Below are 55873 nucleotides of genomic sequence, written 5' to 3' on the forward strand. Positions count from 1 at the left end.
CCGGCCCTCGGCGCTGCCCTCCGGCAGGGCCTTCGGTGGTGCCGCGTACGGCACCCGTCGTGTTTCCCCCCGTATGTGCATCGGGCCATCATCGCCGCACGGGCGCCGTCCCACGACCCCGGATTCGGCCACCACGGCAGGGGCCCGCCACCCCGGACGCGGCGATGTCCCGCGGGCGGGAGCGGACTTCGGCGGTCCGCCCGCCCCGGCGCGGTGTCAGTGGGACGTGCGACGATCCCGGACATGATCGTCTCGCTGGACACCCTGCTGCCCTCCGCCGGCGCGCACGCCTCGACCACGTACGCCGACTGGGTCGCCGCGCACGACCCGGCTGCGGCCGGGACCGCGCGCGTCCTGATCGAGGACATGCGCACCGAGCTCGGCCGGTCCCGGGACAAGCCGGGCCGGTTCGTGGACACGATGGCGGCGCGGGCCCGGCGGCTGCCGCCGGCGCACCTGCCGTGGTTCTGGGACACCGTGGGCCACCGGTTGATCGGCCACGGGAGCCGGCCCGGCGGGCGGGCGTACGCGTCGGCGAGGGCGGCCGAGGCCGAGCACGGGCTGCCGGTCGACCCCGGATACCGCATGGCGAACGCCCTGTTGTTCGCGGCGGGCGGGGCCATGCCGGCCAAGGAGTTCGGGGCACACCAGCGGTTCCTCGCCGAGACGCTGGAACCGGCTGCCGCGCACTCGGCCCTGGAGGCGTTCCTGACCGCGTGGGCGGGATCGTCGGCGGACCTGCCGGCCGATCTGGTGCGCCGGGTACGGGCCTCCGCGAAGGCGGCCGGGTCCGGGGACGCGGAGGCCGCCCGACTGGTCGGCGCGATCCTGTCGGTCACGCGGGGGAAGTCGGTGCCGGACGCGCTGCTGGATGCCGCGGCCCGGCTCCTGGCGGCCTGTCCGCCGACGAATGCGACCGCGGCGGGGCTGGTGGAGGTCTTCCCGGACGGGGTGACCGACGGCGGGGCCTGGCTGCGGATGCTGATCGCCTGCGGTGCGGCGGAGGCGATGGAGGCCGGCCGGGTGGTGCCGGAGGGCGGACTGCACGGGTGGGTCGGGAACTTCGTCCGCATGTACCAGTACGCGGCGCAGTCCGGGGGCGGGGTGGCTCGGCAGCCGCTGCCGGCGGAATTCCTGGACCTGATCGGCCGGCTGGGGCCGCGGCTGCGGGCGGGCGGCGCGGCGGTGGCCGTGCACACCACGCGTCACCACTACCAGGGCTTCGACGCGGACGTGCTGGACGCCTGCCTGGCGGCCGGGGTCCCCGTCGTCGACCCGGGGCCGGAGACCCGGATGCGGTTCTGGGGCGAGCGGTCCCGGCGGGACCTGGCCGCCCTGGCCGCCGACCCGGTGTTCGGCCCCCGGCTGGAGGGCACCGTCCATGCGGACCTGCTGCCGAAGTGGGGTCCGGCCCGGCGCCGGGCCGGGTCGGCGGTGACGCTGCTGCCGGGCAACGAGGGCATCGCCCACGAAGTGGCCGTACGGGTGGGCAAGCTCGTCGACACCGTCGCCGGCGGGGGCATGGCCGGGGCCGAGGAGGCCGTGGCCGAGCTGGCGACCGTGCTGGACCGGCCGACGGTGACGGCGCTCGACGGGATCGCCGACGCCCTGGCCGGGGCCGGGGCGGGCGGCGCGCTGCGGCGCTCGCTGGCGGCCGGGCTGCCCGAGGAACTGGTCTGGCCGGCGCTGGAGTCGGTGTACGCCGGGTTCGCGGCGGAGGCCGGCCCGGGGGCGGCGGACGGGCTGCTGCCGGGGGTGGCGGGGGTGACCACCACCTGGCCGGTGCTGACGGTGTTCGGACGGGACCGGGCGGTCGCCGTGGGCCCGGACGGGGTGCGGGGTTCCTGCCGGTTCACGGTGCCCGACGGGGCGACCATGTACGCGGTCCACTACGTGGGCGGGTCCTTCCTGGTGAGCTGGACGCTCAGGCCGAGCCCGTACCACTGCGACACGGCCGTGTGGGCGGACGACCCGTCGGAGCCGTTCACGCCGGACGAACCGGGTGGCCTGGTGCCCTTCGGGGGCAGTCTGGACGGGGCGTACGGATTCCAGTTCGAGACCGCCGACGGGGGCGGCCGGCACGGCGGCCGGCGGGTGCTGCGCCCGGGCGGGACGGAGGGCATCGACCGGGACGAGCTGCAGCTCGGCGACGGTACGCGGATCTGGACCAACGCCGTGTTCGGACGGCGGCCGTGGGAGGTGGTGGACCCGGTCACCGGGGAGCCGCGGGGCGCGGTGGCGCTGCCCGATTTCCCGGGCCGGCCCCCGAGCGCCGATCCGGCCTCGGAACCGTCCGAGGTGGGCATGTCGCTGGCCTCGGAGGCCCTGCAGCTGGCGCCGCTGCCCGCCGGTCTGGTGGGGTCGCCGCTGGGCAGCCGGGACGGCCTGGTGGGGACCCGGGTGCTGTTCCGCACCCGGCACCGCGACCACGCGCCGGACCACTACCTGGTGGAGAGCATCGACGGGCGCTCGGCCCGGTTCGACATCGACCGGCCCGGGCAGGAGCCGTGGGGCCTGTGGGCGGCGCCGGAAGGTGCGGTCGAGGACGTGGTCCTGGCCGAGTCGCAGACCCGGACGGGCGTGCGCGCGTACACCGCCGACGGCTCGCTGCTGTGGGAGATGGACGGGCACCACTCCCCCCGGCATCCGCGGGTGACCCCGGCCCGCCGGGTCACCGCCTCCGGCGGCGTGGCGCTGCCCCCGGCGTTCTGGTACCTGCTGCGGACCCGGGACGCGGCCGGGTCGCGGGAGCTGCGGGCCGTGGACCGGGAGACGGCGCAGGCACTGCTGTCGGCGGCCTTGTCCGGCGACGCCGGTACGCTGCGCACCGCCGTGGCCCGGGAGTTGCCGCAGGTCGCTGACCCGGTGCTGGCCGAGGCCGTCGCGGCGGCGGCCGAGCGGGCCGCCCGGGTGGAGGAGCGCAGGCTCGCCCTGCACCGGCGGGTCACCCTGCTCGCGCAGGCGCCCCCGGCCCTGCCCCGCCGGACCGCGCCCGACGCCGAACTGATGCCCGCGCTGTTCGGCCTGGCTCCCCCGGGGACGACGCCCCCGGGCGCGGCAGCCCCGACGTGGGCCTGCCCGCGACGTTGAGCGCACTGGTCTGCGACGGAGCCTGCCTGGCGGGAACCATCGTGGAGGAGGTGCGCAGGCTGTCGCCGCCGGCGCCGCCACGCGACTGGTCGCAGCTGTTGGGCGCGATCGATGCGGTCGCCTGGCGGGCGGCGGTGGCGCCGACGCCGGACGGGGCGCGGGCCGCTCTGCTGGCGCTGCTGGACGCCTGGGCCGACCAGCCGTTCGCCCGTGCGGGCGGCCGGTGGTGGGTGGGCCGCGCGTCCGCCGAGGTCCTGGCCGGGTTGCGTGCGGACGGGATCGCGGCGGCGTCCTGGCCGGTCCGGGCCGGTGGTTCGGAGTGCTGGTTCGTGACGGCCGCCGCCGGGGAGGCGGAGCACGACCCGGTGCCGGCGGCGGTCCCGCAGGCCCGGCCGGTACGGGTGGAGCGGGACGACGCCGCCCGGATACGGGCCCTGATCGCGGCGGTCGAGGAGCACGGACCGGTCCCGGTGCCGGAGTCGGCGGCCGGACGCTTCGCCGAACTGACGGGGATGCGCAGGTCGGTGGCCCGGCTCGTGGTGTCCGGGCTGGTCGGCCTGCCCGACCGCGACGAGGAGCGGGCGCTCGTCCGCAAGGCCCCGTACAAGGCCACACCGATGACGGCCGCATCGTACGAGCGGCTGCGCGCACGGCTCGGCGGCCCGGGCCGGCGCGCCGTCCTGGCAGCGGGGATGCCCGAGGACCCCGCCGAGCTGTGGCGGCCCGGCGGTATCGAGGCGGCCGTGGAGCGCATGGCCGGGGTGTGGCGGGAGCGTCTGGGCGTGCTGCCCGCCGTGCACGACGAGGCGGCCGACGCGCTGGAGGCCGAGCTGGACCTCCCCGAGGTGTGGGCGCGGCGGCTCGCCGGCGGGTACGGGGCCGCTGCGGACGCGACCGTGGAGGCGGCCGGCTGGGAGCTGGCGGCGACACCGAACGGGGTCGGCGTGGAGGTCCGGGCGGTGCCGCCGGCCGGAGCCGAGCTGCCGTACCGGACCCCGGTGGGCCTCTCGCTCCGGCAGATCGCGAGCGCGCTGGTGTGGGCGTGGACGGACCGGCCTGTGGGTGATCCGGCGGTGGCCGGCGCGATGGCGCTGTACGAGCGGCTGCGGGCCGAGCTCGATCGTCCGGAGCTGCTGGTGGAGCTGCCCGGCGCGCGGGTCGAGGGCACTGCGGAACGGCTGGCGGAGCGGTTCGGGCCCGGGCGGCTGCCGGTGGCGGCGGACCGCCGCAAGGAGGGGACGGCGCGGCAGGTGACCGCGTACGACTGCGGCGCGCTGGTGGTCTGCGCGCCCGGCGGCGCCGCGTTCCTGAGGCCCGCGGCGGTGGCGGGCCCGGAGGTCTGGCGGCGGGTGCGGGAGGCCGGCGGCCTGAACGAGGCACTGGACCGGATCGCGCCGCTGCTGCCGGGCGGCGGACTGGAACGCATGATGCACCGGGCCGCGTCCGGGGCCGTGCCGGCCGGGGCGTACGAGGCGGATCCGCGGCGGTCATGCCCGGAGCTGGTCGGGCAGGTGGCTCGGGAGCTGGGGGTCGGCGCGGACGCGGCGGCCCTGTACCTCCAGCTGGCGACGCTGGCCGCACCCACCGACCGCAACGTACGGCGGTGGAACGGCTGGTCGGCCGGGCAGCACACGCAGGCGCGCACGGAGCTGCTCGGCACGGGCAGGGTGGTCGAGGCCAAGCGGGCGCGGGCGGGGCGGACGCTCTTCCTCCCCGGGGAGTGGACGGAGCTCAAGACCCCGCACCTGCCCCTGGAGACCGTGAAGCTGGCCCCGCACGCGGTGCGCCCGCTGTGGCGCAACCAGATCCTCAGCCCGTTCGGGCGGGTCCTGCCGGTGGCGCCGCTGCACGAGATGTTCACGGCGGCCTGGGAGCGGGAGCACCGCCCGTGACGACGCGGCGCGCACGGCCGGCCGCACAGGGTGGCGCCAGGAGGAGGGGGTGGCGGGCGGGAATGAGGCGAACCGGGCTGCTGTTACACCATCCGGCTGGCATGCGCGAGTCAAGGATCGCGCGAGTGCCGCCGAGAGGAGCAGCACGTGGCACGCAACACCGTCCGCCCGGTCGTCCGGCTGAAGTCGACGGCCGGGACCGGCACCACCTATACGACGCGCAAGAACACCCGGAACGACCCCGAGCGGCTCGTCCTGCGCAAGTACGACGCGCTGGCCGGCCGGCACGTCGACTTCCGCGAGGAACGCTGACGCGTACCGGCGTCCCCCGGCGCACACCCGTCACCCCCGCACGGCACTCACGCAGGAGGAAGGACACCGCATGAAGCACCGTATCCACCCCGAATCCCGCCCCGTCGTCTTCCGCGACCGCGCCGCCGACGCCGCGTTCCTGACGCGGTCGACCGCGCGCACGTCGAAGACCATCGAGTGGGAGGACGGCCGGACCTACCCGCTGGTCGATGTCGAGATCTCGTCGGCGAGCCACCCGCTGTACACGGGGACCGCCCGGATCACGGACACCGAGGGCCGGGTGGAGCGTTTCCACCGCCGCTACGGGCACTGAACGCACGGCCCGGACCCGCATCCCGCGGGGCCGGGCCGGTTTTCGTCTGCGGGCCACCGGCCGCGACGGCGGCCCGTTCGCCGGGGCGGGAGCGATACTTGAACTCCAGGTACGGGAGGCCGATTCGGCCGGCGGGCGCGCCGCCGGGCACAGCCGTCCCACGGCCGACGACTTCGAGGGGAGCCGTTCATGACCACGGCGAAGGACCTGTTCATCATCGCCATGGATGCACCACCGGACCGTCCCGTGGGGCAGGGTGACCTGTCGCTCGCACTCGCCGGGGCCGAGTTGATCGACCTCATCGGAGCGCGGGCCGTCACCCTGGACGGGGACAGCATCGTTCCGGCCGGGGAACCCGCGCTGGACGACAGCCTGCTGGGCGACGCCTCGGCGGCGCTGACCCGGCAGGTGCCGTACGAGCGGGTCGAGGACTGGCTGTGGCGCAGGGGACGTGACCTCTCCGCGGCCTACCAGGCCGGCCTGGAGGCGGACGGCGAACTGACGCAGGGGCGGGGCGGCCGGTCGCTGTTCGGGGCCGAGCGTGTGGAAGTGGCCGATTCGGCCGCTCGCCGCAGGGCCTTGAGCCGCCGGGAGGCGGACGAGCCCGTGCTCGCCGCCCTCGCTGCCAGCGTGGGCCTGGAGAGCGGGTCCGCGGAGGAGGAGCAGGAGCCCGGACTCGACGACGAGGCCGTGATCACCGTACTGGCCATCGTCAACGACGCGGTGATGGAACTGGAAGCCGTACGCCAGCGGCGGTCCATCGAGAAGGCGGCGTTCGCCAACGTCTGGCGGGGCCCGTGAGCCCCGGCGTCGATCTCCGCCCGCAAATCGCCGGACCGGCTCCCGGAGCGGGACGCGAGCTTCTAGGCTGGTCACATGCGCCACACGCTTACCAGCCTCGCCACCGCCTACGACCTGGAGCGCGTCAAGCGTGCCCCGGCCGGCGGCCGTGACTTCATGGCCCGGGCCGCCGCCTACGAAGAACGGCTGTCGGAGCGCCCCGACCTGCGCCACTGGTCCCCCATCGACGATGCCGACCCCGGTGAGGACGGTCCCACCCGGGTCCTCGACGCAGACCTCGACGCATGGACACGGCTCGCTGACGGCCCGAACCGCGGCGCGTGGCGGATGGCGCGGTTCAACCGCCCCGGGCAGGAGGAACAGCCCGGGGGCGCGCTGACCTGGCGGGAGCTCGCGTACCACTACGGTCCCCTCACGGACGACAGCCACGCCGGCCACTGAGACCACGCGGGGGCGGACGAGGGCTACCCTCCCCCGGGGGAGACCGGCCCACACGGGAGACCGGCGAGCGGGAGGGGTGCGCGGTGGCGGACGAGCAGGCCTCGGTACGGGTGGAGCGCGACGGCCCGGTGTTCACGGTGATCCTCAGCAGACCCGGTGTCCGCAACGCCGTGGACGGTCCGACGGCGGCGCTGCTCGCGCAGGCCTTCCGCCGGTTCGAGGCCGACGAGGACGCGGCCGTCGCCGTCCTGTGGGGCGAGGGCGGGACCTTCTGCTCCGGGGCCGATCTCAAGGCCATCGGCACCGAGCGCGGCAACCGGGTGATCGCCTCGGGGGACGGGCCCATGGGGCCGACCCGGATGCGTCTGGGCAAGCCGGTGATCGCGGCCGTCGCGGGGCACGCGGTGGCCGGGGGCCTGGAACTGGCGCTCTGGTGCGATCTGCGGGTCGTGGAGGAGGACGCCGTGTTCGGGGTGTTCTGCCGGCGCTGGGGCGTGCCGCTGATCGACGGCGGTACGGTCCGGCTGCCCCGGCTGATCGGCGAGAGCCGGGCCATGGACCTGATCCTGACGGGGCGCCCGGTCCCGGCCGCCGAGGCGCACGCGATCGGCCTCGCCAACCGTGTCGTGGCTCCGGGACAGTCCCGCCCCGCCGCGGAGGCGCTGGCCCGAAAGATCGCCGCGTTCCCGCAATTGTGCCTTCGCCACGACCGGCTGTCCGTCCTGGAACAGCACGGTCTGGACGAGGCCGAGGCGCTGGCCGGCGAGTACCGGCACGGCCTGGTGCCGCTCACGGCCGGCGAAACTCGGGCGGGGGCGGGCCGGTTCGCCTCCGGCGCGGGACGGCACGGGGCGTTCGGGGAGTGAGCGTGCCGCATCCGGCCGGGCGTCCCGCGCCGGCTCCCGGGCCGCGGCCTGCCGCGACGGGGACCACGACCCTGCCCCGACGGGTCCCGCAGGCGCATCGGGTGTCAGGGAACCGGGACACCGTGTCAGGGATTCCTGACCCCGCTGTGCGGGCTCCCCGACGCGGCACGGCGGCTCCGGAATGCCGAGGGGGTGCCTCCGTGCCACGCTGAGGTGGGGGATCGCGCCGGCCCGGCCCCGTCGGCCGACCGGATGCCCCGCGCCTAGCCAAGGAGGCCGACATGGCCAGTGACGCCGCCCGATCCACATCGGCTCACAGCGGTCCGAGCCCGACGCACGGGCCCGTTTCCGGAACCACTGCCCTCGCGGCAGCGCTGATGATCTTCGGTGGCGCGATGGCGGTCTTCGAAGGCATCGCGGCCATCGCCAAGGACGACCTGTTCCTCACGACCCGCCACTACGTGTTCGAGTTCAACCTGACCGGCTGGGGCTGGATCCACCTCATCGTGGGCATCCTCATCGTCCTGGCCGGCTGCGCCGTGCTCGGCGGAGCCCTGTGGGCGCGCTACTTCGGCGTCTTCGTCGCAGGACTGGGCGCCCTCGCCAACTTCCTGTCGATCCCGTACTACCCGCTCTGGGCCACGGTGCTGGTCGCCGTCAACATCTTCATCATCTGGGCACTGTGCACGGGCATGCACCGGGAGCCCGACCACGGACGGGTGGCCTGACGCCCGGCACGCCGGGTCAGCCCTGCGGCAGGGCCCGTCTCAGCTGCGCGTCCAATTCCGTGGCGAGCTGCCCGTCGGACGGCGGCTTGTCCCCCTGGAGCCGGGCCAGTTGGGCCGTGAACGTCTGACTGAAGGCACCGTAGAAGGGGGTGCGCGGCCGCTGGACGGCGTTCTCCAGGGCGGGGAGCAGGGTGCCGCGGGCGTAGTCGGGTCGGCCTGAGGGGTCCCGCGGCATCCGGTCGGTGCGCTCGCCCGCCGGGGACGCGCCGGCCTGACCGGGTGGCTTCGCCGCCGTGCAGATCACGCTGTTGTCCTCGTACGCGGAGAGCCGCGTGGCCGCGAACCCCGCGTCCAGCAGGCAGCGTTCGTTCTCCCTGCTGGTCAGGAACTCGATGAGGTCCCGGGCTGCGCCGGTGTGCTGCGAACCCCGGGCGAGGGCCAGGTTCTGCCCGCCCAGTACCGCTTTGCCCGGGAGCGGGGCCACGCCGAGCTTCTCCGGCGACAGCGACTGGTGGAGCGTGCGGTACGCGTACGGCCAGTGCCGCACGAAACCGGTGCGGCCGCCCGCGAAGTCGGTCAGCGTGTCCGCCTCGTCGGAGTGGACGGCGTCCGGCAGGGTGTAGGCGGCCTGAGTGCGGTTGCGCAGCTCGTCCAGTCCGGCCTTCAGATCGTCCACGGAACCGGCGTAGCGGCCCTTCTCGTCGGTGAGGGCGAACTTCCCGTCGGCGGCGGAGGCGAAGGCCTCGATGCCGTTCACGGTGAGGCCCTCGTACGACGCGTCGAGCTGGGCGGTCCAGCCCTTCTCGTACGTGTCGGGCAGCTTCTTGCCCGCGGCGCCGAGGGCTTCGATCAGGTGCTGGACGGTGGGCCAGCCCGTGTCCTTGCCCAGGTCCGGGTTGGTGACGCCGGCGGCCGTGAGGTAGTCGCGGCGGTAGAAGAGCAGGCCGACGTCGCTGTTGAACGGGACGGCGTACAGCCGGTCCCCCCAGCGGGCCGTCGCGGCCACGGACGGGATGACGTCGGAGTCGACGAGCTGGGCGGGGAGCTGCTGGACGAGCCCCGCGGCGGCGAACTCCGGCACCCAGGTGACGTCGAGGTTGACCACGTCGTACTCGGCGCTGCCGGACTGCAGCGCGCCGAGCAGCTGGCTGCGCTGCTGGTCCGCCGAGCCGGGCAGCTCGACGAGGCGGGCGTGGTTTCCGGAGCCCTTGTTCCGCTGCCGGTTGTTCCACTCCTCGATGAGCTGCTGGCGGATGCCGCCCTTGCCGGTCACGTCCCGGCCGCTGGCCAGCACGATCTCCCCGGGGACGTCGAGGGCGGTCGAGGCGCCGGACGGGCCGGCGCCGGGTCCGCCCGTCCCGCCCCGTCCACCGGCGTCGCATCCCGCCGCGAGGAGCAGGGCGAGGAGCAGCGCGGACGCGCGAAGCCGTACGCGACGGCCGGGAACGCCGGGGCGGCCTGGGCCGTGCCTCATCCTCACTCCCCCGTTCCGGTCCTGGCGACCTCGTCCCGCAGGCGGGCGACGAGATCGCTCTTGGTGTCCAGACAGCGGCCGCCGCTCGCCTCGGAGAGGACCGCGTCGGGTCTGCCCTTGTCGCAGCCGCCGCTGTCCAGGGACGCCATGACCACCGGTGTCCTCTTCAGCTGCGCCGACCCGAGGAGATCGGCGAGCCGGTTGCCCTCGGTCAGCCGGCCGTTGTCCTCGTCGTCCGTCAGGTAGACGATCAGTTGCGGCCGGTGGTCGTCGGTGCCGCGCTGCCCCATGAACTCCAGGGCCGCGGCCAGTGCTCGGTAGGGATCGGCTTCCAGGTCCTTGACCTGGGCGGAAGCGCCGATGGCCGCCTGGGCCTCCTTGCGCGGGTGCCTCCCGAACGCCAGCAGCTCCCCGTACGCGCGCGGGCTGCCCGGCTCGGAGGCAACGCCCCAGACCCCGTATTCGTCCCGGTCACCGAGGCCGGCGAGGGACTGGCCGATGATGCCGGGCGCGCCGCCCGGGCCTTCCCACAGACTGCCCATGGAGCCCGACGAGTCGAGGAGGAAGAGGACCCGGCCCGGGCCGTTGGCGTCCCGGTAGCCCTTGAGCACCTTGGTCATCTCGGACGGGACCACGGTGTCGGTGAGCTGGCCGGGGTCCGCCAGGGCCCCGAAGTCGCCGGTCCCCAGGAGCCGGTGGCCGCCCGTCGCGCTCCGGAAGCCGTCCTGTCCCAGCACGGCGAGCCCGCCGGGTGCCGCGGATCCTGACGCGGCCGGCTTCGCCCCCGTCTTGCCGGCCGCATCCTTCCCGGCCGCATCCCTGCCGGTCAGCCATGTGCGGAAGCCCTCCACGGCGTTGTCCCGCTCGGTCCGGTCGCGGTCGGCGCTCAGCCAGCGCACCCGCACGAACGTCGGGGTGAGCCCCGGGACGTCGACGGGGTACTCGGCGATCCGCCGCGCCCGCGTCGTACTGTCGCAGCCCACCGCGGTCTTGAGCAGGAACTCCGGCACCAGGGCGGTGGTGCGCTCGTCCGCGGCGTCGTCGTCGGGCAGGGTGCACAGCAGGTCCGCGCCGGTGCGCGAGGGCGGCCCGGCCTGGGCCACCTCGCGTTCGGCGCCGGCCGGGTCCGGCGCTCCCGGCCCGTACAGGCCCATCGTCGCGAGCAGGCCCGCGTCGGTGTTCTCCGGGTCGGTGCGCCGTACCTCGGCACCCGTCTCGCGCTTCCTGAGCGCCTGCGTCAACGCGGCGAGGCTGCCCACCCGGTCGTCCGCCCGTGCCCCCGGCTTCTGCGGTACGGCGAGCACGACCGGGGAGTACGCGAACGGTTCGGGATCGGCCTCCAGCGTGGCGTAGGCCCGCTCGGCGGAGCTGGGGCGGGCCCTGTTCACGCTCGCGAACGAGGCCGGGATCCAGATGTCCGGCTGGGGCCCGATGTCGCGCTGGGGGTTGTCCTCGTCGCCCGTCGGCCGCTGCCACGGGTCGGACTGGTGCTGGAACGCGGCGGCGGTGGCCGCGGCTCCGGCGCTGTAGACGGTGATGCCGCTGCGCCGGCACCCGTCTCCCGTCCGGTTCGCGTCTGATGCGAGGTACGTGTCCGCCGCCTTGCGCAGGGTGGGTTCGAGGTCGGGGTCGGTGAGCAGCCGGAGTTCGAGCGGCGGCCTGCAGGCGGCCCGGTCCCCCTCGTCGAGGACGGTGAGGCCGGTGACGACGAGGCCGGCGAGTGCCACGGGCACGCCGAGGGCGACCGCGAGCCTGCGGCCGGTGAGGGGAACGGACCCGAGCCGTCCGCGCCCGTCGCCCCTTCGTCCGGGACCGCGGCCTCCGGGGGCCCGGGCGCCGCCCGGGGCACCCGCCGATTGCGCCGAGGTCCGCCGGCCGCCGGCCACGGACGGTTCTGCCGGAGGCCGCGGCGGGGGCGCCTGCGGCGAGCGGGCCGGTGGGACTGCGAGCAGGACGTCGGCGCCCGAGGTGGCCGCGCGGCTCTGCGGCTCCCACGGCTCGGGTGGCTCGCGCAGTGTCACGTGGTGCGCGGACATGTGGGCCCTGAGCCCGTCGGCCAGGTCGCCGAAGCCGACCTCTCCGCCGTGACCGGGGAGGCCGTCGTGCAGGAAGCGCACGAGCCGGCCGGTGAACGGGGTCGGGGTGTCGCCGTCGCCCGCGTCGACGCGGTTGTTGGCCTGGACGCCCATCAGCAGGGAGGTCCGCTGCCGCTGGGCGGCGCCGAGCGCGTCCCATGCCGCCGACGCGTTGCCCGCGTAGCAGCAGTCGAGGATGACGACCACCTGCTCCGCCCTGGCGCGGGACAGCACCGTGAGGACGCTCTTCCAGGGCACGGCTCCGCGGAACACGGACTCGGTGCCCGGCACGATCGTCGCGCGCCGCATCAGCATCCACAGCTCGTCCCCCGTACTGGGGACCGCGCCGTGACCGGAGAAGTAGAGCAGGAGCAGCCCGTCGGCCTCCTCCACGGCCGTGTCCAGGTGCCGGTCGAACTCGTCCACGGTGCGCGGCCGGGCGACGGTGATCCCGTCCCGTGTGAAGAACCCGCCGGCGCGGAGCGCCCGTTCCAGTCCGGCGAGGTTGTGTTCGACCGCCGGAAGGTCACCCGGCACCCCGAAGGGGTGTTCGGGCTGTTTGAAGTCGTACTCGGGGACTCCGACGAGCAGTGCCCGGTTCGCTTTCCCGCGCGGGTCGAAGCGCACCACCGGGCTATCTCCCGTCGCCGCCCGGCGTGACGTCGACCTCTGGGGGTTCACCCCGTTCCACGGCGCGGCGGTTCTCCCGCCAGGCGCGGACACCGCTCTTCACCTGCTCGAACACCTCGTCGAACAGGCGGGGGGCACCCGCTCCGATCAGGACCAGCATGATGTCCATCCCGGCGCCCATCGGGTTGGCCGGCCCGTCCTCCGCCCCCGCGCGTTCGTGGATCTCCAGCCTGCCGCTGTTCCTGAGCGCCTCCAGTTTCTGCTCCCGTTCGAGCCACGCCTTCAGCGCCCCGATGTCACCCTCGCTCGCACCCTGCATCAGGCGCACGCGGATCGCGGTATTCGCCATAGCCTCCCCCTCAGCCACAACTGGACATGATGACACGCGGGTTGGCCGCAGGGGCAGACCTCGGTCAGGGGCGGGACCCCAGTACGTACGCGCGCGAGGCGTGGACCTCGCGACGCAGCGCGGGCAGGTCGACGTCCAGGACCTGTCCGTTCCATTTGCGGGGCTCGCCGTTGATCAGGACGGTGCTGATGTTGCGTGCGTCGCAGCCCAGTACGACCGTGCCGATCGGGTCGTTGAGCGGCATGTTGTTCAGGTCCTCGGCCTGGACGACCAGCAGGTCGGCCTTCTTGCCGGGGGTGAGCGAGCCGGTGACGGCGGCGAGTCCGTTGGTGTGCGCGCCCTGGAGGGTGGCGAAGTCCAGGACGTCGCGGGTGGTGATGCGGGAGGGCTCCCGGCCGCTGCCGTAGGCGGAGTTGACGGCACGCATCCGCTGGAGGGCGTGCAGTGTCCGCATCTGCGTGAACATGTCGCCGGCCAGGGCCACCTCGACGTCGATGCTCAGACCCGGGCGGATGCCCGCGGACAATGCCTCGTCGACGGCGGGAACCGCGGTCTCAAGGCCGATCTGCGCGTCGGAGGTGGGGGCGAGGGCCACGGTCGTGCCGGTCTCCCCCATGGCGCGCCATGCGTCAGGGGTGAGACCGGTGGAGTGGATGAGGGTGACGCCGGGGCCGAGGAGGCCGTCCTTCGCCCAGCGCAGCACGGCCTCCGAGGAGGCGGCGCCGAAGACGGCGTCGACGCTCACCCCGATGTCCAGGTCCGCGGCGGTACGGGCGAGTCCGGGGCCGTAGGCGAGCGCGGGACCGGCGATCTCGTCGGTGGCGAGGGCCGCCAGGCGCAGGGTCAGCAGCTGGTCGTCGCTGCTGAAGTACTCGCTGCGCAGGCGGGTCAGATCTGCGGGCCACTGCCGGTCCCAGTCGCCAAAGTGCGGGCCCATGGAGGCGTGCACCCCGCGGATCCCGGTGTCGAGGAGGGCCCGGATCGCGGCGTCGGAGTGCTCGCGGGTGCGGGAGTTGTGGGAGAAGTCGAGCATCGTCGTGATGCCGCTGTCGATCGCGGTCAGGGCGGCCAGCCGGGTGCCGGTGTACATGTCCTCGGGCCGGTAGACGGTGGCATGGCCGGCCAGGGTGGCCATGACGTAGCCGCCGAGGTCGTCGACGTCCGGCATGATCCGGCGCAGCTGAGCCTGCCAGGCGTGCCGGTGGGTGTCGACGAAGCCGGGGGTGAGGATCGTGCCGGTGGCATCGATGGTCACGGCGTCGGCCGCGTCGAGGCCGTGGCCGACGGCGGCGATCGTGTCGCCCTCGACGAGGAGGTCGCCGCGGTCGACGGTGCCGAGGCCGGGGTCCATGGTGACGAGGGTGGCGCCGGTGAACAGGATGCGCCGCCGGTCGGCGGGCCGGCGGCGGATCCGGTCGAGGGCGGCGGCACTGGTGGTGTCGTGAAGGGTCACGGAGGAGGTCACGGGGGTCGCGGGGGTCACGGAGTCTTCTTTCCGATGCTGGGGAGCGGGCGGTGGCTGCCGGCGGGCATCCCTCGCTGTGCGCCACCAGCGTCGGTCGCGTTCGCCGCGGTAACCAGGTCGCCGTTCTCCTGGGTGCGGCGCACCCAGGATCAGGAAGCGCCGCTGCCGTGGAGCGCTCCGTGGCCGGCCCCGGAGCGGAGTTCCGCGAAGGCGGCCGCCGTGGCGCCCGCGGGCTCGGCCCGGTAGACGACCAGCTGCTGGTGCGGGGCTCCGTTGACGGTGAAGGCCGAGAGCTCGATCTCCAGGGCGCCGGCTTCGGGGTGTGCGAGGTGCTTGGCCTGCTGGGTCTTGCCCCGCACCGCGTGCCGTGCCCAGAGTCCGGCGAATTCCGGGCTCTGCGCCCGGAGCGCGTCGACCACCTCGTTGATCCTGGGGGAACCGGGGTCGTATCCGTAGGCGTTGCGGAGCTCCGCGACGCAGGAGTGCGCGGCTCGCTCCCAGTCCCGGTGGAACGCGCGCCCGGCCGGGTCGAGGAAGACCATGCGGGCGAGGTTGTCGAACCGCTGGAATCCGCTGTGCAGGGCCGCGGCGAGGGTGTTGTGCGCCAGGACGTCCAGGGCCGGTCCCAGGACGAAGGCGGGGGTGTCGGGCCAGCTGTCGAGCAGCGCCAGGAGTTGCGGGCTGACGCCGTCGTGTCCGGCGGGGGCGTCGTGGCGTCCGTGGGCGGCGCGGGGCAGTCTGCGCAGGTGGTGGCGGGCCGCTTCGTCGAGCCGCAGGGCGGCGGCGATCGCGTCGACGACCTGCGGTGAGGGGCTGGTCTCCCGGCCCTGTTCCAGACGCATGTAGTAATCGGAGCTGACGCCCGCCAGCAGGGCCACTTCCTCCCGGCGCAGCCCCGGCACCCGCCGCCGGCCCTGCCCGGACAGTCCCACGTCCTGGGGTGCGAGGGCCTCGCGCCGTGCTCTGAGGAACTCTCCCAAGGCAGTGGTGTCACTCATGGCCCCAACCTAACCGAGGCTCCCGTCCGCCGGGGCGGGAGCGGCCGACGGGCGGCCGGGCGGCCGGGCCGGCCGGGCCGGCCGGGCCCAACGGGCGTCGGCCGGGGTCCGGTTCGGTCGTCCGGGGGTGCCCGCTAGGGTGAGTTGATCATCTGTTTCAAGAAAGGCCCTGCGGCTCAGTGACCGAAACCCGCCCCCACACCCTCTTCTCCTTCGGCACGTTGAGGGACGAACGGGTGCAGACCGCTCTCTTCGGCCGGGCTGTGCCCACCTCCCCGGCGTCGCTGGCCGGCTACACCACCAGGCCCCTTCCGATCACCGACCCGGCCGTGATCGCCGCGAGCGGGCTCGACGTCCACCTGATCCTGGAGCGCAGGCTCGGCTCCGCCGTCGAGGGCGCCGTGCTGCGGCTGACCGACCGGGAACTCGCCGCCGCCGACGCCTACGAGGTCGACGACTACGTCCGCCGCCGGGTCGCGCTCACCTCCGGGGAGAGCGTCTGGGCGTACCTGGACGCGAAGCCGCTGCGCTCGGCCCAGCGCATCGTGATCGTCGGCGACAGCATCGCCTACGGGCGCTGCGACCCGCGGGGAGGATGGGCGGGCCGCCTGGCGGCTTCCCACATCGCGCGGAACGAGGCCGGGCACCGGCTGTTCAACCTGGCCGTCCCGGGCATCACCCTGGCCGACGTCAGCGAGCAGACGCCCGCGCTGCTGGGCCCCCGCCGGCCCGACACGCTCCTCGTCGCCGCGGGGATCAACGACAGCGCCCTGCCGGCCGGTTCCCCGCCGGCCCGGTCCGACGAGCCGACGCACGTCGAGGACCGTCTCGACGCGCTGGCCGCGACGGCCCTCGACCACAACGCCCGGCTCGTCGTCGTGGGACCGACGTGGATCGACGAAGAGCGCACCCGCGACTACGAGGGCCTGCGCTTCACCCGGGCACGCGTACTGGCCCTGCGCGCGTCCATGCGGGCCTGGTGCGAGCAGAACCACGTCGACCACCTTGACCTGTGGGAGCCGCTGCGCGGGAACGCCGGACTGCTCGTCGACGGAGTCCACCCGACCGCCGAAGGGCACGAGGCCCTGTACCGGCACCTCGACGAGCTGAGCCGCTGAGCGCGTGCGGTGAACGACTCGAACGGACTGGGCTTCTACCTGCCCGGAGCCCTGCTGCTCGTGGCGGCGGCCCTCAAGGCCCCCGCCCTGTACCGCAACCCCCGCGACGAACTCCTGCGGTCCGTGGTGACCCTCCTGGTCCTGGCCACCGCCGTGTTCGGGTTCACCGCGATCCCCACCCTGGTCGCGGTCAATCGGATCACGGGGATTCCCAACGCCGCCGCGCCGGTGGTGTTCTCGCTGCTCACGGCCTTCTCGGGGGCCAACATCGTGCTCATCTTCCGGTGGAGCAGCGGCCCGGAGGACGCGGAGCGGACGCGTCGGCGGTCGCGCCTGTGCACCGTGGTCACCCTCGCGGTGATCGCGGCCGTCAACGTGCTGTTCGCGCTCGGCGACACCCCTGTGGAGCGCCTGCGCGACCTCGACACGTACTACGCGTCCACGCCGTACATCAGGGAGATGATCCTCCTCTACCTCGCGGCCCACACCACCGCGGCGGTCACCATGACGCTGCTGTGCCGGCGGTGGGCGCGCGAGGTCCACGGCCCGCTGCGCGCGGGGCTGACGCTGATCGCGTCCGGATACGTGCTGAACCTGCTCTACGACGCCGCGAAGTTCAGCGCGATCGGGGCGCGCTGGGCCGGCGGCGACTGGGACGTCCTGAGCGCCGAGGTGGCACCGGCGTTCGCGTCGGTGTCCGCGCTGCTGGTCGGGACCGGGTTCGTGCTGCCGCTCGTCTCCCAGCACGTCACCGGGCAGTGGGACATGTGGAGCCGGTACGTCCGGCTCCGGCCGCTCTCCCGTGAACTGCGGGCGGCGACACGGCACAGCATCAACCTGGCCGGCGGCCCGTGGACGCCCATCGAGATCAGGTTGACCCAGCGCGAGTCGGACATCCACGACGGGATCCTCACGGTCAGCCCCTACCTGCACGCCGCCGTACGGGAGCAGGCGTTGCGCAGGGAACTGGCCGCGGGCCGTCCGGCCGACGAGGCCGAGGCCGTGGCCGACGCGGCGGCGCTGGCCCGTGCCGTCGTGCTCTGGGGACGTGCCCGGGGCGGCCCGGAACCGGCCGCGCCGAGGGCCGCGAGCCCGGTCCTGATCTCGCCGAACACTCCGTCGGGGCTGGTCCGGATGTCCCGGGCCCTGGCCACGTCGGCCACCGTGCGGTCCTGCCGGCAGGCCGCCGCCGCGGAGCAGGGCACACCGGCGTGACGCCGACCGCGCCGTCGGATCCCGGCCGCGCGGCTTCGGGCCGTGTCCGTCCTGCTGCGTGTCAGGCGCAGGACGGACACAGACCGCGGTAGGTGACCTCGGCCTTCGACACGAGGAAGCCGAACCGCTCCTCCGGGGGGAGGCCGGCCAAGGGGTCGCCGGCCGGGTGCACGTCGCGGATCGTTCCGCAGCGGGAGCACACCAAGTGGTGGTGCGGATGGTGCGCGTTGGGGTCGTAGCGCTTCGCGCGGCCGTCCGTGGCCAGTTCGGCGACCTCGCCGAGGGCGACCAGCTCCCCCAGGGCGTTGTAGACGGTGGCCCGTGAGATCTCGGGCAGCCGCTCAGCCGCACGGGCGTGCACCTCGTCGGCCGTGAGGTGCACGTGGTCTCCGTCGAGCACCTCCGCAACGACACGGCGCTGGGAGGTCATCCTCCAGCCACGCCCTCGCAGTCGTTCCAGCAGGTCACTCATGGCGGATCACCCACTCTGGCTCGGTGGGGCGCCCGGAGTCGGGGAAGACGTCCGGGTCCCGGGGGGATATGGGTTTGACGTTGTTCTTGACTTGGATTGCGTCCATCGTAGGATCGGTTCGGTCGGCAGCCAAGGGACAGGAAGCCTCCGGTGCCGCAGTGAGACACAGATGTGACGGACCACTCTCGAGGAGTTGCGCAATGTCGGCCTGTGGCTCGCAGCCTTCCCCGCGTCACGTCACACCGTCAACGCAGCCGCGCTCGTACGCCGCTTCCGCCGCTTCCGCCACCCGCATTTCCTTAGCACCGTGATCCGCCCGGTTTGGAAGGATTCCCATGTCTGAGAACCATGATGCAATCGTCGTAGACGCCAAGTCGGAGGGCGGGGGCGGTTGTCCGGTCGCGCACGGCCGCGCCCCGCACCCGACGCAGGGCGGCGGCAACCGCCAGTGGTGGCCCGAGCGGCTCAACCTCAAGATCCTCGCGAAGAACCCCGCCGTGGCCAATCCCCTCGGTGAGGAGTTCGACTACGCCGAGGCGTTCAAAACGCTCGACCTCGCTGCAGTGAAGCGGGACATTGCCGAGGTGCTGACGAGCTCTCAGGACTGGTGGCCGGCGGACTTCGGCAACTACGGCCCGTTCATGATCCGCATGGCCTGGCACAGCGCGGGCACCTACCGGATCAGCGACGGCCGCGGCGGTGCGGGGGCCGGACAGCAGCGCTTCGCCCCCCTCAACAGCTGGCCGGACAACGGGAACCTCGACAAGGCCCGCCGACTGCTGTGGCCGGTGAAGAAGAAGTACGGCCGGAGCATCTCGTGGGCCGACCTCATGATCCTCACCGGCAACGTCGCCCTGGAGTCCATGGGCTTCGAGACGTTCGGCTTCGGCGGCGGCCGCGCGGACGTCTGGGAGCCCGACGAGGACGTGTACTGGGGCCCCGAGACCACCTGGCTCGACGACCAGCGCTACACCGGCGACCGTGAGCTGGAGAGCCCGCTCGGCGCGGTTCAGATGGGCCTCATATACGTCAATCCGGAGGGCCCCAACGGCAACCCGGACCCGCTCGCCGCGGCCCGCGACATCCGCGAGACGTTCCGCCGGATGGCGATGAACGACGAGGAGACGGTCGCCCTGATCGCGGGCGGCCACACCTTCGGCAAGACCCACGGCGCGGGTCCCGCGGACCACGTGGGCGACGACCCCGAGGCCGCTCCGCTGGAGCAGCAGGGTCTCGGCTGGAGCAGCAGCTTCGGCACCGGCAAGGGCGCCGACGCGATCACCAGCGGTCTTGAGGGCATCTGGACGAACACGCCGGTGACCTGGGACAACAGCTTCTTCGAAATCCTCTTCGGTTACGAGTGGGAGCTGTTCCAGAGCCCTGCCGGTGCGAACCAGTGGCGGCCGAAGGACAACGCCGGGGCGGGCACCGTCCCCGATGCCCACGACGCGTCGAAGACCCACGCCCCGACGATGCTGACGACCGACCTCGCGCTGCGCGTGGACCCCGCGTACGAGCAGATCTCGCGTCGCTTCCTGGCCGACCCCGCGGCGTTCGCGGACGCCTTCGCCCGTGCCTGGTTCAAGCTGACGCACCGCGACATGGGCCCCATCGTGCGCTACCTCGGCCCGGAGGTCCCGGCCGAGACGCTGCTGTGGCAGGACCCCCTGCCCGCCGTGACGCACGAGCTCGTCGACGCCGACGACATCGCCGACCTCAAGAGCCGGATCCTCGCCTCGGACCTGTCGGTGTCCCAGCTGGTCTCCGCGGCGTGGGCGTCGGCCTCGTCCTTCCGCGGCAGCGACAAGCGCGGCGGCGCCAACGGCGGACGGGTCCGCCTCCAGCCGCAGAGCGGCTGGGAGGTCAACGACCCCGACCAGCTGGCGACGGTGCTGCGGACCCTGGAGTCGATCCAGCAGTCCTTCAACTCGGCCCAGGAGGGCGGCAAGCAGGTCTCCCTCGCCGACCTGATCGTGCTCGCGGGCGGCGCCGCCGTGGAGCAGGCCGCCAAGAACGCCGGGTTCGAGGTGACGGTCCCCTTCACGCCGGGCCGTGCGGATGCGTCGCAGGAGCAGACCGACGTGGAGTCGTTCGCGGCGCTGGAGCCGACCGCCGACGGCTTCCGCAACTACCTCGGCAAGGGCAACCGGCTGCCGGCGGAGTACCTGCTGATCGACCGGGCGAACCTGCTGACGCTGAGCGCCCCCGAGATGACCGTCCTCGTCGGGGGGCTCCGCGTCCTCGGCGCGAACCACCAGCAGTCCTCCCTCGGCGTGTTCACCCGCACGCCCGAGTCGCTGACGAACGACTTCTTCACCAACCTGCTCGACCTGGGCACCACGTGGCGGGCCACGTCCGAGGACGCGAACACGTTCGAGGGCGTCGACGCCGCCACCGGTGAGGTCAAGTGGACCGGCACCCGGGCAGACCTCGTCTTCGGTTCGAACTCCGAGCTGCGTGCGCTCGCGGAGGTCTACGCGAGCGATGACGCGAAGGAGAAGTTCGTGAAGGACTTCGTCGCCGCGTGGGACAAGGTCATGAACCTCGACCGGTTCGACCTCGCCTGACCGTGCCGTCCGGGTCGGCCGGCCCCTGTCGGCCGACCCGGACGCTCACGGGCACCCGGACGCTCACCGGCACGGACGCTCACCGGCACGGACGCTCACCGGCCCGTTCGCCGCTCGTGCCGCGCCCGTGCCAAGTCGTGCGCGTGGCGGAGGAGTTCGCGGAGCGTCTCGTCGCTGCGCAGCCCCGGGTTCACCACGGCGAGCCAGCCGAGGGAGCCGTAGACGGGGTGCGCCGTCACCGTGTCGTCGGCGACGGGATCGCCAGCGGTGGGATCGCCGTCGCCGGCCGCGACCTGCGGCGCCCGGCCGGTCCGGCGCACGAACTCCCGCCTCCCGGCGGCAACGTTGACGCGGAACGCGTCCGGCCGGTCGAGGCGCGAGCCCGTGTCGCCGGGACAGTCCTTCGTCACGATCGTCGCGAAGGGCTGCGTCGCGGCCGGGACGGCGCCGTCCGGTGCGTGGAAGAAGAACGTGTCGCCCCAGCTGATCTCGGGCGAGCCGTCGCCGGGTACCGGCCGGAGGGCCAGCACCCCTTCGAGGTCGCCCATGAAGTCGATGATCTCGTCGATGGTCATGTCCGCAAGCGTTTCATTGAAGTGGTTGTGGAGACTTCCGGCCGCGGCATGCAGGAGACACCAGGGTGGAGCGGGTGCCAACCCTCAAATCGGCGGTGATGCGCACGGTCGACGTCGCACGGCGTACCGGCTACTCCGTGCAGCAGATCCGCAACCTCGAACGCGACGGCGTGCTGCCGCCCGCAGTACGCACCGCCGCCGGCCACCGGGTCCACACGGAGGTCCACGTGCACTCGGCGCTGGCCTACCGGTCCCTCGCGGTCGGTACGGGTCCGGTGGAGGCCAAGCAGATCGTCCGGGCCGCGCACGAGGGCCCGGCCGCACGGTTGCTCGCCCTGCTCGACGCGGTGCACGCCCGGCTCGACCGGGAACGCACGCAACTGGCGCTCGCCCGGGAGGCTGCCGCGCAGATCTCGGCCGAGCCGATGGCGGACGTGCGCCCGGCGGACGCGATGGGCGTGTCCGAACTCGCCGAGGCCCTCGGTGTACGCGCCTCGACGCTGCGGCACTGGGACGCCGAAGGCCTGGTGGTCCCCGACCGGCTCCCTCCGCGGGGAAGCCGGCGCTACACACCGGCGCAGGTCCGCGACGCCCGGATCGTCCACCAGCTGCGCGGCGCCGGGTACCGGGTGGGGCCGCTGCGCGCCCTGATGCCCGACCTGCGGAGCGGGCGTGGCCGGGAGAGCGTCGAGGCGGCGCTGGCGGTCCGGGAGGCGGCCATCGCGACGCGCTCGCGCGCCCTGCTCGACGCTGCGGCCGCCATCCGGGCCATCCTTGGCCCCAGCACAGCCTGAGCGCACGTGAGCGGGGCCGGGCGGGGTCAGGATGTCGGTGTCCGCGCCGCAGGGCGCAGCGCAGCGAGCGGTTGGTACCGGCCGTTCCGGTGGAATGGGGTAACGCAGTGGCCCACAGCGAGTCGGTCGCGCCTCTGAACGGCCCGGAGTCCGCGATGCTGGACGCGCTCTTCAGCCAGTCCCCGGTCGGCCTGCACCTGCTGGACACCGATCTGCGCGTCGTGCGCGTCAACACGGCCACGCCCGCCATGCGCGACGTGCGCGTGGAGGATCTCATGGGGCGTCGCTTCGACGAGGTCTACGGACTCGTCGACGCGGACGAGGCGCTGGACCTCGTCCGCGGGGTGCTGGAGGGCGGTGTGCCCGTGGTGGGGCGCCTGCTCCGGGCCCGCCGGGGGACCGAACCCGGCAGGGAGTACTTCCACGAGGTGTCCGTCTTCCGCCTCGAGGCGCCGTCCGGGAAGGTGCTCGGTGTCGCGATGACCGTGGTCGACGTCACCGACCGGGAGAAGGAGCGGGCCCGTACCGACGTGTTGCGGCTCGCGCGCGAGCAAGTGGGGCGGACGCTCGACGTGATGGCCACCTGCCAGGAGCTCGTGGACGTCCTGGTGCCACGGGTGGCCGACATCGCGGTCGTGGAGGTGGTGGACGCCGTGCTCCGCGGAGACGATCCGCCGCTGGCTCCCCTGCCGGACGGCGTTCCGCTGCGCCGCGCCGCGTTCCGCAGCAGAGGCGGGCCCGGGGAGCCGCAGGCGCATCCGCTGGGCGACGTACGCTCCTTGCCCGCGCCCACGCCGTACACCCAGGCCGTCTCCGACCTGCGGCCCCGCGCGGTCACGCTGGACGGTGACCTGCCGTGGCTCGTGACGGATCCGGACCGCGCGGAGGCGATCCGCGCGTCGGGGGCCCGTGAGCTCATCACGGCTCCGCTGGCGACGCGCGACACCGTGCTGGGCCTGATCAGCCTGTACCGCGCACAGCGGCCCGACCCGTACGAGGGGAACGACGTCGATCTCGTGCTCCAGCTGGCCGACCACACGGCGCTGTGCATCGACAACGCCCGGCGCTACACCCGCGAGCACACCGTCGCCGCGACCGTGCAAAGGCAGTTGCTCCCCCGCGGCCCGGCCTCGCACACCGCGGTGGAGACGGCGTACCTGCTTCTGCCGTCCGACAGCGGAGTGCAGTGGTACGACACCATCCCCCTGTCCGGGGCCCGTACGGCGCTGGCCGTGGGGAGCGTCATCGGCCAGGGCCTGCACGCCGCCACCGTCATGGGGCAGTTGCGCACCGTCGTCCGCTCGCTGGCCGCGTTCGAACTGGAACCGGACGAGCTCCTCGCGCGGCTCAACGACACCGCGGTGTTCCTGGCGTCCGAGCGCGCGGACCGGCCGACCGCCGAAGAGCTGCGTCCCAAGGCGCTCGCCGCCCGTTGCGCCTACGCCGTCTACGACCCGCTGACCCGCACCTGTACCGTCGCGGGAGCCGGCTCCCCCAGTCTCGTCGTCGTCCGTCCGGACGGGGGCACCGACGTGCGGGACGTGCCGTCGGCGTCCGTGCTGGGGAACGCCGAGAACACGCCGTTCGCCGCGATGACGTTCGAGATCCCGGACGGCGGGCTCCTGGTCCTGTCCGACACCGCGTTCCCGGCCCCCCGGCCGCAGGACGACCCCGGGGCGCTCCGGCGCGTGCTGGCGCGGGCCGACCGCCCCCTGGAGGAATTGCGCGACGACATCCTGTACACGCTCACGGCCCGCGCCGCTGAGGCGGATGCAGATGCGGATGCCGATGCGGGTGCCGACGAGGCGGACGGCCCCACCGCTCTGCTGCTCGCCCGTACCCACGCCTTCCCCGCCGATCGGGTGGCGCTCTGGGAACTTCCGGACGCCCCCACGGCCGCCGCCGCCGCCCGACGGCTGGTGCGCGAACAGCTCCTGGAATGGAACGTGGCGCAGGAGACGGTGTTCGAGACCGAGGTCATCGTCAGTGAGCTGGTCACCAACGGTGTCCGGTACGGAAAGCCTCCGCTTGAGCTGCGCGTCATCAACGACCGCGTCCTCACCTGTGAGGTCCGGGACAGCAGTCCGTCCGCTCCGCGCCTGCGGCACGCGAGCGTCGCCGACGAGGGCGGGCGCGGACTGTTCATCGTCGCCCAGCTCGCCCGGGCCTGGGGTACCCGGTACGGCACCGACGGGAAGACCATCTGGACGGAGCAGATGCACCGTGACGATGCCGGGCAGTAACGCCTCGGCATGCCGCGCCCCGTCCGCCGGGATGGCCTGAAGCCGGACGTGCACGGGCGATGGCGGCTACGGGTCAATGAGCTTTACCTGGACCTTACTTAGCCAAGCTTAATTAGGTTAGCCTTCCCTTCATGATTCATGCGGACCTTGCTGCGGCCACGGCGTACGTGACTCCCCCCTTGTGGCGCATCTTTACCAAAACCGGCTATTTCGTCGGTCTGAGCGGGGCCATCGGCGCGACCGTCACGTACGCGGCTTCGGTTCGTCCCGCCCTGCGCACGCCGCAGACGGAGGCCGACGACGCCGTGGCGCTGCGGCGGCGGACGTCCGTGTACCTGGCGTGGGCCGGTGTGGTGCTGCTGGTCACGGGCTACCTCCAGCTCGCCGGGCGGGTGGCCCGCGCCGGCAAGGGCATGGCCTTCGGGGACGCGCTCGCACCGGGGCGGATCGCGGACTTCCTGACCGCGCCCGCCGCCAAGGGCGCCTGGGTGGCCCAGGGCACGATCCACATGGTGCAGAACCTCGTGCTCGTGCTCGCGGCCGCCGCGCTGATCGCGCTGTTCACCGCAGCGGGCCGGCGTCGCCTCGACGCCGTCGCACTGACCGCCCTGCCGCTGTCCCTGGCGATCACCCTCGTCGGCGCGGTCCCGGCCACCGCTCCCAAGGACGCGGAGAAGGTGCTCGACCTCGTGTGCGGCCAGGCCCACATCGTCAGCGGCACGGTCTGGACCGGCGGCTTGGCCCTGCTCGCCGCCCTCACCACGACCCGCCGGCGGCTGAGCGGGAACGCCGGACTGCTGTGGGCGGACATCTGGCGGCGTTTCGGGCTCGTGGCGCTGGTCTGCGTCGCGGGGGTGCTCATATCCGGGCTGTGGATGTCCTGGAGGCACGTCGGCAGTCCGGAGCAGCTGTGGACGACGACCTACGGGCTGTTGCTGCTCGTCAAGATCCTGCTCGTCCTCGCGATGGTCGCCGCCGGCGCCGTCAACCAGCTCTGGCTGATGCCGCGCATCGTCCGCGCCCGGGAGACGGACGCGACGTCCTCCCTCCTGCACCTGACGCTGCACCACTTCCCGAAGGTCGTCTGGGCCGAGGTGGTTCTCGGCGCCGCCGTCCTGGGCGTCGTCCCGTTCCTCGCTGGTTCCGCCCGCTCGGAGGCCGGCAGCCCGGCGCCCGTCGCGACCGGCGCCGTCTTCGCCGTCGGCGCCCTGCTCGTCCTCACCCTCGCCGCTTCCCTGTTCGTCACGGCGAAGGCCTCCGACGCCCTGGCGCGGCGCGGGCTCGCAGCCGCCTCCTGACCGCACCCGCGCACGCCGACGGCCCGGTTCCCCACAGGGGGACCGGGCCGTCGGCGCACCGGCGGACGACAAACGGTCCGCCACGACCTCCCGTTCCGGCGTCACCAGGTCCGCGGGCGTGAGCACCTCCCGGTCCGCGAGACCGCCGGCCCGGGGCGCGGGCAGCCGGCCGGGCCGCGCGCGGGATCACTGCGCGTTCTGGTGCCGGAAGGCCCGCCGGTAGGCGTGGGGGCTGGTGCCGGTGATCCGCCGGAAGCGGTCGCGGAAGGCCGTCGGCGAACCGAAGCCGACCTGGGACGCGATCCGCTCCACCGGGTGGCCGGTGGTCTCCAGCAGGTGCTGGGCGCGGCGGATCCGGGCCCGGTGCAGCCACTGAAGGGGCGACGTGCCGGTCTGCTCGCGGAAGCGCCGGTTGAGCGTGCGTACGCTCATGCCTGCCTCGGCGGCGATCTCGTCGAGGGTCAGCTCGTGATGGGCCGTGTCCTCCATCCAGCGCAGCAGCGGTTCCAGCGTCGATCCGCGGGGGGCGGGCGGCTGCGCGTGGACGATGAACTGCGCCTGCCCGCCCTCCCGTTCCAGCGGCATCACCGCCAGCCGCGCGGAGTCGGCGGCGACGGCCGAGCCGTGGTCGCGCCGGATCAGGTGCAGGCACAGGTCGAGTCCGGCGGCAGCGCCGGCGGAGGTGAGGAACTGCCCGTTGTCGATGTAGAGCACGTCGGCGTCGACCTCGATCCCCGGATGCCGGGCCGCCAGCGCGGGGGCGGCCAGCCAGTGGGTGGTGGCGCGCAGTCCGTCGAGCAGCCCCGTGGCGGCGAGCACGAAGGCCCCCACGCAGATCGAGGCGATCCGGGTTCCGCGGGCGGCGGCCTCGCGCAGTGCTGCGAGGACCTCCGGCGGAACGGGAACGTCGAGGTCGGCCATGCCGGGGAGCACGATGGTGTCCGCCTCGGCGAGGGCTTCGAGCGGCCAGGGGGCCCTGAGCGCGAAGACACCGGCGTCCACTTCGGGGGCGGGCGCGCAGACGCGGACGCGGTAGGCGGGCCGGCCGTCCGGCAGCCGGGTACGGCCGAACACTTCGAGAGGCGTGGACAGGTCGAAGGGGATGACCCCGTCCAGGGCGAGTACGGCCACCGTATGCATGGCTGAACTGTAGGTGGCCGCCGGATTCCGGCCAAGCCGGCCAGCAGCCGCACAGCTGGTCCCCGGCCCTGGTCGCCGTGCTGGCGGGAATCCGTTGGGACCTGGCAATTCCGCCACTGTCGGCCGGATCCGCGGGTGCATAGCTTCGGGTGGCAACTGACCGCCCACCTCCCGGAAACGCTCCCGTGACGAAATTCCTCCTCGCCGTCCACGTCCTGGCGGCGATCATCACCATCGGCCCGGTCACCGTGGCGGCCGGCATGTTCCCGCCCGCCGCCCGCCGGGCCGCGGCGGCACCGGACGACCCCGCCGGCCTCGCCACCGTCCGCACCCTGCACCGGATCTGCCGTGTCTACGCGGCCGTCGCCGTCGCGGTCCCGGCGTTCGGGCTCGCGACGGCTGACCGCCTCGGTGTCCTGGGCAGCGCCTGGCTGATCACCTCGATCGCGCTGACCGCACTGGCCGCCGCCGTTCTCGGCGCCGCCATCCTGCCCCGCCAGGGCGCGGCCCTCTTGACCCTCGCGACCCTGACGGCCCTCGACGGTCCGGCCGGCGCCGGCGGCGCGGACGCCTCCCGGGCCGTCCTGCGCACCGCCCGCCGCCTCGGCATGTACACCGGGCTGTTCAACCTGCTGTGGGCCGCCGTGACCGTTCTGATGATCATCCGCCCCGGGTCCACCACAGGAGCCTGACCATGCACCCGCCCAGCCGACTGCTGCGCATCGCCGCCCCCGCAGAACTGCTCTCCCTCGCCGTGCTGCTGGCGAATCTCGCGACCGTGCACCAGCGGGAACTCGCCTCGGTCGTCGGCCCCGTCCACGGCTGCGCCTACCTGATGGCCGTCATCGGCGCCGCCACGACCGGCACCGGTACCGGCACCCCGTCCGGCCCCGCGACCGACGGGGCGCGCTCCGACCGTACCGCGGTGCTGCTCGCCCTCGTCCCCGGCGCCGGTGGCGCGCTCGCCCTGCGCCGCCTCGCCGCGGGACGTGCCCGGGCGACCCGTGGCGGCGACGCCGCAGGACCCCGGACAGAGCACGCGCCTCGCGCCGCGCCGCCGGGTGCATGACGATGCGTACATGGCCCAGGACAGTGCCGGCGGCGCAGCACCAGCGGAGATCCCGGACGAGGAGCTCAGGCACAACGCGATCGGTTTCCTCGACGCGCTCGTCATCGGCCTGAACTCCACCTCGCCCGCCTACTCGCTGGCCGCCGTGATCGGGCCCATCGTGGCGCTGGCCGGGATCTACGCTCCCGGCATCATGCTGGCCTCGTTCGTCCCGATGCTGCTGATCGCGGCCGCCTTCTACTACCTCAACAAGGTCGACCAGGACTGCGGGACGACGTTCTCCTGGGTGACGCGGGCCATGGGCCCGTGGGCGGGCTGGCTCGGCGGCTGGGCGATCACGATGACCGGCGTCCTGGTCATCGGCTCGCTCGCCGACGTCGCCGTGCACTTCGGCCTACTCGCCGTAGGTCTCGACAGCTGGGCGGACAGCGCGCTGATCCGGCAGACCCTCGCCGTCGTCGTGATCCTCGTCATGACGGCGATCTGCGTCGTCGGCACCGAACTGTCGGCCCACCTCCAGGACATCCTCATCCTCGCCCAGGTCTTCTTCCTCCTGGCGTTCGCGGTGGTCGCCCTCTACCGGATCTACGCCGGGACCAGCACCCTCGACTCCATCGAACCGTCCCTCAGCTGGCTCAACCCGTTCGGTGCGGGCGGCGCCGCGCTCACCGGCGGCCTGCTGCTCGGCGTGTTCATCTACTGGGGGTGGGAGTCCGCGGTGAACCTCACCGAGGAGGTCAAGGACTCCGCCACCGCGCCCGGCAGGGCCGGCATCTGGTCGACCGTGGTGCTGCTGGTGACCTACCTGTCCGTCGGATACGCCGTCGTCGGCTACGCCGGCACCGCGTTCCTCGCGGCGAACGCGGGTGAGGAGGAGGCCATCTTCGCCGTGCTCGCGCACGAGGTGATGGGCGGCTGGGACTGGATGGTGCTCCTCGCCGTCTGCACGTCCGCGCTCGCCTCGACCCAGACCACGATCATCCCCGCTTCCCGTACCGCGCTGTCGATGGCCCGGCGCCACGCGCTGCCGCATCCGCTCGCCCACATCCATCCGCGGTTCCGGACCCCGGACGTGAGCACCTGGTGGGTGGCCGCCATCGCCATTGGCTGGTACCTCATCGTCAATCAGATCAGCGAGAACGCGCTCCTGGACTCGCTGACGGCGCTCTCCCTGCTCATCGCGTTCTACTACGCGCTGACCGGCGTGGCGTGCGCCGTCTACTACCGCCGCCACCTGCTGGAGAACCTGCACAACTTCCTGCTCATCGGCCTCGGCCCGCTGATCGGGGCGGGGATGCTGGCCTGGCTGCTCGAGGAGTCGATCGACGACATGTCGAATCCGGAGAACTCGGCGAGCGGCGTCTCCTGGTTCGGGCTCGGGCCGCCGCTGGTGATCGGGATCGGGATCGCCCTGGCCGGCGTGCTCATCATGTGCTTCTGGCGGGTGCGGGACGGCAGGTTCTGGCGGGAGCGCCGGGGCGTGGTCGATCCGGCGCTCGTCCACGGCGGGAAGGGGTAGCCCCCGGCCCGGGAGGTCAGAGTCCGAGAGGTCCGAGAGGTCCGGAAGGAGTTCCCTATGTCCGTGGTCCTGGGGTACGACGAGTCACCCGGCGCGGAACGGGCCCTGCGCGTGGCCCTCGAAGTCGCCACCGCCTTCGGCGAACCGCTCGTCCTCGTCTACGGCGCCGCCGCGCCCGGCGCCACCGGGGAGGAGTACGCGGCCCACCGCGAAGCCGTCCGGCAGGCGGGGCGCAGCGCCCTCGCCCACGCCGTGGAGGCGGCCGACGGGGCCGGCGTCCCCTCGACGGTCGAGGTCGTCGACGAGAAACCCGCCCAGGCCCTGCTCGACGCCGCGGACCGCCACCACGCACGGGTCATCATCGTCGGCAGCTGGGGCGACAGTCCGTTGCGCGGCGCCCTGCTCGGCTCGACCCCCCACAAACTGCTGCACCTGTCGCCGGTCCCGGTGCTGTGCGTCCCGACGGAGGGCGGCACCGGGGAGTAGGCGCCCGGTGGCCGCCGCCGGGCCGGGGTGGCGCACTCACCGCTCGGGGGCGAGGACCTCCAGCCCCTCCGCGACCAGATGCGGGGTGAACTCGACCACCGCGTGGCCCGCGACGCCGTGGACGACGTACGGATCGGTGGCGAGCAGGCGGTCGAGTTCCCCGGCGGGCATCCGGGGGGCGAGGTAGACGCCGCCGACGAAGGGCACCTGACGCCCGGCCACCAGGAGCCGGCGCTGCGCGATCTGCTGCTTGAGCCAGTCCCCGTGGGCCGGCCTCCACGCTTCGACCTCGTCGAGGGGGGCCGTGTAGGTGACGTTGACAATGAACATGCCCGGACGGTACTGGATCGCCGAGGCCCGCCGCGATCCCCTTTCACGGGTGCGGGACCCGCGGCGCCGCCGGGAGCCCGCTGCTCACGCCGCGGTGGTGAGCAGGCCGGCGGCCACCAGCCGGTCGGCCCAGGCGGCCATGGCCGTACGGACCTTGGCCTCGTCGGTCTGCCAGGCGTCGGCGAGGGAGGACGCGGCACGCTCCAGGAGCCCGTCGTTGACCCGCAGCGCCACCCACATCGCGGATCCCACGGGGCTGCAGCGGAACTCGCCGCGCTCTGCCGTCCGCACCTTCACCCGGCCGTCCGCCAGAGCCGTGCCGGTCACGCCTTCGGCTGCCACGATCCTCATACCGTCCTCCTCGTTCCACTCCGCCTCAAGTGCTTCAAGCATTGCGGCTGGAGCAGAACGCGACCATGGGGCCAGCCCCCCGTGCGGGCTGCTGCCACCCCACCCACCCACATCCGGCGGGCTGCCCGGCGGGTGACTACATCCCGTTCGGCTGAAGGACGGAAATGATGTTGCCGGCCGGGTCCTTGAACCAGGCGATCGCGGGGCCGGGCGCCTCCCGGACGATGCCCTTCGCGTCCTGTTCGAACTCCTCGTACCGTTCGAACGTGACGCCGCGCCCGGTCAGTTCGTCGACGGCCCGGTCGATGTCGTCCACGGGGAAGTTCAACACCGTGAAGGTCGCGGGCTCGTGGTTGTCCTTCGGGTAGAGCATCACCTCGGTGTCCCCTGCGAGGTGCAGGGTCAGCAGACCGTTGTCCTCGGACACCCGCAGGCCGAGCGTCTCGCCGTAGAAGCCCTTGGCGCCCTCGATGTCGTCCACCGAGTAGCCGCTGAATCCCTTGCTGTCTCCCAGCATGGTGGCCGTCCTCCGTTCGCCGCGGTCCGTCCGGCATCGACCCCCTGGGCCCAGTGTCCCCCCGATCGCGCGGCATCGCCCGGCGGCGGGCGGCTGCTCAGGGCCTGCTCAGGGCCTGCTCAGGGCTCCGCCGGCAGGTCCGCGGCCGCATCATCGGCCTTCCTGCGCGCGGCGGCGGCCTCACGGGCCGCGTCCCGGGCCCGTTCCGCGGCCTCGGCGAGGGCGCGCCGCGCATCGTCCCGGACGGCCCTGGCCTCGCGCAGCCGCCGCTCCAGTTCGGTGACGCGCGCGTCGGCTTCGGCCAGCGTCCGGTCGTGGTCGCGCTGCTCCCGCTCGGCCGCGCGCAGCTCCGCCTCGCGTGCCTCGGCCTCCGAGCGGGTCTCCTCGGCCGACCGGGCGCGGCGCCGGCGCTCCGCGCGGGACGGCTCCGGCTTCGCCACCGGGCGCTCCGCGTCGTCGACGGGGGCCTGCGGACGTGCGGGGGCCGCGGCGGGGAGGCCGGTGAATCCGACCGGCGGTTCCAACGCCGTGGACAGGCGTCCGCCCGACCACCGCTCGGCGGAGTCCGGATCGGCCAGGGCGGCGTGGAGGGTCTGCTCCACCTCGTGCACGGCGCTGTCGCCGACGGCCTGGCCCTCCTCCTCGGCGAGCTGCCGGGCGGTGCGGGCCAGTGCGGCGACCACCGCGTGCCGCTGGTGGGACAGCGCCTGCAACCGGGTGCCGTCCAGCGAGTGCTGCGCCCGGCGCAGCGCTTCGCCGAGCTCGAGGAAAGCGGCCACCTCCTGCGGGCGGCGCCGGACCAGCAGGTTCGAGGCGTACGCGGCCCTGGTCGGGCGCCGCAGCCCGGTGATGGCCTTCGCCGCCTGAGCCTGACCGGCCTTCCGTGCCCGAGCCGCGTGCGCGTCCCGGGCCTCGGTGAACCGGCCGGGGGCCAGCCCGTACAGCTCGTCGGCAACCGCCTCCACGTCAACGTCCACGGCACCCACCATGCCCTCCGCGACGGATCTGCGCCCCGAAGGCGCGCGCACGCCGGGCCGCCGGGCGGGCAGGCGGGTCGACGCCGCCGGTCAGGCAGGTCGGCGCCGCCGGTCAAGCGGGTCGACGCCGCCCTTGAGGCAGGTCGGCGCCGCCGGGGTCCTCCTCGGCCGGCCCCTGCCGTGGACGACCCACCCGGCGGCTCCGGCCGACCCGTCTCAGGCGAGGGTGATCTTGTTCCCCTCCACCGCGATCTTCGCCGCCGCCAGCGGGCTCTTGGCCGGTCCTCCGGCGACCGTGCCGTCCGAAATCTTGAAGAGGCTCTGGTGGCAAGGGCAGACGATGTTCCCCTCCGTCACCGTCGCCACCGAGCAGCCTTGGTGCGTGCAGGTCGCCGAGAAGGCCTTGAACTGGCCCGCCGTCGGCTGGGTGACCACCACCTTCTGGTCCTTGAACACCTTGCCGCCGCCGACCGGTATCTCCGACGTCTGCGCGAGCGTCTTCCCACCGCCACCGCCACCGGCGGCAGCGCCTCCCGCGGTGTCCGCCGGGGGCGCGGCCGGTGCGTTGTCCGCCGCCGCGCCGTAGCCGTCGCCGCCCTCGTTGCCGCAGCCGCTCAGGACGGTGCCTGCCAGCGTGGCGGCGCCCGCCGCGAGAACCGTGCGCCGACGCGTGGTGTCGCCCATGGCCGTATCTCCTTCTCGTACCGGAAGCGGACCGGAGCATCCCTTGCCACTCCGGCCTCAGCAGGAACACGCGCACGGGCACAAGGCGGTTCAACGCGTCCTCCAGCGAAATCCGGCCGAACCGCGGCGCGGGTTCCCGCGTGTACCGGGCGTGACTACGACACCTTCCGGCCTGCGCGACCGAGCGGCCGAGTACGCGCTCCTGCCGCTGCGCCTCTTCCTCGGCATCACCTTCGTGTACGCCGGTCTGGACAAGCTGACCGACACGGCGTTCCTGTCCGCCACGGGCGACGGTTCGATCGCACAGCAGATGGAGGCCGTACGGGACTCGGCCGCCCTGCCGGGGCTCATCGAGTTCGCCTCGCAGAACCCCGTGGCCGTCGGCATCGCCATGGCGGTCGGCGAACTGGCCGTCGGCCTGGGGGCCCTGGCCGGGCTGCTGACCCGGGTCGCGGCCCTGGGCGGCGCCCTGATCTCGCTGAGCCTGTGGCTGACCATCAGCTGGCAGACCACCCCGTACTACTACGGGAACGACCTGGTCTACCTGGTGGCCTGGATGCCGTTGATCCTGGCGGGCGCCCCGGCCCTGTCCCTCGATGCGCTGCTGCACCGCCGACGGCGCCGGCGGCCGCGCGCCTCGCGGGCATCGCGGGCGCGGTCGGGCCGCAACCGGGCGCCCGCGAGCTCCTCCTGAGTCTCCGTCATCCGGTCGCCGCGCCGCGGGGTGCACGGGGTGCGGCGTCGAGCAGGGCCCATACCCGGCGGCCGTCGGGTGCGACGTCGGTGCCGCAGCCGACGACCGTGCGCAGGGCCGCGACGTCGGTCAGGACGGTGGCGTCCTGCGCCGCGGCACCGGCGACATGGCTCAGGACCACCGCGAGGATCCGCTGGTCCTGGTCGGCGAGGTGCACGCTGATGCGCTTGCCGCCGTCGGCGACCGCCGCCTGGACGAGGCGCCGGACGGCGGATTCCAGATCCGGCTCGTCCAGGTGCGGGTATCCCCAGGCCCGGACCGTGGCGGTCGCCCGGGCTCCGGCCTTCTTCGCGGCCCACGGGTCGGCGCGGAACGTCAGGCCGGCCGTCTGCCGGTTGCGGATCTCCATCCTCGGGCGGGCCCGTCCGTCCCGGTCGGCGGTCCCACGCGGCTGCGGGACGGGAAGGAGTGGCGGCACGTTCGGCCCGCCCGCTTCAGCCGGTGTCGTGGTCATGTGACCACGCTACGCGCACGGGCCGACTCCCGGAAAGACCCGCAGGCCTGACGGGCCGTCGGCGCCGGCCGCGGCGCGGCCGCACGCGTGACGCGTACGGCCGCACCCGCGCTCCAGCGGCGCTGCCAGAGCTGCCCGGACCGCCGTTGCAGGGCCTGTGGCGGATCTCCCGCCGGCTGCCGGACGGCATGCCCGCGTCCTCCAGGCACAGTCCGGCTGCGCCACCCCGTCGCCCGGGACCTCGCCGCCTACCGGGCCGTCTGGGCCGCGGCCGCTCCGACCGGGCCCGACGGCGCGCTCGCCGCGCTGCGGGGCGACACCCGCGCCCTGCCCTGCACGCCGCGGCGAGCCCGGCGGGCACCGCCGAACCGGCCCGCCGCACCGGGACGTCGCCCGCCACGGCGAGCCACCACGCAACCGTCCTGCGCTCCGCCGGCCTGCTGACGACGGAGCGGAACGCACCGGCGACCGCCATGCGCTGACGCCGATGGGGCGGGCCCTGCCGTACGGGCGTGTCGGCCCCGGCAGCGGCGACGGGGGCGCGACGGCGGGGGCGAGGTGGGCTCAGCCCAGCGCCACGGTGACGAGCGCCGCGGTGACGGTGATCGCCGCGCAGGTCACCAGTAACGGCCGCCCTGTCGTCAGCATCCAGCCGATGCCGCGGCATCCGGCGGTGTCGGCTGCCGGGTCGGCCCGTAAGGCCGTGATCCCGCCGCCCGCCGTCGTGCTCGGGGTGCTCGCGGCCTTACGGAGGAGGGCGCACTGGCCGCACTCCTCCGTGCCGTGGGGGGACGAATCGGAGTCGATCCAGTACGCGCCGCCCAGCTCTGCGAAAGAAACGTCCGGGGACACGACTGGACGCGTAGAAGCTTCCATGACCGCCAAACGGACCGCCCGTGGTGGAGGCAACGGTGATCACGGGATCCGAGACCGGATCGTCACCCGTCCCGCCCCGCCGACGGGGCCGGGAGGCCCGGCGCACGGTCAGCAGGCGGTCAGGCGTACGCCCGAGATGCGGCCGGCGGCGTCGAAGTCGATCTCGGCGGGGGTTCCGCCGGGAAGGTCGGCGGTGATGCGGTCCGCGTCCTCGCGTACGGGTGAGCCGTGGTGTTCGAAGTACCCGGTGACGGCGCGGCGGGCCGACCGGCCGATCAGGCCGCGCCCGTGACGAGGGTGCGCGGCAGCGTGACGGGGTCGATGCCGGCGCGCGGCACCTGCGGGTCGTCCGGCAGGAACGCGGTCAGGGCCTCGAGCTGTGCGGCCCCCCACGCGGCGTGCCGCTCGGCCTCCAGCAGAAACGCATCACTGAATCCGTTCACCTTGATCTGGACCCTACGGCAGGGGCGGCGGGCGGCCGTCCTGTCGGGTGTCCCGCAGAGGGCCGCCTCCGTCCGCGGCCCGGGTCAGGCCTCTATGTAGGCCACGACGACCACGGTGTGCAGCGCCGTCACGAAATACAGGAGCCTGACCTGCTCGACCGGATCGGTGTACTCGCGCAGCGGCACCCGGTCCACGGCGGAGGGCAGCGGATCGCCCAGTTCGGGGTCGACGCTGAGGGCGACCAGCGCACGGTCGAGGGCGTGCAGGGCCGCTTCGGAGGTGATCTCCTCCAGTTGCCCGGCCGCCGGGTCGCTGAAGGCGATCCGGGCGCGCCGGCGGTCGTTGCGGGGCATCCGGTCAGGCGGCTTTCCCCCGGTGGGCGGACAGCCGGGCCAGGGCCTGCTCGCGCAGTGCCTCCCACGGGGTGCAGTCCTCCACGGCCGGCAGGCCGTTGGCCGCGATGTCCTCCAGGACCGCGGCCATGCGGTCCGCCTTGGCCCGGGTCTGTGCCGCGTACGCACGCACCGCGTCGACCGCCGACGGTTCCAGCAACCGGCGCGGAGCGCCGGCCCCTTCCTCATTCATGACAGGCTCCAGGAGGGTGTCGTCGAATGCCCCCACGGTATCGCCGCGTGCCCTCCGTCGGGGCGCGATCCGGGCCTCGCGCACGCTGCGTGACAGACTGTTTTCTTGATCGCGGGGTCATCAGGCCCCCGTGCACGATGAATTGGAAACGTAGTGCGCAAGGTGACGTGGGCGGCCGCGGCTGCCGGTGTGGTGCTGTTGGCCGCGGGGTGCGCCAGCGAGGGCGGTTCCGACGAGGGCAACGGCGGGCAGGCGCCGACGGCCGGTTCCCCGGCTCCGGCGGCCGCGTCGGGCGCGCCCGGCGCCGGCACCGTGGACGCCGCCGCGGTGAGGCGGCAGATCGAGGCCGCCGCGACGTCGGCCGGCTTCACCGAGCAGCCCGGGAACGACGTACCGGCGAACCTGAAGTCCTGCATGGTCTCCTGGACCGCGGACGCCAAGAAGGTCTCCGACTCCCGCAAGTCCTACGACGCCACGGTCGCGACCCTGACCAAGGACGGCTGGAAGGAGATCCGGGCCATCGACCAGCCGGCAGCGGTCGTCAAGTCCCTGGACAAGGGCGGCTGGACGCTGAAGGCGAGCCACCAGGGCAAGGCGGGTGCCCTGCTGGTCGTCTCGTTCATCGCCACCGAGACCAGTGCGACGTGCGCGAAGGCCTTCCAGGAGGACCTCGCAAAGAAGCAGCAGTAACGTTCCGGCGCGCCGCGCCGTGCGCGCCGGGGGCGGGCCGGGGCGGGAGCCCGGCCCGGCCCGCCGCCCGCCGCCCACCCGCGGAATTAACCCTTCCCGATCCGTTCCTTAAGCCCGCCTCAAGAACGCGGGGACCGGGACCGAACCGCACGTTTGTCCGTTTTCCGGTCGCTAGCGTGCTGCTCGAACCTCATCCCCACACAGAGGCAGGTCCTCATGGCTGGCAATTCCCATCGCCGTACGACGAGCGCCCGGACGAAGGCGGCCGCGGCACTGGCCGTCGCGGCGGCCGTCGGGGGCACCGCCCTGGTGCTGACCGGTACCGCACAAGCGGCCTCGGTCGGCGCGGTGTTCACCCGGGCGAGCAGCTGGACCACCGGCTACACCGGGCAGTACGTCATCACCAACCGCGGCGGCGGGACGCTCAAGGACTGGACGCTGGAGTTCGACCTGCCGGCCGGCACGTCCCTCGCCTCCCTCTGGAACGGCGAACACACCGTCAACGGGCAGCACGTGACGGTCAGGCCCGCCCGGTGGGACACGGCCGGGCTCACGGCCGGCAGCTCGGTCACCATCGGGTTCGTGACGCAGGCGAGCGGGAACGCGGGCGGTCCGACGGGGTGCCTCATCAACAAGGAGAAGTGCTCCCCCGCCACCGGGCCGACGCCCAGCCCGAGCGGTCGGCCCACCACCGCACCGACGGCTTCCGCTTCGCCCACCGCCCGGCCGACGGCTTCGCCCACGGCCTCCACCGAGCCCACCGTGACGGCCACGCCGAAGCCCACCCCCACCGTCCCGCCGGGCGGCGGCACGGCCCCGGCCGGGTTCGCGCCGTACGTGGACACCTCGCTCTACCCCGCCTTCGACCTGCTGGACACCGCGGCCAGGACCGGCGTGAAGGAGTTCAACCTCGCCTTCATCACCTCCGGTGGCGGCTGCACCCCGCTCTGGGGCGGCGTCACGGCCCTCGGCGACGACAGGGTCGCCTCGCAGATCGCCGCCCTGCGGGCCAAGGGAGGGGACGTCCGCGTCTCGTTCGGCGGGGCGTCCGGCTCCGAGCTGGGGCTGGCCTGCACCTCGTCCGCGAGTCTCGCCGCCGCGTACGGCAAGGTGGTGGACACGTACGGACTGACCAAGGTGGACTTCGACATCGAGGGCGCGGCCCTGCCCGACACCGCGGCGAACACCCGGCGCGCGCAGGCCATCGCGCAGCTGCAGAAGGCACATCCCAAGCTCGACGTGTCCTTCACGCTGCCCGTGATGCCCGAGGGGCTCACGCAGCCTGGCGTCGACCTGCTCGCCAACGCCAGGCAGAACGGCGTGGCGGTGTCCGCCGTCAACATCATGGCGATGGACTACGGCCCGGCGTACAGCGGCGACATGGGCGGGTACGCCATCCAGGCGGCCACCGCGACGCAGGCGCAGATCAAGGGCGTACTGGGCCTGAGCGACGCGGCGGCCTGGAAGACGGTGGCCGTGACGCCGATGATCGGCGTCAACGACGTCTCCAGCGAGGTCTTCACGGTGGACGACGCCACGCAGCTCGTGGGCTTCGCCCGGTCGAAGGGGCTCGGCTGGCTCGCGATGTGGTCGGGCGCCCGTGACAAGCAGTGCCCGGGCGGTGCGAAGAACTCCGCCGACGCGACGTGCTCGTCCGTCGTGCAGGAGCCCCTGGCCTTCACGAAGGCCTTCGCCGCACGCGGCTGACCGATTCCTCCGGCGGGCGCCCTCGGGCCGCCCGCCGGAGCCTCGCGAGGGGGCTCGCACGCCGACGGTCCAGGCCGCGGGGCAGGGTTCGGCCGGCGGGGAGCGCGGTCAGCGGGTCGGAGCCGGTGAGGACCGGCCGGACGTCGGCCCGTCGCAGGCGCCGCAGGCCACGTCCACGAGGTACGCGAACCGCTGCCGCCCGTCCGCGAAGGCCTCGGCCGGCACGCCCGGGGTGCCCGGGGTGACCAGCCCACAGGCCCGTCCGCCGGCGAGGAAACGGCGGACGGCGGGCCGTCGGAAGGCCGCCGCCGACTGCGGCCTGGGCCCGGGCCGGGGCCACCGGGCCGGGTCATCGGGCCGAGGCCGCCGGGCCGGGTCATCGGGCCGGGGCGAGTCCGTCCTGGGGGGTGACCAGGGTGAAGAGGGCGCCGTCCGGGTCGCTCAGGGTGATCCGGCGACTCGTGGCCGAGGTCTGGACGGGCGAGACGGTGCGGCCGCCGAGCCGGGTGGCTGTTTCCACGGCGGCTTCCAGGTCCGGTACGTCGAAGTGGACGTGCCAGCGGGGCCGGACCTGCGGGTCCGGAGCCTCTTCGACGGCTCCGCCGCTGATCAGGGCGACGGTGTCACGGCCGCGGCGGACGACGACGTGGCCGTGCTCGTACGAGACGTCGCAGCATCCGGAGCGCTCGCAGGCCCAGTCGAGCACCTCGCCGTAGAACACGGCCGACGCGAACGCGTCGCGGGTGCGCAGTTCGAGCCATGCGGCCGCGCCCCCGGGATGGGCCGTCCAGTCCGGGATCACCTCGCCCTGCCAGAACCCGAAGACCGCGCCGTCGGGGTCGGCGGCGAGCGCGGCCCGGCCGGTTCCGAACGCGAGGGGTCCCACGGCCATGGTGGCCCCGCGCTCGCGCACCCGGGCGGCGGTGACGTCCGCGTCGTCGACGGCGAAGTACGGGGTCCACGCCACCGGAATGCCCAGCCGCCGGGCCAGCCCGCCGATGCCGGCGACGGGAGCGCCGTCCCGCATCGCGACGGAGAAGCCCTCCCCGAGACGGGTGGGGCGGAACCCCCAGCCGAGCACGGCGCCGTAAAACTGCTGGGCGGCATCGAGATCGCGGGCCATCAGACTGACCCAGCAGGGCGCCCCGAACACCTCGTGGCTTGACGTCGACACCGGCTCCGACCTCCCTCGACCTCCCCCCGGGCCCACCTTAGCCCCGGGCCGTACGACCGGCTCCGAGGCCGGGCCGCTCGCACGGAAGGCGGCGTACGGGCGACGTACGCCGTACGGAGCACACGCCCGGCCGCAACGAATTCCGGCGCGTACGGTGGTGGGGAAGTGATCAGTGTGACGCGTGGTGCCGCCGAGTCCGGGAAGGCTGGCACGTATGCCGGAAGTGATCGTCACCGTACGCTCCCTCGCCCGCCGCCGCCGGGACCCTGTCGTCGTACAGGCCGTCCGCTCGACGGCGGCGGCCGTCGTGTCCTACGTCGTCGCACTCTGGCTCAGCAATGAGCCGGCTCCGCTGACGGCGCCCCTGACGGCGCTGCTCGTCGTCCAGGTCACCCTCTACACCACCCTCACCACCGGCATCCGGCGGGTGAACTCCGTCGTGGCCGGTGTTCTCGTCGCCATCGGGTTCAGCGCTCTCGTCGGCCTCACCTGGTGGTCCCTGGGACTGGTCATCCTGACCTCGCTCGTCGTGGGCCATCTGGTGCGGGTCGACGAATTCGTGCCCGAGGTCGCGATCAGCGCGATGCTCGTGCTCGGGGTGACGCAGGTGGCGGTCGTCGCCTGGGACCGGGTGCTGGAAACCCTGATCGGGGCGGTGGTGGGGCTCCTGTTCAACGTCTTCCTCGCACCGCCCGTGTGGGTGGCTCCGGCGAGCGAGGCGATCACCTCACTCGCCGGGCGCATGCGCGAGCTGCTGCTCCACCTCGGTGACGAGCTGGCGGAACACACCCCCGTGGAGAAGGCGGCGGCCCGGCTGCACGAGGCACGGCGGCTGGACAACGACATCGCCCACGTGGACTCGGCGCTGCGCCAGGCCGAGGACAGCCTGCGCCTCAACCCCCGGGTGAAGGAGGGTCTCCTCTTCCGGCTGGTGCTCCGTACGGGACTCGACACGCTGGAGATCTGCGCCGTGGTCCTGCGGGTCTGCTGCCGCACGCTGACCGACCTGGCCAAGACGCGTGCGGACGGGCCCTTGTTCTCCGACCCCCTCGCCGATGCGCTGCGGGAGCTGTTCGCGCACATGGCGATCGCCGTCGAGAACTTCGCCGTACTCATCACCGCGCAGATCAGCACGAGCGCCGAGGAGGCGGAGGTCCGGCTGGGGCAGGAGCTCTCGGCGGCGAGGACCAGCCGCGAACGGGCGGCGCGCCTGCTGCTGGAGGAGGCGCGGTCCAGGCCGGAGACGTGGCAGCTGTACGGGGCCCTGCTCGCGGAGGTCGACCGGGTGCTCGACGAACTGGGGGTGGAGAAGCGCTCCGAGCGCCTGGTCGAGGAACTCGACCGGAGTGCGCGTGCGCGGCGCACGGGGCGCCCGCTCCTCAGGCGGCCGTGGCAGGACCGCCAGACCGCGGACCGCTGAGGACGGCGCGGCGCGCTGTCGTCAGCACCACTGGACGGGCGTGTAGTTGTGGACGAAGCGGGCCGAGACCCAGCCGGGTTCGCCGTGCAGCCGGTACCAGATGTTGTTGCCCTCCACCCGGCCGCCCTTGGCCTGGCAGGACAGCTCGACCTCCTCGAAAGGGTCCAGCGTGCTGAGCACCCTCGCCGTGGTCGTGGCCCTGGCCCGCACGTGGAGGGGCGCTCCGCTGACCACGACGCCCCTCACGTGCCGGTCGGCGGCGTGCCCGTCGGCGGAGTCGGCGGACGTGGCCCCGTTCGGTGCCGGGTGAGCCCCACGCGCGTGCGCTTGCGCGGCGGCGGGCCCGCCCGGGAGCAGCAGTCCCAGGGCGAGGCCCACCGTCGCCATCGCGATCACGGTCCGTTTGTTCCGCTGTCTCATGCGCTGTCTCCCGTTCCCAAGGTGCACGTCCGGGCCAGCCGGTCTCGGCCGGCCCGCGTTCGACCTTGCCCCGGGAGACAGCGCCCGGTTCGGCGGCGTGCCGCCGCCTCGCCCATATGGCGCAGCGCCGGCCGCCGCCGGGTGGGGGTGCCGACGTCAGTAATAGTGCTTGCGACCTCCCACCGAGTGCCCGACGGCGCCCAGGACCCAGAGAATTAGGCCTATGACGACCAGGATCAGGCCGATCGTCCACAGGATCGAGATTCCGAAGACGAACCCCAGGATCAGCAGGATCACTCCGAGAACAATCACGACAACCTCCCAGTGCCCCGGTAGCGGAGTGCACCAGGACACCCTGCGTGTACCATCCCCACCGGATTTCATGCCTGGCGGAAGCGCACATTTCGGACAGGCGGGGTGGCGGCGCGGACGGGCCCGTCGAGCGGGCCGTCAGGGTTCCGAGTAACTGAAGTCACCCATCGTCCAGGCGCTGACGTCCTTGATCGCGATCCGGTACATCCCGCCGGTCTCCGGGATGCCCACGGTGCCCTGGAGGATGCGGGCGACGTGGAAGTGCAGGTAGGAGGGGGGCTCCGGGGTGCGGCGCCGGGTGGCGCCCACCCCTTCGGCCTCGGTTTCGGGGTTCATGAAGAGGCTCGCGAACGGACCGAGCCGGTCCGAATCCGCCAGGACTTCCGCCACCCGCCGGCGCCACGCGCTCTCGGGAGCGAGGCGGCCGGTGATGACGGCGCCCTGCACCAGGACGGTCAATGACATCTGATTGGTCTGCTGCGATTCCACCGCGGCGGCGATGGCGACGAGCAGGTCGTCAGGCTTCGACATGGGCAGGAATGCTACAAGCATCCGCCCCCGAACACAGGCGTGTTCACCCGCGCGCCGACGCGGGGACGGGGTCAGCCGGCGAAACCGACGTGTACGTGGTCGTGGTGCGTGGCATCGGAGAAGAACTGGTTCGGCCCGATACCACCCGAAAGCCGTACGGGGCCTCCCACGTTGTACGAGCCCGCGGCGGCGGCCGCGCGCATGAACGCGGTGATCAGGCTCCGCGGCGTCGCGGGGTCGACGACGGGACGGCCGTCGACGCGCCAGACGTCGAAGGCCCGGCCGGGCGGGTGGTCGCTCGGCCGGCCGGTGCCGAACACGTTCGTCGGGTGGCCCGAGCGGACCACGCTGACCGACATCCGGTAGGTGTCGGCGAGCCGCAGCATCGCCCGCAGCACGCTCTCGTGCACGGCGCCGCTACGGACGTCCGCGGCCGCGGCGGGCGGCAGCTCGATCCGCGGCCGGGCGAGCACCGCCCGCGCCGAGGCTCCGAGCGCCGCCGCGGGCGGCCCGGGGCGACCGGGGTGCAGGGCGGTGACGGCCCAGCCCGCACGGGTGCGTGCGAGACGGACGTCGACGGTGGTTCCGCCCTCGTGGACTGCGGAGCCGGACCGGGTGGACTGGGTGTACGGGACCAGGACGCTCGCCGCGTCCGGGAGGAGGCCGCCGTACTGGGCGTCGATCACTCGCAGGACGGCCTGGTCCGCCGCAGGCGTCAGCGGCCCCGCCTGGGCGGCCAGCCGGGCGGCCAGGGGTGCGGCGATGCCCAGCGCCGCGGCCCGCGCCGCCGCGCTGCCGGGCCCGCCCCGGCCGGACGGCCAGGTTCCGAGCGCCTCGACGAGCCGTACGGCGGCGAGTTTGGCCGCGGGCTCGATCTCGCCGGGTCCCGGCCGCCAGGGAGCGGCGGCCGGCAGCCTCCCCGAGGGCGCGGGCGCCGGCGCGGAGGGGGACGCGGCGACCCCGGCGGGCGCCCGGGTTCCGGCGGCGGGCGGGGTGGTGCGGGAGGCGGGCGAGGCGGCCGAGGCGCCTGGCCCCGGCGAGCAGCCTGCGGCCGCGGCGGTGCACCAGGCGGCCGCGCCCAGGAGCAGTGACCTGCGCCCGACACCGCCGGGCGGGGCCGGACAGGCCGCGGATCGGATGACCATGGCCTGCTCCTCGTGTACGCGGGGACGGGACGCGGTGGCGTGCGACGCGGCCACCCCGGGCAACTTCGCACTCCCGCGGCGGACCCGGCCCGTACGCTCCGGCCGACAGCGGCCTTCTCCCCCTTACGGGTGCTGATCGTCCTGCATCTGCGCGGAACCGCCCGGCGGCGGCGCCCCACGGCTCGCGGCGTGGGCGCGGAGGTGGCCGATGACCGTGTTGGCCACCGCGACGAGCGGCACGGCGACGACCGCTCCGCCGATCCCCGCGACGGTGCCGCCGGTCGCGACGGCGAGGACGACCGCCAGCGGATGCACCCGCACGGCCCGTCCGAGGATGAACGGCTGCAGCACGTGGCCCTCGATCTGCTGTACCGCGAGCACCACCAGCAGGGCCATCAGAGCGGTGAACACCCCCTCGGTGACCAGGGCGACGACCACCGCGAGCGCCCCCGACACCACGGCGCCGACCAGCGGGACGAACGCACACACGAAGATCACCACACTGATGGGCACGGCGAGCGGTACACCGAGGAGAGAGATGCCGAGCCCGATGAAGACGGCGTCGATCAGGGCGATGAGCATCGTGCCGCGCACGTAGGCGGTGAGGGTGCGCCACGCGCGCGGCCCGGCTCCGGCCACCGCCGGGCGGGCCGCGGCCGGCACGAGGTGGAGCGACCACCGCCAGATGCGCCGGCCGTCGTACAGCAGGAAGAGCGTGGAGAAGATCGCCAGCAGCAGCCCGGTGACGAGCTCCACCAGGACGGTCACCCCCTTGAGCCCCTTGGAGGTGAACTCGTCGGCGCTGGTGCCGAGCGAGTCGCCGAGTTTCCTGGTGATGTCGTTGATCTGCTGTTCCGTCACATGGAGCGGACTGTGGACCAGCCAGCGTCTGAGCTGGTCGACACCGTCCTGGACGCGGCTGGTGATATCGCCGAGGTTGTCCATGACCTGCCAGACGACGAACCATCCGGCCAGGCCGAGGACGAGGAACCCGGCGATCGCCGTCACCGCGGTGGCCAGTCCGCGGGACAGCCCGCGCCGGTGCAGACGGGCCACCGTCGGCTGGAGCAGGGCGGTGACCAGCAGCGCCACCGCGAAGGCCAGGAAGACCAGCCGGACCGCGCTGATCACCTGCATCAGCACCCACAGCGCGGCGGCGAGCACCAGGAACCGCCAGCCCGCCTCGGCGGCGACACGGACGCCCCAGGGGACCGCGCCCGCCGGATCCGGTGCCTGCCGGTCCGGCGGCCACTGCGCCCGCGTGGCCGTCTCGTCGTCCGCGTCCGCCTCGTACGGCCCGTACGCAGCGTCCCGGCGGGCCACGGCCCGCGCCCGGCGCTCGTCGAAGGCGGCCCGCGCAGCCCTCATGCGCTCACGCCACTCGCGGTTGCCAGGCATGCGCCGTCCTCCCGTCGCCCGGTGGCGTCCAGACTGCTGCATGCCGCGCACTCCGGCATCCGCACCGGGGACCGGCCCGTACGGAACAGGTGCGCAAAAGAGGGGCTCCGGACGTTTGGGTGGACCGATCCGGGTCAGACGCAGGTACGTCCGAGTTCCCCTCAGAGTGGAGAAACCATGTCTGGTGAACAGAAGGCCAAGGCCAAGGCGGAACAGGCCAAGGGCAAGCTGAAGGAATCCACGGGCCGGGCGGTCGGCAACGAGCAGATGACCGCCGAGGGCCGCGCCGAGCAGGCGAAGGGAGACGCCCGTCAGGCGAAGGAGAAGATCAAGGACACCCTGAAGGACTGACGCCCCCGCTGCTTCCGGCTTCCGGCCTCCCAGGCACCCTCACGGTGCCGGGAGGCCGGCCGTCGTACGCCTCCGGGCCTCCGGGCCGCTGCGCCCGTGGCCGTCTCAGGGGATTCGTTCGGCCGCGTCAGGGGGATTCGTCCTCGGCCCCCGTCCAGGGGGCGGGCTCACCGGGCCGGAATCGGCGCCGCCACTTCGAACCAGACGGATTTGCCGCCCTCCCGCGGCGTCACCCCCCAGCTCCGGGCGAGCCGGTTCATGACCATCAGGCCGTGCCCCCCGGGCAGTCCCAGGGCGGTCCGCGGCCGCATCTGCGGCAGTACGGGGCTCGCGTCGCTGACCTCGACGCGCAGGTCCCCGGCACGCCCCGCCGGCGCCTGCGGGTCGGCGGGGCCGAGCCGCAGGACGAACTCGGTGACGCCCCCCGCGTGCATGGCGGCGTTGGTCACCGCCTCGGACACCAGCAGCAGGACGTCCTCGACCGCGGCGTCCCGCTCCTCGTCCGTGAGCCCGGTGACGTCCCCCGGACCGGGCCAGCCCCATTCCTCGAGCGCGCTGCGGCAGAAGTCGCGGCAGCGCCCCACCGCGGGGGCGGCACCGTACAGGCCGAGCCGTCTCGTCCGGCCCCCTGACCCCGTCGCTTCGTTCATCTGCGGCTCCGCCAGGCCCTCACTGCCGGCCCGGGACGGCCAGCTCGTCCGGCAGTCGTGCGTGGACGCGGAACAGTGCCAGCGCGCCGGTGATGTCGAGCATGCGGGCCACCGCGGGCCGCAGTGCGGCCAGCTCCAGCTCGGCGCCGGTCTCCCGCGCGTCCAGCCGCGTCTTCAACAGGATGTTGAGGCCGGTCGAATCGCAGAACGTCAGGCGGTCGCAGTCGACGACGATCCGCTCGGCGCCGTGCGCCAGCGCCTGCTCCATCGCCTCGTTCAGCGGGTCCGGGTCGTCGCGGTCCAGCTCCCCCGCCACGACGACGACCGCCGTCCGTCCGGTCCAGCGGACCGCAGCCGAAAAACGCCGGTCACGGCCGCCCTCCGCGTTCATGTCCACTTCCGCTGCCATGCGGTACTCCGGTTCCGTTCCGGCGCACATCAGGCCTTCCAGCGAGGATACGCCGCGCCGGTGCCCTCCGCCGCCCCCGCTGAGGCGCCGGCCCGGCGTGTGGGCCGGGCACTGCTGGGCAGGCGCGTGGCGACACCGGTCGCACAGGACGGAGGAGTGGGTCGTCATGACCAATCTGTGGATCTACCGCGAGACCTCGGGACGCCTTGCCGGCACCGACCTGACGGATTTCAAGGTCGAGGCGCTGGACGGCGGCATCGGGAAGGTCGACAAGCACTCAGACGAGGTCGGCTCGTCCTACCTGGTGGTCGACACCGGCCCGTGGATCTTCGGCAGGCACGTGCTGCTGCCGGCGGGCACCGTCCGTCGCGTCGACATGGCCGAGCACAAGATCCACATCGGCCTCACCAAGGACCAGATCAAGGCCGCCCCCGAGTTCGACCGGGACAGGCACCTGGGGGACCCGGACTACCAGCGCGTCCTGGACGGCTACTACGGCGGCATGACCCACCGGGCCTGACCCTGCCGCCGGGCCTGCGGCCCGCCCCGTTTCGCCCCGTGCGCCCCTGGGCAGCGCCTACGAGCCGTCGGCGGGCTCGGCCGCGTGCCACACCGTCGTCGCGTTGCAGAACTCGCGGATGCCGTGCCCCGACAGCTCGCGCCCGTACCCCGAGCGCTTCACGCCGCCGAAGGGCAGTGCCGGGTGGGACGCGGTCATGCCGTTGAAGAAGACGCCCCCGGCCTCGATGTCCCGCACGAAGCGGTCCTGTTCCTCCGGATCGCGGGTCCAGACGTTCGAACTCAGCCCGAAGGGGGTGTCGTTGGCGACCTCCACCGCCTCGTCCAGGTCCCGCACCCGGTACACGGTGGCCACCGGGCCGAAGGCCTCCTCGTGGTGGATGCGCATCTCGGCGGTGATCCCGGTGAGTACGGTCGGTTCGTAGAACCAGCCGTTCGCGAGGGCGCCCGGCAGGTTCTTCGGGCGCTGCCCGCCGCACCCGGCCGTCGCCCCCCGGCGCACCGCGTCCTCGACGAGCGACTCGACGTCGGCGCGCCCCTGCTCGGTGGCGAGCGGGCCGACGTCCGTGGACTCCGACAGCGGGTCACCGACGGTCAGTGCGGCCATCCGGGCGGTGAAGCCGCGGGTGAACTCGTCGTGGACGTCGGCGTGCACGAGGAACCGCTTGGCGGCGATGCAGGACTGCCCGTTGTTCTGCACCCGGGCGGTGACGGCGACCTCCACCGCCCGGTCGACGTCGGCCGACGGCATCACCACGAACGGGTCGCTGCCGCCCAGTTCCAGGACGGTCTTCTTCACCTCGTCACCGGCGACCGAGGCGACGGCCCGGCCGGCCGGCTCGCTCCCGGTGAGCGTCGCCGCCGCGACCCGGGGGTCGCGGAGAATGCCCTCGACGGCTCGGGAGGAGACCAGCAGGGTCTGGAACAACCCGTCGGGGAAGCCGGCGCGGCGGAAGAGGTCGCCCAGGTAGAGGGCGGTCTGCGGCACGTTCGAGGCGTGCTTGAGCAGCCCGGCGTTGCCCGCCATCAGGGCGGGCGCGGCGAAGCGGACCACCTGCCAGAGCGGGAAGTTCCACGGCATCACGGCGAGGACCACACCGAGGGGCCGGTAGTGGACCCGGGCCCGGGAGGCTCCGGCATCCGCCACGTCGGCCTGCGGGGGGTGCTCGTCGGCCAGCAGCCCCTCGGCGTTGCGTGCGTACCAGCGCATGGCCTTGGCGCATTTCGCCGCCTCCGCCCGCGCCGCCGCGAGCGGCTTGCCCATCTCGACGGTCATCGTGCGGGCGATGTCGTCCCGCTCCTGGTCCAGCAGGTCGGCCGCGCCTTCGAGGAGGCGGGCGCGCTCGGCGAAGCCGGTCGTCCGGTAGCTGCGGAAGGCCGCTTCGGCGGCCGCCAGGCGCCGCTCGACCTCGTCGGCACCCATCTCCTCGAAGGTCTTGAGCGTCTCGCCGTTCGCGGGGTTGACGGTTGCGATGGGCACGTCCGGGCTCCTCGTCCTCGATGCGTCCGCACCGGACCGTACCGGCCCCGCCCCGTCCCCCCGGCGCCCTGCCGTGGCGTGTCAGCCCGGGAAGCGGATTCACCCGATCGCCGAAGCGCCGGTCGGAGGTGGCCTGCGCGCCCGGACCGCGCCCGCCGGCGGCGACCGGCGCACCCAGGGTGAGCAGTGCGAGGCCGCACCGCCCCGCCGCCCGGGGCGGGTTGGCACCCGCGACGGCGGGGGACGTCCGGTGCCGGGCGTAGCAGCAGGCCCGGTTCCGCGCACCCTCGGCGGAGACGAGCCGGTCGTCGCGGAATTCACCGAGGTAGCCGCCGGGGACGCCCCGCCCGCGCCGGTGGTTGGCGGTCGGGGCGTGCGCCGTCGCGGCTACCGGGGCGTCCCCCGGAGGCAGCGCGGCCTCCTCACCGAACGCGGCGAGCAGCTGGAACGGCCACTCCGCATCGGCCTGGCCGACGGCGAGAGCGATCCACCGGCCCGACCCGCCCGGCCGCCACACCTGCATGCTGCCGGCCACCCCGCTCAGGAAGAGCAGCGGCTCGGGCGCGGCGACGTCGGCGTCCGGTGCGTCGAGCCCGAGGTACGGCCACAGGTCCACGGTCTCCGGCGCGCCCCAGCGCCCGGTCAGGACCTCGGCCAGAGCGGCGAGGGCCGCCGCCGTCTCCTGCTCGGCCGCTTCGACGAGCTCCTCGTCGCGGTCGTCCCAGAAGTCGCGGGATTCCGCGAGCACGGCCACGTGGTGGCCGGGCCCGCTCCAGCCGCCGTCCTCCGTCCGCCGCTCGCCGTCCACCGGGTACGGACGGACGGCGAGGGCGTCGATGACCGACAGCCGGTCTTCGGTGGAACGGGGCAGCTCGGAACGGTTCGACATGGCCGCAGCCTAAGCCTCCGGGCGGCGACGGCCGCCCCGGGGCCGGGCCGGGCCGGGGCCTGCGCGGACCGGCCCGACGACGGGTCAGCAGCGGGGGCAGGCGTCGCGGATGACGCGCCAGACGAAGGCGGTGGAGCCCGTGGCGCCCGCCGCGTCCCGGGCGGTGACCGTGACGGTGCGGGTGCCGCTGCCGCGCAGCAGCCCGGAGATCAGCCCGGTCGAGGGGTTGATCGTCAGGCCGACCGGGAGGTTGGCCGCCGACCAGGCGTACGGGGCCGTGCCGCCGGTGGCGGACATCTGCAGCCGGACGCCGTCGTACTGGTAGTTCTCCTGGGTGCCGGGGCTGGCCACCACCGGTGCCGCGGCCACGACCGCGACCGACGACGGCGCGGGCTGCGCGGCGACTGCGGCCGCGGAGCCGACGGGCATGGCCAGGAGGGCCGCCAGGCCCACGGCCAGGACCGCCGATCGACGTGCGACGCTCTGGTTCGATCTCAACGTGACCTCCGAACTCGCTTGGTGGACAGCTGTGTTCAAGGTGCGAAGGAGCGATGGGACGTCGGAATCCTACGCAAGGGTGTGCGTTTCTTCCAGAACACGGTGAAGTCGGCTGGTTCGCGGCGGGTCACGGCCGGTTCAGGGCGTTGTCCAGTGCGGTCAGCAGTTGTTCGATGTCGGCGCCGGTGGTGTGGAGGTGGGGGCTGATGCGGATGGCCGAGCCGCGGGCCCCGACGAACACGTTCGCCTCCTCCAGTGCGGCCACCACGCGCTGCTGGAGCCCGTCGGGGACCGTGACGCCGAGCATGTGCGGGCCCCGCGGCGCGGGGACGGGCAGTCCCCTCTCCCGGGCCGCCGACGCGATGCGGGCGGTGGTCGCGGCCAGGGTGACGGCGATCCGCGGGACGGTCCAGGCCGACAGCTGTTCCAGGGCGGCGAGCGCCATGGGGGTCAGCTCGAAGGCCGTGCGCGCGCCCGCGTCGAAGCGGCGCGCTCCGGGCTGGTAGGCGGTGCGGTAGTCGACGAGCCGGGCGAAGTCCTCGGCGTCCTCGCGCAGGATCCAGTTCTCCTCCAGCGGCCGCCCCTCCTGATGGTCCGGAGCCACGTACAGGTAGCCGAGCCCGAAGGGGCCGAGCAGCCACTTGTAGCCCACGCTGACCAGGAAGTCGGGCCGCAGGGTGGCCATGTCGATGGGGATCGCCCCGGCGGACTGGCTGGCGTCGACGACCAGCGCGGCGCCCGCCGCCCGGGTGGCCTCGGCGATCCGGTCCAGATCGAGCAGGGCGCCGTCGGTCCAGTGGACCCGGGGTACCGAGACCACGGCCACGGAGTCGTCGAGCGCGTCCAGGACGGCCTCGGTCCACGTCTGGCCCGGCTCGCGCCCGACCGTGAGGATCGAGGCCCCCGTCCGCTCGGCGAACCGCCACCAGGTGTAGATCCCGGACGGGTACTCGCCGGCCAGGACCAGGACCCGGCTGCCCGTCCGCGCGCCGAGGTTGGCGGCGGCCACCGCGAACCCGTAGCTGGTCGCCGGTACGAGGGCGATGTCGTCGGCGGTGGCCCCGATGAGCTCCGCGAACCTGGTGCGGCGCTCCTCGGCCCCGCCGAACCAGTCGGGGCCCGAGATCCGCCAGGGCTGCGCGCGCTTGTGCAGCGCGGCCTCGCCGGCGGCGAGGCCGGTGCGCAGGGTCGGTGCCAGGCTGGCGGTGTTGAAGTAGGCGATGCCGTCGGGAATGTCGAACAGCTCACGGGCGTTCGGGAGCGGCTCGCGGCCGACAGGCGAGGTCATGGCGTGCCCTTCGGATGGTGCGCGGCGCCACAGGGCCGACGCGGGGCCGGGCTGCGGCCGGAGCCACCACACTGCCCGGCGTCCCGGGCCGCAAACGTCAGCCGCCCCGGGGGGCGGCCGCACACGCCCCGGTTGGCCGACCCGCCGCTCGGGGGCCCGGGGTGCGGCGGGCGCGGGCGTGCACGACGGGCGCGCCGCTGCCCCCGCCCCCGGTCCGCCGGGCCGATAGTGGGGAGCTGTGAGCAACGGGTCAGAGGAACACAGCGAAGAGGGCGGCGCCTGGTCCGGGTCCGCCGGGGCAGAGGCGTTCGCGGCGGTGGAGGCGGCCACGGACTGGCTGCTGGGCTATCCGTTCGTGTTCGAGGCGCTGTCCGGCCGGATCGGCCAGGACGAGGTGCTCGTGGACTACGGCTGCGGGCCGGGGCGGGTGGCCGACCGGGCGGCGCGGGTGCTGGGCGCGCGGGTGCTGGGGGTGGACACGTCGGCGGAGATGCTGGCGATGGCCCGCAGCACTGCGCCGATGGTGGCGGAGTTCCACCTGGTCAGGGACGGCCGGGTGACCGGCCTGCCCGACGGGTGCGCGGACGCGGTGATGTGCAACCACGTCCTGGCCTCGCTGCCCACGGAGGAGGCCGTGCTCGGGGTGTTCGCGGAGATCCGCCGGCTGTTGCGGCCCGGGGCCCCGTTCGTGCTGCTGACCAGCGACCCCGCATGCACGGAGCTGGAGTACACGTCACTGCGCGTGGGCACCGAGGGGGCCTCGTACGGGCCGGGCGACGAGATGCCGCTGCGGCTGCGGCGCACCGACGGCAGCTGGCAGGAGGTGCTCAACCACGCCTGGCCCGTGGACCGGTTGCCGCTGCTCCTCGAAAGCGCCGGGTTCCGCGCCGTCGGCCAGCGCCGGCCGACGGTGGACGAGGCGTCGGCCCTGGCCGACCCGGAGCTCGTGGGGCGCTACCCCTGGACCGCGGAGCGGGCCGCACCGCCGCTCGTGATCACCTCCGCCCTCGCGGCCTGAGCGGCCTGAGGGCGGGGCGGAGGGCGCTGTCGGTGGCGGCGCCTACGCTTGCCGGCATGCGAGCCGGCGCCCGTACCGCGAGGGCAGACAGAACGAGTTCTTCGCCATCGTCCCGTCCAGTGGCACGGGTGCGCTGGCGGGGATCGCGGGGGCGGGCGGCATGGCGGTGGACGCCGACGGCACCCACCGGATCTGGTTCGACTACGAACTCGGCCCGTAGGCGGCCCCGGTCGGGGCGGGCGCGGCGGCGGGCCGGGAATCGGCCGGGACGCGTGCGGCGCGTCCGGCGATCCGGAGCGTCGGTTCCGTTAGGTTGAGGGCCGCTCCTCCAGCGCGTATGACGCGGATTCCCGGCCAGCATCCCCCGGAGACCACCGTGTTCCCCTCTCCTGTCCGTGTACGTCGCCATGCCCACGGCCCCCGGGCGGCCCATGTCGCCCGGCCGGGCCGGTTCACCCGCTTCGCCCGGTGGAAGACCGCGGCCCTGGGTGTGCTCGCCCTGGTGGGTGCGCTCGTCGCGGGTGCACCGGCCGCCGCTCCCTCCCCGTGGGCGGCGCACGTACGGGCGGTGACCGCCGTGCCCGGGACACCGGGCAGCGCCACCCCCCTGTCGGGGTACGCCATCCGGTCGACCGCCGAGGTCGGCGACGCGGCGGCGGTCGTCTCCGCCCCCGGCTACCGGACGACCGGCTGGCACCCGGCCGGGCCACGCTCCACCGTGCTGGCCGCCCTGGTCGCGGAGGGCAGACATCCCGACCCCTTCTACTCCACCGACCAGCAGCGCATCCCGGCCGCCGAGTTCAGCGTGCCGTGGTGGTTCCGCGCCGAGTTCACCGTGGCCGACACCGCCGCGCGCACGTACCTGGACTTCAGCGGGGTCGTCTCCGCGGCGGACGTGTTCGTCAACGGCAAGCAGATCGCCACCGCGGCCGCGGTGGCCGGCGCCTACACCCGTCACGAGATCGACGTGACGGGCCTGGTCCGGGCCGGTGCCAACGCCGTGGCCTTCCGGATCAGTCCCAACAACCCCCGCAAGCACCTCACCATGGGCTGGCTCGACTGGCTGCAGCCTCCACCGGACGAGAACATGGGCATCGTCCGCGACGTGCTCGTCCGGCGCGGCGGCCCCGTCGCCCTCCGCGACGCGCACGTACTCACCCGCCTCGCCCTGCCCTCCCTGGCCACCGCGGACCTGACCGTCAAGGCACAGGTCCGCAACGAATCGGCCGACGCCGTCACCGCCACGGTCTCCGGTGCCATCGGTTCGGACGACGGCACCTCCATCGCCCTGCGCCGGGACGTTCCCCTGGGCGCGCACGAGACGAGGACGGTGGTCTTCACCCCGGCCGACACCCCGCAGCTGCACCTCGTCTCACCCCGCGTGTGGTGGCCGGCCGCAATGGGCCCGCAGCACCTGTACGCACTCGACCTGGCGGTCACGGTCCCCGGAGCCGGGACCGCAGCCGGGGCGGATGCCGGTGCCGGGGCGGATGCCGGTGCCGGGGCGGATGCCGGTGCCGGTGCCGTCTCCGACCGGGCCCGCCACGGCTTCGGCATCCGCAGCGTGCAGGCCCCCCTCAACAAGGACGGCGCCCGCCAGTACTCCGTCAACGGGAAGCCCCTGCTCATCCGGGGCGCCGGCTGGTCCCCCGACGAGCTGCTGCGCTGGGACCCCGTCTACACCGAGGACCGGCTGGCGTACGCCCGCGACCTGGGCCTCAACACCCTGCGGCTGGAAGGCCATCTGGAACAGGACGAGTTCTTCGACCTCGCGGACCGCTACGGGATCCTCACCCTGCCCGGCTGGCAGTGCTGCACCAAATGGGAGGGCGAGGTCAACGGCACCGAGGCGGGGGAGAGCTGGACCGAGGCCGATCACCCCGTCGCCAAGGCCTCCATGGCGGCCGAGGCCGCACGCCTGCGCGACCACCCCAGCGTCATCTCCTTCCTCATCGGCAGTGATTTCGCCCCCGACGCGGAGATCGAGAAGGGCTACGTCGATGCGCTGAAGGCCGCCGACTGGCCCACCCCCGTGATCCCCGCGGCCTCCGCCAAGTCGGCACCGCTGACCGGCGCTTCGGGGATGCGGATGCCCGGCCCGTACGACTGGGTGCCGCCCGGCTACTGGTACGACAAACGGGAGGGCGGGGCCACCGGCTTCAACTCCGAGACCAGTGCGGGCCCCGACGTCCCCACCCTCGACACGCTGCGCCGCATGATGTCCCCGGCCGAGCTGACCGCCCTCTGGAAGGACCCGGCCGCACCGCAGTACCACCGCTCCCCCTCGCGCACGTACGCCACGCTCGAGCTGTACGACGACGCGCTGTCGGCCCGGTACGGCGCCCCGGTCAGCCTGGCGGACTACGTGGCGAAGGCGCAGCTCGCCCAGTACGAGAACGTCCGCGCGCAGTACGAGGCGTACGCGCGCAACGCCACCGACGCCTCGAAGCCGTCCACGGGGGTCGTGTACTGGATGTTCAACAGCGGCTGGACCTCGCTGCACTGGCAGCTCGTGGACCGATTCCTCGACCAGGGCGGTGCGTACTTCGGTGCGAAGAAGGCGAACGAGCCGCTGCACATCCAGTACTCCTACGACGACCGCACCGTGGCCGTCGTCAACCGCCGTGCGGCGCCGGTATCGGGGCTGACCGCGCGGGTCACCCTCTTCAACACCGACGGGACGCAGAAGTACGACCGGACGGTGACCGGCCTCGGTGTCGGCGGGGACGGGGCGAAGGCCGTCGCGCTGACGCTCCCCGCCACGGTCGACGGGCTGTCCACCACGCATCTCGCACGGCTGGTCCTGACCGACGCCGCCGGCCGTGAGGTGAGCCGCAACGTGTACTGGCTCTCCACGCGCCGCGACGTCCTCGACTACGACGAGAGCGACTGGTGGCACACGCCGACCACGGCCTACGCCGACCTCACCGGGCTGCGGTCCATGGCGCAGGCGTCCGTGTCCGCCACGGCGACGACGACCGTCGACCCCGGGTCGCCGGCGACGTCCACGACGACCGTCACCGTACGCAACACCGGCACCGGCAGCACCCCGGCCCTCCTCACCGACCTCCACCTGGTCGATGCCAAGGACACCCCGGTCCTGCCGGTCCGGTGGTCCGACAACCAGATCAGTCTGTGGCCCGGCGAGTCGGCGACGCTGACGGCCACCTACCGCACCGCCGACCTGCACGGCTCCGCTCCCCACATCAGACTCACCGGGTGGAACACCCCCGCCACCACCCTCCCCGCCCCGCGGTAGGCCCGGCACCCCCTCGACCGGCCCGCCGTCCGGGGGACCGCACCCCATGGGGCAGGATGGCAGCCCGTTCCGGAATGCGCACGCGTGCCCGAACGCGGCTCCATGCACGACAAACTGACAGGTGACAAGGTGACGACACACCTCATACGACGGCCCGCAGCGTCCGTCGCCGCTCCCCCGGTCCCGCGCCGAGCGGAGGACGTCCGTTGAACCGGGAACTCGTCCTGCACGACTGGCTGGTGGCCGCGATCGCACTGGCTGCGGGCGCCGTGGCCGGACTGCTCCTGCGGGCCCTGATGCGCTGGCTGGGCCGGCACGCCGAGCGGACGCGGTGGAGCGGGGACGACATCATCGTCGACGCGCTGCGCACCCTCGCCCCGTGGGCCGCCTTCATCGCCGGCGTCGCCGTGGCCGCCTCGGCCCTGCCGCTCACCACGCGGGTCCTGGGCTTCGTGAACCAGTCGCTGACCGCCGTCCTGATCCTGATCGCCACGTTCGGCGCCGCCCGGGTCGTCGCGGGGCTCGTCCAGTCCGTGGCGGGGGCGCGGACCGGAGTGGCCGGATCCGCGACCATCTTCGTGAACATCACGCGGATCGTGGTGCTCGTGATGGGCGTGCTCGTCGCACTCGAAACCATGGGCGTGTCCATCGCGCCGCTGGTCACGGCACTCGGCGTGGGCGGTCTGGCGGTGGCCCTGGCCTTGCAGGACACGCTCGCCAACCTCTTCGCCGGCGTGCACATCCTCGCCTCGAAGACCGTGCAGCCCGGCGACTACATCCGCCTCAGCAGTGGCGAGGAGGGGTACGTCGTCG

The 55873-nt window shown here is 73.8% G+C and carries 57 protein-coding genes and 1 pseudogene (2 of these 58 running past the window's edge); 28 read left to right on the forward strand and 30 right to left on the reverse strand.

The window, feature by feature from the left end:
- Nucleotides 1-81, reverse strand: partial view of a class I SAM-dependent methyltransferase gene (locus ACIPK4_RS22820; protein WP_402315368.1) — the beginning only. 735 nt of this gene lie to the left of the window's left edge; the window shows 81 of its 816 coding nt (coding positions 1-81); the start codon lies at nt 79-81; its stop codon lies off the left edge, out of view.
- A 162-nt stretch (nt 82-243) separates the two neighbouring features.
- On the opposite strand from ACIPK4_RS22820, the gene ACIPK4_RS22825 reads away from it, so the two are divergent.
- The 8 genes from ACIPK4_RS22825 (at nt 244) to ACIPK4_RS22860 (ending at nt 8443) form a co-directional block, all read left to right on the forward strand.
- Nucleotides 244-3090 (forward strand): hypothetical protein, encoded by a 2847-nt coding sequence (locus tag ACIPK4_RS22825; protein WP_402315370.1) that lies wholly within the window; start codon nt 244-246, stop codon nt 3088-3090.
- Complete coding sequence (locus tag ACIPK4_RS22830) at nt 3069-4982, forward strand: hypothetical protein (RefSeq protein ID WP_402315372.1); 1914 nt, start codon at nt 3069-3071, stop codon at nt 4980-4982. The genes ACIPK4_RS22825 and ACIPK4_RS22830 overlap by 22 nt, the downstream gene beginning before the upstream one ends.
- A 147-nt stretch (nt 4983-5129) precedes the next feature.
- On the forward strand, nt 5130-5294 hold the full coding sequence (rpmG, locus tag ACIPK4_RS22835) for a 50S ribosomal protein L33 (protein WP_054221102.1): 165 nt from the start codon (nt 5130-5132) through the stop codon (nt 5292-5294).
- 70 nt (nt 5295-5364) lie between these two features.
- Entirely contained in the window at nt 5365-5607 is a 243-nt protein-coding gene (locus ACIPK4_RS22840) for a type B 50S ribosomal protein L31 (protein ID WP_054221103.1), read from the forward strand.
- Nucleotides 5608-5796: 189 nt separating this feature from the next.
- Nucleotides 5797-6408 (forward strand): GPP34 family phosphoprotein, encoded by a 612-nt coding sequence (locus ACIPK4_RS22845; protein WP_402315374.1) that lies wholly within the window; start codon nt 5797-5799, stop codon nt 6406-6408.
- Between the two features lie 75 nt (nt 6409-6483).
- Complete coding sequence (locus ACIPK4_RS22850) at nt 6484-6849, forward strand: hypothetical protein (RefSeq protein ID WP_402315376.1); 366 nt, start codon at nt 6484-6486, stop codon at nt 6847-6849.
- A gap of 83 nt (nt 6850-6932) precedes the next feature.
- Nucleotides 6933-7715 carry a crotonase/enoyl-CoA hydratase family protein gene (locus ACIPK4_RS22855; RefSeq protein WP_402315378.1) on the forward strand — a complete coding sequence of 261 codons (783 nt, stop codon included), beginning with the start codon at nt 6933-6935 and terminating at the stop codon, nt 7713-7715.
- Between the two features lie 281 nt (nt 7716-7996).
- Nucleotides 7997-8443: a hypothetical protein gene (locus ACIPK4_RS22860; RefSeq protein ID WP_402315379.1), complete on the forward strand. Its 447-nt coding sequence runs from the start codon at nt 7997-7999 to the stop codon at nt 8441-8443.
- Between the two features lie 16 nt (nt 8444-8459).
- Here the strand turns inward: ACIPK4_RS22860 and ACIPK4_RS22865 are convergent, their stop codons facing one another.
- The 5 genes from ACIPK4_RS22865 to ACIPK4_RS22885 form a co-directional block, all read right to left on the reverse strand.
- Nucleotides 8460-9917 (reverse strand): extracellular solute-binding protein, encoded by a 1458-nt coding sequence (locus ACIPK4_RS22865; RefSeq protein ID WP_402315381.1) that lies wholly within the window; start codon nt 9915-9917, stop codon nt 8460-8462.
- Nucleotides 9918-9919: 2 nt separating this feature from the next.
- A complete protein-coding gene (locus tag ACIPK4_RS22870) occupies nt 9920-12622 on the reverse strand; it encodes a caspase family protein (RefSeq protein ID WP_402315383.1) in 2703 nt (900 codons plus the stop codon).
- 4 nt (nt 12623-12626) lie between these two features.
- Nucleotides 12627-12971, reverse strand: coding sequence for a hypothetical protein (locus ACIPK4_RS22875; RefSeq protein ID WP_402315385.1), 345 nt, complete (start codon nt 12969-12971; stop codon nt 12627-12629).
- A 64-nt stretch (nt 12972-13035) separates the two neighbouring features.
- Nucleotides 13036-14424, reverse strand: a complete 1389-nt coding sequence (locus tag ACIPK4_RS22880) for an amidohydrolase family protein (protein WP_402315785.1) — start codon at nt 14422-14424, stop codon at nt 13036-13038.
- Nucleotides 14425-14585: 161 nt separating this feature from the next.
- Nucleotides 14586-15434: a helix-turn-helix transcriptional regulator gene (locus ACIPK4_RS22885; RefSeq protein ID WP_402315387.1), complete on the reverse strand. Its 849-nt coding sequence runs from the start codon at nt 15432-15434 to the stop codon at nt 14586-14588.
- Between the two features lie 179 nt (nt 15435-15613).
- On the opposite strand from ACIPK4_RS22885, the gene ACIPK4_RS22890 reads away from it, so the two are divergent.
- Complete coding sequence (locus ACIPK4_RS22890) at nt 15614-16552, forward strand: GDSL-type esterase/lipase family protein (RefSeq protein ID WP_402315388.1); 939 nt, start codon at nt 15614-15616, stop codon at nt 16550-16552.
- A 9-nt stretch (nt 16553-16561) separates the two neighbouring features.
- Nucleotides 16562-17767, forward strand: coding sequence for an MAB_1171c family putative transporter (locus ACIPK4_RS22895; protein ID WP_402315390.1), 1206 nt, complete (start codon nt 16562-16564; stop codon nt 17765-17767).
- 61 nt (nt 17768-17828) lie between these two features.
- On the opposite strand, the gene ACIPK4_RS22900 is transcribed toward ACIPK4_RS22895, so the two are convergent.
- On the reverse strand, nt 17829-18239 hold the full coding sequence (locus ACIPK4_RS22900) for a Fur family transcriptional regulator (RefSeq protein ID WP_054227079.1): 411 nt from the start codon (nt 18237-18239) through the stop codon (nt 17829-17831).
- Between the two features lie 335 nt (nt 18240-18574).
- Here ACIPK4_RS22900 and katG point away from each other — a divergent pair, with 335 nt between their 5' ends.
- Nucleotides 18575-20806: a catalase/peroxidase HPI gene (gene katG, locus ACIPK4_RS22905; RefSeq protein ID WP_402315392.1), complete on the forward strand. Its 2232-nt coding sequence runs from the start codon at nt 18575-18577 to the stop codon at nt 20804-20806.
- Nucleotides 20807-20901: 95 nt separating this feature from the next.
- Here katG and ACIPK4_RS22910 read toward each other — a convergent pair whose 3' ends face one another.
- The gene (locus tag ACIPK4_RS22910) at nt 20902-21381 is read right to left on the reverse strand and encodes a DUF6194 family protein (RefSeq protein ID WP_402315393.1); all 480 of its coding nucleotides are present in this window, start codon (nt 21379-21381) and stop codon (nt 20902-20904) included.
- 65 nt (nt 21382-21446) lie between these two features.
- Here ACIPK4_RS22910 and ACIPK4_RS22915 point away from each other — a divergent pair, with 65 nt between their 5' ends.
- From ACIPK4_RS22915 to ACIPK4_RS22925, 3 genes are all read left to right on the forward strand, one after another.
- Nucleotides 21447-22175 carry a MerR family transcriptional regulator gene (locus tag ACIPK4_RS22915; protein WP_402315394.1) on the forward strand — a complete coding sequence of 243 codons (729 nt, stop codon included), beginning with the start codon at nt 21447-21449 and terminating at the stop codon, nt 22173-22175.
- Between the two features lie 107 nt (nt 22176-22282).
- Nucleotides 22283-24418, forward strand: coding sequence for a SpoIIE family protein phosphatase (locus tag ACIPK4_RS22920; RefSeq protein WP_402315396.1), 2136 nt, complete (start codon nt 22283-22285; stop codon nt 24416-24418).
- 131 nt (nt 24419-24549) lie between these two features.
- Nucleotides 24550-25716 carry a CopD family protein gene (locus ACIPK4_RS22925; protein WP_402315398.1) on the forward strand — a complete coding sequence of 389 codons (1167 nt, stop codon included), beginning with the start codon at nt 24550-24552 and terminating at the stop codon, nt 25714-25716.
- 186 nt (nt 25717-25902) lie between these two features.
- On the opposite strand, the gene ACIPK4_RS22930 is transcribed toward ACIPK4_RS22925, so the two are convergent.
- The gene (locus ACIPK4_RS22930) at nt 25903-26856 is read right to left on the reverse strand and encodes a GlxA family transcriptional regulator (protein ID WP_402315400.1); all 954 of its coding nucleotides are present in this window, start codon (nt 26854-26856) and stop codon (nt 25903-25905) included.
- 185 nt (nt 26857-27041) lie between these two features.
- Here ACIPK4_RS22930 and ACIPK4_RS22935 point away from each other — a divergent pair, with 185 nt between their 5' ends.
- From ACIPK4_RS22935 to ACIPK4_RS22950, 4 genes are read left to right on the forward strand one after another with little or no spacing between them, the layout of a single operon-like run.
- Nucleotides 27042-27548 (forward strand): hypothetical protein, encoded by a 507-nt coding sequence (locus ACIPK4_RS22935; protein WP_402315402.1) that lies wholly within the window; start codon nt 27042-27044, stop codon nt 27546-27548.
- Between the two features lie 2 nt (nt 27549-27550).
- On the forward strand, nt 27551-27925 hold the full coding sequence (locus ACIPK4_RS22940) for a DUF3817 domain-containing protein (RefSeq protein WP_402315404.1): 375 nt from the start codon (nt 27551-27553) through the stop codon (nt 27923-27925).
- A 10-nt stretch (nt 27926-27935) separates the two neighbouring features.
- A complete protein-coding gene (locus ACIPK4_RS22945; protein WP_402315405.1) occupies nt 27936-29444 on the forward strand; it encodes an APC family permease in 1509 nt (502 codons plus the stop codon).
- 57 nt (nt 29445-29501) lie between these two features.
- Complete coding sequence (locus ACIPK4_RS22950) at nt 29502-29930, forward strand: universal stress protein (RefSeq protein ID WP_402315407.1); 429 nt, start codon at nt 29502-29504, stop codon at nt 29928-29930.
- 36 nt (nt 29931-29966) lie between these two features.
- On the opposite strand, the gene ACIPK4_RS22955 is transcribed toward ACIPK4_RS22950, so the two are convergent.
- From ACIPK4_RS22955 to ACIPK4_RS22975, 5 genes are all read right to left on the reverse strand, one after another.
- Complete coding sequence (locus ACIPK4_RS22955) at nt 29967-30260, reverse strand: YciI family protein (RefSeq protein WP_402315408.1); 294 nt, start codon at nt 30258-30260, stop codon at nt 29967-29969.
- An 84-nt stretch (nt 30261-30344) separates the two neighbouring features.
- On the reverse strand, nt 30345-30611 hold the full coding sequence (locus tag ACIPK4_RS22960; protein ID WP_402315410.1) for a PqqD family protein: 267 nt from the start codon (nt 30609-30611) through the stop codon (nt 30345-30347).
- A 136-nt stretch (nt 30612-30747) separates the two neighbouring features.
- A complete protein-coding gene (locus ACIPK4_RS22965) occupies nt 30748-31128 on the reverse strand; it encodes a VOC family protein (RefSeq protein WP_054227068.1) in 381 nt (126 codons plus the stop codon).
- Nucleotides 31129-31247: 119 nt separating this feature from the next.
- Complete coding sequence (locus ACIPK4_RS22970; protein ID WP_402315412.1) at nt 31248-32105, reverse strand: hypothetical protein; 858 nt, start codon at nt 32103-32105, stop codon at nt 31248-31250.
- Between the two features lie 216 nt (nt 32106-32321).
- Complete coding sequence (locus tag ACIPK4_RS22975; protein ID WP_402315416.1) at nt 32322-32789, reverse strand: Rieske (2Fe-2S) protein; 468 nt, start codon at nt 32787-32789, stop codon at nt 32322-32324.
- A gap of 151 nt (nt 32790-32940) precedes the next feature.
- Between ACIPK4_RS22975 and ACIPK4_RS22980 the strand changes: the two genes are divergently transcribed.
- A complete protein-coding gene (locus ACIPK4_RS22980) occupies nt 32941-33483 on the forward strand; it encodes a DoxX family protein (protein WP_402315417.1) in 543 nt (180 codons plus the stop codon).
- A gap of 7 nt (nt 33484-33490) precedes the next feature.
- Here ACIPK4_RS22980 and ACIPK4_RS22985 read toward each other — a convergent pair whose 3' ends face one another.
- From ACIPK4_RS22985 to ACIPK4_RS23005, 5 genes are all read right to left on the reverse strand, one after another.
- A complete protein-coding gene (locus tag ACIPK4_RS22985; RefSeq protein ID WP_402315419.1) occupies nt 33491-33997 on the reverse strand; it encodes a hypothetical protein in 507 nt (168 codons plus the stop codon).
- A gap of 564 nt (nt 33998-34561) precedes the next feature.
- Nucleotides 34562-34849, reverse strand: a complete 288-nt coding sequence (locus ACIPK4_RS22990; RefSeq protein ID WP_402315421.1) for a hypothetical protein — start codon at nt 34847-34849, stop codon at nt 34562-34564.
- A gap of 299 nt (nt 34850-35148) precedes the next feature.
- Nucleotides 35149-35316 carry a hypothetical protein gene (locus ACIPK4_RS22995; protein ID WP_402315423.1) on the reverse strand — a complete coding sequence of 56 codons (168 nt, stop codon included), beginning with the start codon at nt 35314-35316 and terminating at the stop codon, nt 35149-35151.
- An 84-nt stretch (nt 35317-35400) separates the two neighbouring features.
- A complete protein-coding gene (locus ACIPK4_RS23000) occupies nt 35401-35670 on the reverse strand; it encodes a hypothetical protein (protein ID WP_402315425.1) in 270 nt (89 codons plus the stop codon).
- A gap of 4 nt (nt 35671-35674) precedes the next feature.
- Complete coding sequence (locus tag ACIPK4_RS23005) at nt 35675-35902, reverse strand: hypothetical protein (protein WP_402315426.1); 228 nt, start codon at nt 35900-35902, stop codon at nt 35675-35677.
- Nucleotides 35903-36055: 153 nt separating this feature from the next.
- Here ACIPK4_RS23005 and ACIPK4_RS23010 point away from each other — a divergent pair, with 153 nt between their 5' ends.
- Both ACIPK4_RS23010 and ACIPK4_RS23015 read left to right on the forward strand, forming a co-directional pair.
- A complete protein-coding gene (locus ACIPK4_RS23010) occupies nt 36056-36592 on the forward strand; it encodes a hypothetical protein (protein WP_402315428.1) in 537 nt (178 codons plus the stop codon).
- A 216-nt stretch (nt 36593-36808) separates the two neighbouring features.
- Nucleotides 36809-38299, forward strand: coding sequence for a cellulose binding domain-containing protein (locus ACIPK4_RS23015; protein ID WP_402315429.1), 1491 nt, complete (start codon nt 36809-36811; stop codon nt 38297-38299).
- A gap of 376 nt (nt 38300-38675) precedes the next feature.
- Here the strand turns inward: ACIPK4_RS23015 and ACIPK4_RS23020 are convergent, their stop codons facing one another.
- The gene (locus ACIPK4_RS23020) at nt 38676-39422 is read right to left on the reverse strand and encodes a VOC family protein (RefSeq protein WP_402315787.1); all 747 of its coding nucleotides are present in this window, start codon (nt 39420-39422) and stop codon (nt 38676-38678) included.
- Between the two features lie 265 nt (nt 39423-39687).
- On the opposite strand from ACIPK4_RS23020, the gene ACIPK4_RS23025 reads away from it, so the two are divergent.
- Nucleotides 39688-40893: an aromatic acid exporter family protein gene (locus ACIPK4_RS23025; protein ID WP_402315431.1), complete on the forward strand. Its 1206-nt coding sequence runs from the start codon at nt 39688-39690 to the stop codon at nt 40891-40893.
- Nucleotides 40894-40914: 21 nt separating this feature from the next.
- Here ACIPK4_RS23025 and ACIPK4_RS23030 read toward each other — a convergent pair whose 3' ends face one another.
- The 5 genes from ACIPK4_RS23030 to ACIPK4_RS23050 form a co-directional block, all read right to left on the reverse strand.
- The gene (locus ACIPK4_RS23030; RefSeq protein ID WP_402315433.1) at nt 40915-41313 is read right to left on the reverse strand and encodes an SH3 domain-containing protein; all 399 of its coding nucleotides are present in this window, start codon (nt 41311-41313) and stop codon (nt 40915-40917) included.
- Nucleotides 41314-41469: 156 nt separating this feature from the next.
- Nucleotides 41470-41625 carry a DUF6131 family protein gene (locus ACIPK4_RS23035; protein ID WP_376201902.1) on the reverse strand — a complete coding sequence of 52 codons (156 nt, stop codon included), beginning with the start codon at nt 41623-41625 and terminating at the stop codon, nt 41470-41472.
- A gap of 138 nt (nt 41626-41763) precedes the next feature.
- On the reverse strand, nt 41764-42156 hold the full coding sequence (locus ACIPK4_RS23040; protein ID WP_376201900.1) for a hypothetical protein: 393 nt from the start codon (nt 42154-42156) through the stop codon (nt 41764-41766).
- A 71-nt stretch (nt 42157-42227) separates the two neighbouring features.
- On the reverse strand, nt 42228-43301 hold the full coding sequence (locus ACIPK4_RS23045; RefSeq protein WP_402315436.1) for a hypothetical protein: 1074 nt from the start codon (nt 43299-43301) through the stop codon (nt 42228-42230).
- A gap of 123 nt (nt 43302-43424) precedes the next feature.
- Nucleotides 43425-44699 (reverse strand): AI-2E family transporter, encoded by a 1275-nt coding sequence (locus tag ACIPK4_RS23050; RefSeq protein ID WP_402315437.1) that lies wholly within the window; start codon nt 44697-44699, stop codon nt 43425-43427.
- 177 nt (nt 44700-44876) lie between these two features.
- Here ACIPK4_RS23050 and ACIPK4_RS23055 point away from each other — a divergent pair, with 177 nt between their 5' ends.
- Nucleotides 44877-45050, forward strand: a complete 174-nt coding sequence (locus tag ACIPK4_RS23055; protein ID WP_402315439.1) for a CsbD family protein — start codon at nt 44877-44879, stop codon at nt 45048-45050.
- A 167-nt stretch (nt 45051-45217) separates the two neighbouring features.
- Here the strand turns inward: ACIPK4_RS23055 and ACIPK4_RS23060 are convergent, their stop codons facing one another.
- Nucleotides 45218-45700: an ATP-binding protein gene (locus ACIPK4_RS23060; RefSeq protein ID WP_402315441.1), complete on the reverse strand. Its 483-nt coding sequence runs from the start codon at nt 45698-45700 to the stop codon at nt 45218-45220.
- Nucleotides 45701-45719: 19 nt separating this feature from the next.
- Entirely contained in the window at nt 45720-46109 is a 390-nt protein-coding gene (locus ACIPK4_RS23065) for an STAS domain-containing protein (protein WP_402315443.1), read from the reverse strand.
- Nucleotides 46110-46275: 166 nt separating this feature from the next.
- Between ACIPK4_RS23065 and ACIPK4_RS23070 the strand changes: the two genes are divergently transcribed.
- Entirely contained in the window at nt 46276-46629 is a 354-nt protein-coding gene (locus ACIPK4_RS23070; RefSeq protein ID WP_402315445.1) for a PRC-barrel domain containing protein, read from the forward strand.
- Between the two features lie 57 nt (nt 46630-46686).
- Here the strand turns inward: ACIPK4_RS23070 and ACIPK4_RS23075 are convergent, their stop codons facing one another.
- The 3 genes from ACIPK4_RS23075 to ACIPK4_RS23085 all read right to left on the reverse strand — a co-directional run bounded on the left by ACIPK4_RS23075 (nt 46687) and on the right by ACIPK4_RS23085 (nt 50783).
- Nucleotides 46687-48108, reverse strand: a complete 1422-nt coding sequence (locus ACIPK4_RS23075) for an NADP-dependent succinic semialdehyde dehydrogenase (protein ID WP_402315447.1) — start codon at nt 48106-48108, stop codon at nt 46687-46689.
- A 973-nt stretch (nt 48109-49081) separates the two neighbouring features.
- A complete protein-coding gene (locus tag ACIPK4_RS23080) occupies nt 49082-49495 on the reverse strand; it encodes an Ig domain-containing protein (protein ID WP_402315449.1) in 414 nt (137 codons plus the stop codon).
- A gap of 127 nt (nt 49496-49622) precedes the next feature.
- Nucleotides 49623-50783, reverse strand: coding sequence for an aminotransferase class V-fold PLP-dependent enzyme (locus ACIPK4_RS23085; protein WP_402315450.1), 1161 nt, complete (start codon nt 50781-50783; stop codon nt 49623-49625).
- 238 nt (nt 50784-51021) lie between these two features.
- Between ACIPK4_RS23085 and ACIPK4_RS23090 the strand changes: the two genes are divergently transcribed.
- From ACIPK4_RS23090 to ACIPK4_RS23105, 4 genes and pseudogenes are all read left to right on the forward strand, one after another.
- Nucleotides 51022-51801 (forward strand): class I SAM-dependent methyltransferase, encoded by a 780-nt coding sequence (locus ACIPK4_RS23090; RefSeq protein WP_402315452.1) that lies wholly within the window; start codon nt 51022-51024, stop codon nt 51799-51801.
- A gap of 85 nt (nt 51802-51886) precedes the next feature.
- Nucleotides 51887-52021: pseudogene (locus tag ACIPK4_RS23095) on the forward strand (DUF3224 domain-containing protein); the annotation flags it as partial.
- 270 nt (nt 52022-52291) lie between these two features.
- Entirely contained in the window at nt 52292-55060 is a 2769-nt protein-coding gene (locus ACIPK4_RS23100) for a glycosyl hydrolase 2 galactose-binding domain-containing protein (RefSeq protein WP_402315789.1), read from the forward strand.
- 206 nt (nt 55061-55266) lie between these two features.
- On the forward strand, nt 55267-55873 hold the 5' portion of the coding sequence (locus ACIPK4_RS23105) for a mechanosensitive ion channel family protein (protein WP_402315454.1). Its footprint extends 479 nt past the window's final position; 607 of the gene's 1086 nt are visible here — the first part of the coding sequence; it begins with the start codon at nt 55267-55269; its stop codon lies off the right edge, out of view.

The sequence above is a fragment of the Streptomyces sp. NPDC086989 genome (assembly GCF_044745505.1).
In the GTDB taxonomy this organism is placed as follows: Bacteria; Actinomycetota; Actinomycetes; order Streptomycetales; family Streptomycetaceae; genus Streptomyces.

Coding starts and splice junctions, on each gene's coding strand:
- ACIPK4_RS22885 (WP_402315387.1), bottom strand. CDS start 15,434: ATGAGTGACACCACTGCCTTGGGAGAGTTCCTCAGAGCACGGCGCGAG.
- ACIPK4_RS22900 (WP_054227079.1), bottom strand. CDS start 18,239: ATGAGTGACCTGCTGGAACGACTGCGAGGGCGTGGCTGGAGGATGACC.
- ACIPK4_RS22925 (WP_402315398.1), top strand. CDS start 24,550: ATGATTCATGCGGACCTTGCTGCGGCCACGGCGTACGTGACTCCCCCC.
- ACIPK4_RS22860 (WP_402315379.1), top strand. CDS start 7,997: ATGGCCAGTGACGCCGCCCGATCCACATCGGCTCACAGCGGTCCGAGC.
- ACIPK4_RS22910 (WP_402315393.1), bottom strand. CDS start 21,381: ATGACCATCGACGAGATCATCGACTTCATGGGCGACCTCGAAGGGGTG.
- ACIPK4_RS22960 (WP_402315410.1), bottom strand. CDS start 30,611: ATGAGGATCGTGGCAGCCGAAGGCGTGACCGGCACGGCTCTGGCGGAC.
- ACIPK4_RS22930 (WP_402315400.1), bottom strand. CDS start 26,856: ATGCATACGGTGGCCGTACTCGCCCTGGACGGGGTCATCCCCTTCGAC.
- ACIPK4_RS23020 (WP_402315787.1), bottom strand. CDS start 39,422: ATGGCCCGCGATCTCGATGCCGCCCAGCAGTTTTACGGCGCCGTGCTC.
- ACIPK4_RS22845 (WP_402315374.1), top strand. CDS start 5,797: ATGACCACGGCGAAGGACCTGTTCATCATCGCCATGGATGCACCACCG.
- ACIPK4_RS23030 (WP_402315433.1), bottom strand. CDS start 41,313: ATGAGACAGCGGAACAAACGGACCGTGATCGCGATGGCGACGGTGGGC.
- ACIPK4_RS23005 (WP_402315426.1), bottom strand. CDS start 35,902: ATGAATGAGGAAGGGGCCGGCGCTCCGCGCCGGTTGCTGGAACCGTCG.
- ACIPK4_RS23025 (WP_402315431.1), top strand. CDS start 39,688: ATGCCGGAAGTGATCGTCACCGTACGCTCCCTCGCCCGCCGCCGCCGG.
- ACIPK4_RS22950 (WP_402315407.1), top strand. CDS start 29,502: ATGTCCGTGGTCCTGGGGTACGACGAGTCACCCGGCGCGGAACGGGCC.
- ACIPK4_RS23015 (WP_402315429.1), top strand. CDS start 36,809: ATGGCTGGCAATTCCCATCGCCGTACGACGAGCGCCCGGACGAAGGCG.
- ACIPK4_RS23040 (WP_376201900.1), bottom strand. CDS start 42,156: ATGTCGAAGCCTGACGACCTGCTCGTCGCCATCGCCGCCGCGGTGGAA.
- ACIPK4_RS23065 (WP_402315443.1), bottom strand. CDS start 46,109: ATGGCAGCGGAAGTGGACATGAACGCGGAGGGCGGCCGTGACCGGCGT.
- ACIPK4_RS23055 (WP_402315439.1), top strand. CDS start 44,877: ATGTCTGGTGAACAGAAGGCCAAGGCCAAGGCGGAACAGGCCAAGGGC.
- ACIPK4_RS23085 (WP_402315450.1), bottom strand. CDS start 50,783: ATGACCTCGCCTGTCGGCCGCGAGCCGCTCCCGAACGCCCGTGAGCTG.
- ACIPK4_RS22875 (WP_402315385.1), bottom strand. CDS start 12,971: ATGGCGAATACCGCGATCCGCGTGCGCCTGATGCAGGGTGCGAGCGAG.
- ACIPK4_RS23050 (WP_402315437.1), bottom strand. CDS start 44,699: ATGCCTGGCAACCGCGAGTGGCGTGAGCGCATGAGGGCTGCGCGGGCC.
- ACIPK4_RS22850 (WP_402315376.1), top strand. CDS start 6,484: ATGCGCCACACGCTTACCAGCCTCGCCACCGCCTACGACCTGGAGCGC.
- ACIPK4_RS22945 (WP_402315405.1), top strand. CDS start 27,936: ATGGCCCAGGACAGTGCCGGCGGCGCAGCACCAGCGGAGATCCCGGAC.
- ACIPK4_RS22975 (WP_402315416.1), bottom strand. CDS start 32,789: ATGGGCGACACCACGCGTCGGCGCACGGTTCTCGCGGCGGGCGCCGCC.
- ACIPK4_RS22840 (WP_054221103.1), top strand. CDS start 5,365: ATGAAGCACCGTATCCACCCCGAATCCCGCCCCGTCGTCTTCCGCGAC.
- ACIPK4_RS23060 (WP_402315441.1), bottom strand. CDS start 45,700: ATGAACGAAGCGACGGGGTCAGGGGGCCGGACGAGACGGCTCGGCCTG.
- ACIPK4_RS22965 (WP_054227068.1), bottom strand. CDS start 31,128: ATGCTGGGAGACAGCAAGGGATTCAGCGGCTACTCGGTGGACGACATC.
- ACIPK4_RS23070 (WP_402315445.1), top strand. CDS start 46,276: ATGACCAATCTGTGGATCTACCGCGAGACCTCGGGACGCCTTGCCGGC.
- katG (WP_402315392.1), top strand. CDS start 18,575: ATGTCTGAGAACCATGATGCAATCGTCGTAGACGCCAAGTCGGAGGGC.
- ACIPK4_RS23045 (WP_402315436.1), bottom strand. CDS start 43,301: ATGGTCATCCGATCCGCGGCCTGTCCGGCCCCGCCCGGCGGTGTCGGG.
- ACIPK4_RS22865 (WP_402315381.1), bottom strand. CDS start 9,917: ATGAGGCACGGCCCAGGCCGCCCCGGCGTTCCCGGCCGTCGCGTACGG.
- ACIPK4_RS22985 (WP_402315419.1), bottom strand. CDS start 33,997: ATGACCACGACACCGGCTGAAGCGGGCGGGCCGAACGTGCCGCCACTC.
- ACIPK4_RS22825 (WP_402315370.1), top strand. CDS start 244: ATGATCGTCTCGCTGGACACCCTGCTGCCCTCCGCCGGCGCGCACGCC.
- ACIPK4_RS22940 (WP_402315404.1), top strand. CDS start 27,551: ATGCACCCGCCCAGCCGACTGCTGCGCATCGCCGCCCCCGCAGAACTG.
- ACIPK4_RS22955 (WP_402315408.1), bottom strand. CDS start 30,260: ATGTTCATTGTCAACGTCACCTACACGGCCCCCCTCGACGAGGTCGAA.
- ACIPK4_RS23000 (WP_402315425.1), bottom strand. CDS start 35,670: ATGCCCCGCAACGACCGCCGGCGCGCCCGGATCGCCTTCAGCGACCCG.